The organism is Psychrobacter cibarius (assembly GCA_030686115.1).
In the GTDB taxonomy this organism is placed as follows: Bacteria; Pseudomonadota; Gammaproteobacteria; order Pseudomonadales; family Moraxellaceae; genus Psychrobacter; species Psychrobacter cibarius_C.
This window is the reverse complement of record CP131612.1, coordinates 2,421,232-2,478,902: the sequence shown is the minus strand read 5'-3', so window position 1 is coordinate 2,478,902 and position 57,671 is coordinate 2,421,232. Positions and strand designations below refer to the sequence as shown.

General features: G+C 40.1%; 50 protein-coding genes and 1 CRISPR repeat array (1 of these 51 running past the window's edge). Of the genes, 26 read left to right on the top strand and 24 right to left on the bottom strand.

The features are described 5' to 3' along the window. The first annotated feature begins 80 nt into the window (after positions 1–80). From Q6344_10505 to Q6344_10495, 3 genes are all read left to right on the top strand, one after another. Positions 81–791 carry a pirin family protein gene (locus Q6344_10505; GenBank protein WLG13030.1) on the top strand — a complete coding sequence of 237 codons (711 nt, stop codon included), beginning with the start codon at positions 81–83 and terminating at the stop codon, positions 789–791. Between the two features lie 52 nt (positions 792–843). Continuing rightward, entirely contained in the window at positions 844–1,782 is a 939-nt protein-coding gene (locus Q6344_10500; GenBank protein ID WLG13029.1) for a pirin family protein, read from the top strand. Between the two features lie 73 nt (positions 1,783–1,855). Then, positions 1,856–2,464, top strand: coding sequence for a nitroreductase family protein (locus Q6344_10495; GenBank protein ID WLG13028.1), 609 nt, complete (start codon positions 1,856–1,858; stop codon positions 2,462–2,464). A gap of 323 nt (positions 2,465–2,787) precedes the next feature. Here the strand turns inward: Q6344_10495 and Q6344_10490 are convergent, their stop codons facing one another. The 3 genes from Q6344_10490 to Q6344_10480 all read right to left on the bottom strand — a co-directional run bounded on the left by Q6344_10490 (position 2,788) and on the right by Q6344_10480 (position 7,812). Continuing rightward, on the bottom strand, positions 2,788–4,185 hold the full coding sequence (locus Q6344_10490; GenBank protein ID WLG13027.1) for a hypothetical protein: 1,398 nt from the start codon (positions 4,183–4,185) through the stop codon (positions 2,788–2,790). 87 nt (positions 4,186–4,272) lie between these two features. Beyond that, a complete protein-coding gene (locus Q6344_10485; GenBank protein ID WLG13026.1) occupies positions 4,273–6,612 on the bottom strand; it encodes a TonB-dependent receptor in 2,340 nt (779 codons plus the stop codon). Between the two features lie 816 nt (positions 6,613–7,428). After that, the gene (locus tag Q6344_10480; GenBank protein WLG13025.1) at positions 7,429–7,812 is read right to left on the bottom strand and encodes a helix-turn-helix domain-containing protein; all 384 of its coding nucleotides are present in this window, start codon (positions 7,810–7,812) and stop codon (positions 7,429–7,431) included. 687 nt (positions 7,813–8,499) lie between these two features. Between Q6344_10480 and Q6344_10475 the strand changes: the two genes are divergently transcribed. Both Q6344_10475 and Q6344_10470 read left to right on the top strand, forming a co-directional pair. Continuing rightward, positions 8,500–9,225 (top strand): DUF4172 domain-containing protein, encoded by a 726-nt coding sequence (locus Q6344_10475; GenBank protein ID WLG13024.1) that lies wholly within the window; start codon positions 8,500–8,502, stop codon positions 9,223–9,225. Between the two features lie 134 nt (positions 9,226–9,359). Next, the gene (locus Q6344_10470; protein WLG13023.1) at positions 9,360–9,599 is read left to right on the top strand and encodes a hypothetical protein; all 240 of its coding nucleotides are present in this window, start codon (positions 9,360–9,362) and stop codon (positions 9,597–9,599) included. 165 nt (positions 9,600–9,764) lie between these two features. On the opposite strand, the gene Q6344_10465 is transcribed toward Q6344_10470, so the two are convergent. From Q6344_10465 to kdpA, 6 genes are all read right to left on the bottom strand, one after another. Then, entirely contained in the window at positions 9,765–10,307 is a 543-nt protein-coding gene (locus Q6344_10465) for a DUF3124 domain-containing protein (GenBank protein WLG13022.1), read from the bottom strand. A 75-nt stretch (positions 10,308–10,382) separates the two neighbouring features. Then, positions 10,383–11,069, bottom strand: coding sequence for a response regulator (locus tag Q6344_10460; GenBank protein WLG13021.1), 687 nt, complete (start codon positions 11,067–11,069; stop codon positions 10,383–10,385). 43 nt (positions 11,070–11,112) lie between these two features. After that, positions 11,113–13,863, bottom strand: a complete 2,751-nt coding sequence (locus tag Q6344_10455) for a DUF4118 domain-containing protein (protein WLG13020.1) — start codon at positions 13,861–13,863, stop codon at positions 11,113–11,115. Between the two features lie 84 nt (positions 13,864–13,947). Continuing rightward, positions 13,948–14,622 carry a potassium-transporting ATPase subunit KdpC gene (kdpC, locus tag Q6344_10450; GenBank protein WLG13019.1) on the bottom strand — a complete coding sequence of 225 codons (675 nt, stop codon included), beginning with the start codon at positions 14,620–14,622 and terminating at the stop codon, positions 13,948–13,950. Positions 14,623–14,643: 21 nt separating this feature from the next. Further along, entirely contained in the window at positions 14,644–16,782 is a 2,139-nt protein-coding gene (kdpB, locus tag Q6344_10445; GenBank protein ID WLG13018.1) for a potassium-transporting ATPase subunit KdpB, read from the bottom strand. Positions 16,783–16,910: 128 nt separating this feature from the next. Then, positions 16,911–18,623: a potassium-transporting ATPase subunit KdpA gene (kdpA, locus tag Q6344_10440; GenBank protein ID WLG13017.1), complete on the bottom strand. Its 1,713-nt coding sequence runs from the start codon at positions 18,621–18,623 to the stop codon at positions 16,911–16,913. Between the two features lie 632 nt (positions 18,624–19,255). Between kdpA and Q6344_10435 the strand changes: the two genes are divergently transcribed. After that, positions 19,256–19,414 carry a DeoR family transcriptional regulator gene (locus Q6344_10435; GenBank protein ID WLG13016.1) on the top strand — a complete coding sequence of 53 codons (159 nt, stop codon included), beginning with the start codon at positions 19,256–19,258 and terminating at the stop codon, positions 19,412–19,414. 196 nt (positions 19,415–19,610) lie between these two features. Here Q6344_10435 and Q6344_10430 read toward each other — a convergent pair whose 3' ends face one another. The 3 genes from Q6344_10430 to Q6344_10420 form a co-directional block, all read right to left on the bottom strand. Continuing rightward, positions 19,611–20,285, bottom strand: coding sequence for a hypothetical protein (locus Q6344_10430; protein WLG13015.1), 675 nt, complete (start codon positions 20,283–20,285; stop codon positions 19,611–19,613). 35 nt (positions 20,286–20,320) lie between these two features. After that, positions 20,321–21,178, bottom strand: coding sequence for a DUF3658 domain-containing protein (locus Q6344_10425; GenBank protein WLG13014.1), 858 nt, complete (start codon positions 21,176–21,178; stop codon positions 20,321–20,323). A 270-nt stretch (positions 21,179–21,448) separates the two neighbouring features. Beyond that, positions 21,449–21,904 (bottom strand): Lrp/AsnC family transcriptional regulator, encoded by a 456-nt coding sequence (locus Q6344_10420; GenBank protein ID WLG13013.1) that lies wholly within the window; start codon positions 21,902–21,904, stop codon positions 21,449–21,451. A gap of 148 nt (positions 21,905–22,052) precedes the next feature. Here Q6344_10420 and Q6344_10415 point away from each other — a divergent pair, with 148 nt between their 5' ends. Further along, the gene (locus Q6344_10415) at positions 22,053–22,970 is read left to right on the top strand and encodes a DMT family transporter (protein ID WLG13012.1); all 918 of its coding nucleotides are present in this window, start codon (positions 22,053–22,055) and stop codon (positions 22,968–22,970) included. A 298-nt stretch (positions 22,971–23,268) separates the two neighbouring features. Here Q6344_10415 and Q6344_10410 read toward each other — a convergent pair whose 3' ends face one another. Beyond that, positions 23,269–23,805 (bottom strand): hypothetical protein, encoded by a 537-nt coding sequence (locus Q6344_10410; protein WLG13011.1) that lies wholly within the window; start codon positions 23,803–23,805, stop codon positions 23,269–23,271. A 30-nt stretch (positions 23,806–23,835) separates the two neighbouring features. Next, a complete protein-coding gene (locus Q6344_10405; protein WLG13010.1) occupies positions 23,836–24,822 on the bottom strand; it encodes a hypothetical protein in 987 nt (328 codons plus the stop codon). 428 nt (positions 24,823–25,250) lie between these two features. On the opposite strand from Q6344_10405, the gene Q6344_10400 reads away from it, so the two are divergent. From Q6344_10400 to Q6344_10390, 3 genes are all read left to right on the top strand, one after another. Next, positions 25,251–25,868 (top strand): trimeric intracellular cation channel family protein, encoded by a 618-nt coding sequence (locus tag Q6344_10400; protein ID WLG13009.1) that lies wholly within the window; start codon positions 25,251–25,253, stop codon positions 25,866–25,868. A 378-nt stretch (positions 25,869–26,246) separates the two neighbouring features. Beyond that, the gene (locus Q6344_10395; GenBank protein ID WLG13008.1) at positions 26,247–27,419 is read left to right on the top strand and encodes an NAD(P)/FAD-dependent oxidoreductase; all 1,173 of its coding nucleotides are present in this window, start codon (positions 26,247–26,249) and stop codon (positions 27,417–27,419) included. A 260-nt stretch (positions 27,420–27,679) separates the two neighbouring features. After that, a complete protein-coding gene (locus Q6344_10390; GenBank protein ID WLG13007.1) occupies positions 27,680–28,243 on the top strand; it encodes a TetR/AcrR family transcriptional regulator in 564 nt (187 codons plus the stop codon). Between the two features lie 247 nt (positions 28,244–28,490). Here Q6344_10390 and Q6344_10385 read toward each other — a convergent pair whose 3' ends face one another. Beyond that, complete coding sequence (locus Q6344_10385; protein ID WLG13006.1) at positions 28,491–29,468, bottom strand: zinc-dependent alcohol dehydrogenase family protein; 978 nt, start codon at positions 29,466–29,468, stop codon at positions 28,491–28,493. Positions 29,469–29,636: 168 nt separating this feature from the next. On the opposite strand from Q6344_10385, the gene Q6344_10380 reads away from it, so the two are divergent. Further along, complete coding sequence (locus Q6344_10380) at positions 29,637–30,530, top strand: LysR substrate-binding domain-containing protein (GenBank protein WLG13005.1); 894 nt, start codon at positions 29,637–29,639, stop codon at positions 30,528–30,530. Positions 30,531–30,586: 56 nt separating this feature from the next. On the opposite strand, the gene Q6344_10375 is transcribed toward Q6344_10380, so the two are convergent. Beyond that, on the bottom strand, positions 30,587–30,709 hold the full coding sequence (locus tag Q6344_10375; protein ID WLG13004.1) for a hypothetical protein: 123 nt from the start codon (positions 30,707–30,709) through the stop codon (positions 30,587–30,589). Between the two features lie 457 nt (positions 30,710–31,166). On the opposite strand from Q6344_10375, the gene Q6344_10370 reads away from it, so the two are divergent. Next, a complete protein-coding gene (locus tag Q6344_10370; protein ID WLG13003.1) occupies positions 31,167–31,775 on the top strand; it encodes a nitroreductase family protein in 609 nt (202 codons plus the stop codon). Between the two features lie 263 nt (positions 31,776–32,038). On the opposite strand, the gene Q6344_10365 is transcribed toward Q6344_10370, so the two are convergent. Next, entirely contained in the window at positions 32,039–32,956 is a 918-nt protein-coding gene (locus Q6344_10365) for a LysR substrate-binding domain-containing protein (protein ID WLG13002.1), read from the bottom strand. Positions 32,957–33,117: 161 nt separating this feature from the next. On the opposite strand from Q6344_10365, the gene Q6344_10360 reads away from it, so the two are divergent. The 14 genes from Q6344_10360 (at position 33,118) to Q6344_10295 (ending at position 45,469) form a co-directional block, all read left to right on the top strand. Further along, positions 33,118–33,570: a DoxX family protein gene (locus Q6344_10360; protein WLG13001.1), complete on the top strand. Its 453-nt coding sequence runs from the start codon at positions 33,118–33,120 to the stop codon at positions 33,568–33,570. A 26-nt stretch (positions 33,571–33,596) separates the two neighbouring features. Continuing rightward, the gene (locus tag Q6344_10355; protein ID WLG13000.1) at positions 33,597–34,415 is read left to right on the top strand and encodes a class III extradiol ring-cleavage dioxygenase; all 819 of its coding nucleotides are present in this window, start codon (positions 33,597–33,599) and stop codon (positions 34,413–34,415) included. A 66-nt stretch (positions 34,416–34,481) separates the two neighbouring features. Further along, positions 34,482–35,285 (top strand): SDR family oxidoreductase, encoded by an 804-nt coding sequence (locus tag Q6344_10350; protein WLG12999.1) that lies wholly within the window; start codon positions 34,482–34,484, stop codon positions 35,283–35,285. A gap of 49 nt (positions 35,286–35,334) precedes the next feature. Next, positions 35,335–35,607 (top strand): DUF2218 domain-containing protein, encoded by a 273-nt coding sequence (locus Q6344_10345; protein WLG12998.1) that lies wholly within the window; start codon positions 35,335–35,337, stop codon positions 35,605–35,607. 32 nt (positions 35,608–35,639) lie between these two features. Continuing rightward, positions 35,640–36,161 carry a cytochrome b gene (locus Q6344_10340; GenBank protein ID WLG12997.1) on the top strand — a complete coding sequence of 174 codons (522 nt, stop codon included), beginning with the start codon at positions 35,640–35,642 and terminating at the stop codon, positions 36,159–36,161. A 725-nt stretch (positions 36,162–36,886) separates the two neighbouring features. Continuing rightward, the gene (locus Q6344_10335; protein ID WLG15198.1) at positions 36,887–37,975 is read left to right on the top strand and encodes an alpha/beta hydrolase; all 1,089 of its coding nucleotides are present in this window, start codon (positions 36,887–36,889) and stop codon (positions 37,973–37,975) included. Between the two features lie 538 nt (positions 37,976–38,513). After that, on the top strand, positions 38,514–39,395 hold the full coding sequence (gene otsB, locus Q6344_10330; GenBank protein ID WLG12996.1) for a trehalose-phosphatase: 882 nt from the start codon (positions 38,514–38,516) through the stop codon (positions 39,393–39,395). Continuing rightward, positions 39,392–40,933, top strand: coding sequence for a trehalose-6-phosphate synthase (locus Q6344_10325; protein WLG12995.1), 1,542 nt, complete (start codon positions 39,392–39,394; stop codon positions 40,931–40,933). Before otsB ends, Q6344_10325 begins: the two co-directional genes overlap by 4 nt. 19 nt (positions 40,934–40,952) lie before the next feature. Continuing rightward, positions 40,953–42,035, top strand: a complete 1,083-nt coding sequence (locus tag Q6344_10320; protein WLG12994.1) for an acyl-CoA dehydrogenase family protein — start codon at positions 40,953–40,955, stop codon at positions 42,033–42,035. Next, positions 42,023–42,883, top strand: coding sequence for a PIG-L deacetylase family protein (locus tag Q6344_10315; GenBank protein ID WLG12993.1), 861 nt, complete (start codon positions 42,023–42,025; stop codon positions 42,881–42,883). The genes Q6344_10320 and Q6344_10315 overlap by 13 nt, the downstream gene beginning before the upstream one ends. Beyond that, on the top strand, positions 42,867–43,610 hold the full coding sequence (locus Q6344_10310; protein WLG12992.1) for a class I SAM-dependent methyltransferase: 744 nt from the start codon (positions 42,867–42,869) through the stop codon (positions 43,608–43,610). The genes Q6344_10315 and Q6344_10310 overlap by 17 nt, the downstream gene beginning before the upstream one ends. Next, positions 43,607–44,281 carry a glycosyltransferase gene (locus Q6344_10305; GenBank protein ID WLG12991.1) on the top strand — a complete coding sequence of 225 codons (675 nt, stop codon included), beginning with the start codon at positions 43,607–43,609 and terminating at the stop codon, positions 44,279–44,281. The genes Q6344_10310 and Q6344_10305 overlap by 4 nt, the downstream gene beginning before the upstream one ends. Before the next feature lie 71 nt (positions 44,282–44,352). Beyond that, positions 44,353–45,072 (top strand): hypothetical protein, encoded by a 720-nt coding sequence (locus tag Q6344_10300; protein WLG12990.1) that lies wholly within the window; start codon positions 44,353–44,355, stop codon positions 45,070–45,072. Between the two features lie 37 nt (positions 45,073–45,109). Beyond that, positions 45,110–45,469, top strand: a complete 360-nt coding sequence (locus tag Q6344_10295) for a hypothetical protein (protein WLG12989.1) — start codon at positions 45,110–45,112, stop codon at positions 45,467–45,469. A gap of 424 nt (positions 45,470–45,893) precedes the next feature. Here the strand turns inward: Q6344_10295 and Q6344_10290 are convergent, their stop codons facing one another. The 7 genes from Q6344_10290 to csy1 form a co-directional block, all read right to left on the bottom strand. Continuing rightward, positions 45,894–49,268 carry a tyrosine-type recombinase/integrase gene (locus Q6344_10290; protein WLG12988.1) on the bottom strand — a complete coding sequence of 1,125 codons (3,375 nt, stop codon included), beginning with the start codon at positions 49,266–49,268 and terminating at the stop codon, positions 45,894–45,896. Positions 49,269–49,276: 8 nt separating this feature from the next. After that, the gene (locus tag Q6344_10285; protein WLG12987.1) at positions 49,277–51,688 is read right to left on the bottom strand and encodes a hypothetical protein; all 2,412 of its coding nucleotides are present in this window, start codon (positions 51,686–51,688) and stop codon (positions 49,277–49,279) included. Continuing rightward, positions 51,685–52,194, bottom strand: a complete 510-nt coding sequence (locus Q6344_10280; protein ID WLG12986.1) for a hypothetical protein — start codon at positions 52,192–52,194, stop codon at positions 51,685–51,687. The genes Q6344_10285 and Q6344_10280 overlap by 4 nt, the downstream gene beginning before the upstream one ends. A gap of 473 nt (positions 52,195–52,667) precedes the next feature. Beyond that, positions 52,668–53,835: a CRISPR direct-repeat array (repeat unit 28 nt; unit sequence TTTCTAAGTCACCTGAGCGGTGATGAAG). Positions 53,836–54,013: 178 nt separating this feature from the next. After that, complete coding sequence (cas6f, locus tag Q6344_10275; protein WLG12985.1) at positions 54,014–54,628, bottom strand: type I-F CRISPR-associated endoribonuclease Cas6/Csy4; 615 nt, start codon at positions 54,626–54,628, stop codon at positions 54,014–54,016. 3 nt (positions 54,629–54,631) lie between these two features. Further along, positions 54,632–55,657, bottom strand: a complete 1,026-nt coding sequence (csy3, locus tag Q6344_10270; GenBank protein WLG12984.1) for a type I-F CRISPR-associated protein Csy3 — start codon at positions 55,655–55,657, stop codon at positions 54,632–54,634. Positions 55,658–55,732: 75 nt separating this feature from the next. Further along, positions 55,733–56,704 carry a type I-F CRISPR-associated protein Csy2 gene (gene csy2 / locus Q6344_10265; protein ID WLG12983.1) on the bottom strand — a complete coding sequence of 324 codons (972 nt, stop codon included), beginning with the start codon at positions 56,702–56,704 and terminating at the stop codon, positions 55,733–55,735. Further along, a protein-coding gene (gene csy1 / locus Q6344_10260; GenBank protein WLG12982.1) for a type I-F CRISPR-associated protein Csy1 crosses the window boundary here: on the bottom strand, positions 56,701–57,671 show its 3' portion. The gene runs 391 nt beyond the window's last position; the window shows 971 of its 1,362 coding nt (coding positions 392–1,362); its start codon lies beyond the right edge, outside the window — the gene reads right to left on this strand; it ends in the stop codon at positions 56,701–56,703. The genes csy2 and csy1 overlap by 4 nt, the downstream gene beginning before the upstream one ends.

Sequence of the window (57,671 nt, the reverse complement as noted above, 5' to 3'; positions counted from 1 at the left end):
AGCACTGTTTATCTATATATGGTCAACAATTATAATAGGACCATAGCTTAAACAAGCCAATTAAAAATAAAGGATAACTTATGAAAACGATCTATCATGCAGCAGATTCTCGTGGCGATGCTAACCATGGCTGGCTCAAAAGTAAGCATACTTTTAGCTTTGCCAATTATCATAATCCAGAGCGTATGGGTTTTGGCGCGCTACGGGTCATCAATGATGACTTTGTTATTGGTGGTCAAGGTTTCGGCAAGCACTCACACCGCGACATGGAAATTATCAGTATTCCTCTAAGTGGGAAGTTAGCTCATGGCGATAATATCGGTAACCAAGGCATCATCGAAACGGGTGAGATTCAGGTTATGTCAGCGGGCACAGGTATTACTCATAGCGAGATGAATGGCGATGCCAATGAGCCTGTCAAGTTTTTACAAATTTGGGTGATACCCGACAAAATGGGCGTGACGCCGCGTTATCAGCAAGTACGTATGGATGAGCATATGAAAGCTAATGAGTTCAACCAAGTGCTATCGCCAAACGCGGACGACGCTGGGGTTTGGATTCATCAAAACGCTTGGTTTCATATGGGTCATTTTGACAAAGGCGTTACCGAAACTTATGACCTGAAAGATACTAGTAATGGTGTTTACGTATTGGTACTAGAAGGTAGCGTCACGATTAACGGTAACACTTTAGCTACTCGCGATGGTCTTGGCGTTTGGGATACTAAGAGCTTCACGATGGATGCTGATGAGGACGCTAGAGTATTGTTAATGGAAGTCCCTATTTATTAAGTAACAATGTATTAAACACTAATCTATAACTATCAATAATAAGAGGTGAATAATGAGTATTGAAACCCTAGAGCCAAGGTTGGCTGATGTTGGCGGTATTCCGATTGCCCGTTTATTACCCAATAAAGGAAAACAGCCTATCGGTGCGTGGTGCTTTTTAGATCACGCTGGTCCTGCTGACTTTGGTGAAGATGAAACCGGTATGCAAGTCGGTCGTCATCCGCACACCAATCTGCAAACTTTTAGCTGGATGTTAAATGGAGAAGTACTGCATAAAGATAGCTTAGGTAACGAGCAAGTCATTACCAAAAACCAAGTCAACGTCATGACAGCCGGTACTGGTCTAAACCAAGGCATCAGTCATACGGAACAAAGCGTCTTTCCAGACACTGGTGGTTCGTCGGATGCGGCGCGTGCTATCAGTATGGTACAGCTCTGGATTGCACTACCAACGGATCAAGAGATTGAGCGCGGTTTTCACCATTATCCTGAGCTACCAACGTGGACGGAAGATAGTGTTGAGATGATTCTGACCACCGGTAGCTATACCAATGCCTCAGGTCAGAACTTTGAAGCGCCTACCATCCAATACTCCAAGCTGGTCGGTATCGACGTGTACTTTACCGAAGATGGCGAGGCTACACTGACTTTAGAATCGGGCTTTGAATACGGCATCTTAGTCTCAGAGGGTGAGATAGAATCTGAAGGAAAGGTATGTAAGCAAGATCAACTCTTTCGTTTCCACGATAGTGATGTTGCTAATAACGAAAGCATTAAAATAGCGGCTAAGAAAGGTACACGTGTGATGTTTATCGGCGGTGAACCATTAAATAACCAAGTCCTACTCTGGTGGAACTTCGTTGCTGATAATAAGGAAGAGATCGAGCAATCCATCATCGACTGGAATAATGGTCATGAGCGTTTCGGTAATGTCGACTCTGATATGAAACGTTTGCCAGCACCTGAATTACCTCAAGGTTTTAAAGGTTAAAGGTTGGTTACCATTTAGCTTTATAACTTAGTTCTTAATCACGTAAACTCATAAATAATCACTGGAGAAAATCATGTCAGACCTAAAAACATTACAGCAATTGGCAGAAAAACGTCGCTCTATCTATGCATTGAGTAATCAATTGCCAGTATCAAATGACGAAATCGTTAAGTTAGTTGAGCATGCGGTTTTGCATACGCCATCCGCTTTTAACTCACAATCGACGCGTATCGTAGTGCTATTCGGTGAAGAGCATAAAAAATTATGGGACATCACTGAAGAGACACTTAAGGTTATCGTCGGCGATGACGAGAAGTTCCAAGGTACTAAAGATAAAATCGCAGGCTTTAGAGCGGGTGCGGGTACAGTATTGTTCTTCGAGGACAAAGGCGTCGTGAGAAACATGCAAGAAGCAGCCCCTTTATATGCGGATAAATTCCCAATCTGGGCCCATCAAACCAATGCTATGCATCAGTATGTGATTTGGACGGCATTAGCAAGCATTGATGTCGGTGCTAACTTGCAGCATTATAATCCTGTCATCGATCAGAGAGTTGCTGATGCTTGGGACATCGCTGATGATTGGGAATTGAATGCTCAAATGGTGTTCGGCGCTATTGAGCAGCCTGCAGGTAACAAAGCGTTTCAGCCAATTGAGGAACGTATGAAAGTATTCGGCTAATAATTTTTAGCGTTAAAAACCGTATAACCAATGAAACTGCTATGAAAATATCGTAGCGGTTTCATTGGTTTTTTTATAACTATAAACTGGGATAATATGATTTTATAGCAGACTATAACTAATGTAGTAAATCCTACTAGCCCAGTTGTTTAAGATATGCCTATAGAAGAATTCAAGATCAGCGAGCGCCTTAATCGGATGCTTCGGAATTTAAAAAGCGTCGGATTAAGGGTTATCTTGAATACTAGCGTTTATAAATATGTTTAAGAGCCAATTACTGTCAGCAGTCATTAAAGTAGCTTTATTAGATGAGGTGCTAAGCGCTAATGGCTATGTTCATCATCATGCCCAGCTTTCACACCAAACCAAGTCACATGAGAAGGTGTGAAATTCAGTGTTATTTTTGACTCGATTTTACCATCATGAGGATCAATCTCGATAATTTGCTGGTTTGAGTCATCCATCATATAAATCATTTTCGTGTTTGGGTTAATAATAAATGAGGGAACCGCTTTGCCTTCGATGCCATTAGGGAAAACATTTAATACGGCGGTTTGCTTATAATTTTGTGCGACATCCAGTATGTATAACTTGCCAGTATCATCGAGTAGCATTAAATGCTCTCCATGGGCATCAAAATCATAGCTGACAACGCGGCGACTGCTGTCTGTTGTCCAGACAATCGGTGTCATGTTTTTACTGACAGGGTCAACACGGTAAGGCTGACCGCAAGCGCTGCCAATGGCATAATTATGATGGTGGTTAGTGATGAATGAGCCAATTCGAGCAGGACTACTGCTTGTACCATCACATTGAATATTGGTTAGGCTGCTGGGATAGGCAATTTTTTCGGCGCTGAATGTGTCTCCAGTTTGTTTGACGCTTAAAACGCCATCGCTACAAGCAAAGACACTGTAATCTGTGACGCTGCCACTGCCATGCAACCCCATGCATTTTGTCTCAAAGGTTTGGCTTATATGATAGTGATCACCATGCTGTTCAAATACAGAGAGCGTATCAGCCAGTGAGCTACCAGTTGTTTGATAACGCTGCGAGGCAATCACATAATTGCCTCTAGGTTCCGCTGTACCGTGCATGCTGGTATTAAGGTTTTGATAATGCAGTGTACCGTCAGCTATACCGGTATCTGTTACAAGTACAAATCCAGCTTCTTGTACAGGGTTTTCTATGGGATTTCCTGTCGCACCTAAGCCGTCAAAAAACAGCCCTGCTTGCTCTCCAAAAGTTTGAAAATGTACTGGGCGGGTATAGTTGAGCTGTAATGGCATTTTTGCCGCATCACGAGCATATGGGTGATCATGATCGCCATGGTTTTCAATCTCAAGCCCACTATGATAAAAATTGACTGTGTTATTAGTACGATCCATGATGACGGCGTAATGACCATCTGGACTACTTTGTACGGCATCGGCTTGACCTGTCAAAGGTAGGGTTTGTATCACTTTATCTTGAGCAAGGCTATAAATGTAAGCTTGACTGCCATCTTTTGCAGTGATGAATAAACGACCTTGTTCCATTTCAGTGCTGACAGCAGATTCATCATCATGGTCATGATCGTCTCCATGGTCGTGGTCATGTTCTGAATCTATGATTGGTGTTTTCCTATCATCTGATGACCCGCAGCCGCTAAGTGCTGAAACGGCGATTAAAGAAGAGAAGGCGAGCGCGATGGCACGGCTCAAAGGATTTATTTGATTCATAAAGGACTCCAGTCATAAGTTATGAGGCTTATGACAATTGATTAAGAATTGCTAGTTACAAGTGACTAATGAAAAGAGAGTAAGCTGTTAGAAGTTATAGGTGATACCTGCGTTTAATGAGCGTTCTGGCATTGGCACTTGTTCAGCCAAATAAGAGGCATGATTATAAGCAAGCTCGTTTAAAATGTTTTCGACTTGAAAAAAAGCGGTGTAATCATGAGCGCTCGAACTGTGATAGACAAGCTTGGCATCAACCATGTTGTAGCTCGGCGTATTGGTTTCAAAATCAGCAATGTGATCTTGCTCAAAACGATGGTATCCAGACAGCACCAAGTCAAATTGACCAAATTGAGAGGTAATATCACCACCAATACGAGGCGCTACTAATCTTGGCGCGTATTTCCGTGTAAGGCTTCTATCATCTAGCGTGATGAGTGCAATATCGGCAAAGCTGCCAATACTAATATTGTCATTAAGATAATAGCGTGATTGAATTTCACCACCATAATGTTTGGCATCGCTTTGGACATAATCCACTAAACGAAAACCAGCAGACTCTCCTTCAGTGGCAATGTCTTGAGTTTTGGCATAAATATAATTTGTACTGTCGTTATAAAAGACAGAAATACTACTATCAAAACGATTGCCATTGTCGTAACGCAAAGTGAGCTCTACGCCATCAGTAGATTCTTCTTCTAATTGCCCATTGCCACGCTCCCAAGTATTGGTTGCAAGATGGGCGCCATTAGAAAATAACTCTTGTGGAGAAGGCAATCTTTCAGAATGACTGATTCTGGCTGACAACTGCGTATTAGGCGTAAGATATTTGCCACCTTCTAAACTGACAGACGTTCCGGCATGTGTTTTTTCGATGTTATTATCGTTATCTATTAGATTTTGAAAATCTTGACGACCGCCAAACTCAATATACCAAGGACTTTTGCCTTGTTTTCTTAAAATACTAGACGTATCGAGAGGAGCGTCGTTCGTCGTCTCACCATGATTATGATCAGCATGGGCATCACTTGTAGATAATGATTGACCTGCAAATTTATCAGAATTCTGTATTTTTGCGCCAAAATAATCTGGCGTGAGTCGTTCAATAAAGAACAAACCGACTTGTGTACGATCAGTTTGCGGCAAATAACCTTCTAGCCCAACAGCAGAAAACCGGCTGTTTGTGTAATCTAGACCGACCACACCTTTCATAAAACCTAGATTGCCTGTTTTATACGTGCTATGTGTGGCTTGAGCTTGAGCACTAATGGCTTTGTTTTCAAAAGTTGTGCCCACAGCGCCTTCATCTATTTCATCGTGACGATAATCGGTATAGCTGAGTTTCGTATTGATGCTATCGACGCCTATCATGGGTAATTTTCGCTCTGCATGGAGCTGATAGACGTTTGACGTCATATCGACATAGGGCGCTTCACCATGATCGTGGTCATGTTCGTGATCCGCCTCACAGCTCAGTTGGTTGGTCAGTACGCTATCAGGTGAGCATTCATTATGCACATGAAAGGGCAAGCCATATTCTGAGGATAGGCGCTGATATGATGCACCGATATAGCCCATATCAGTCACATAAGACAAGCCAATGCTACCATTGTCTTGCGTGTACCAACTGTTGGCAATCTCATCGGTATCCAAATGTGGTACTTGGATATTGCCTTTATCCGTCTTTTGGTAATACCCACTCCATAGCCAGTTTTCACCGATACTGCCATTGAGTTCTGCATAACCCAAATAACCGTCTGTGGCTTGTTGACCAATCAATGCCAATTTTCCGCTGATGTTTTTTTGTCGCCTCTCCTTAGGGATAGTGTCATTGACGATATTGACCACACCGCCTATAGCACCGCCGCCATACATCAACGCTGACGTGCCTTTGATTACTTCAACTTGTTTGGCACCTAGTACAGGTACCGCCACTTGATGGTCTGGTGAGATTTGTGACGCATCTTGTACGCTCAAACCATTTTGCATGACTTGGACGCGCGGTGCGCTTTGCCCTCGAATAATGGGTTGGCTCGCACCTTGCCCAAAACTATCAGTAGACACGCCAACTTCATTTGCTAGTGCATCACCAAGCGTACTGCTTGTCTGAGTAGTGAGCGCATCGCCAGTAACAATACTGGTTGCGGTTGCCATTTCATTCGCTTGTGGCAATAAAGGGTTAGACGTCACCACTATGGTGTCTAGAGTCACCGAAGGGTGGGTCGTATCAGGAGAGTTTAGGTGAAAAGATGAGGATGTCATAGGTTTGATATCTACGATCGTATCCTTCGCATTTACTGACAAACTTGCCATACCTAAAGCTGTCGTTACTGAGAATACAGTCGTTACCCGGCGAATACTAAAATTAACTGAAGACACAGAAGTATAATCAGGTTCTCTTAATCTGTTGATATGAAAAATTGGAGACATGAGATTACCAAAATAAGATGTTATATAGGGATAAATAACGATAAGAGTAAATATTTTCGTTATGTTATAATATAACATAAAGATATACAAACTTTATATTTTAGTAAGGTGTGCATATTAGCTATGCTTGCACGAGGTAACTTCAATATTTGACTTTCTTTGTGAGTGATAAATGTGACAGTCATTCAATGAATGTGTTGGTACTGACATAATAATGAGTATGTCAAAAGTTAGAAAAATGAATGTGTTAAGAACTATGGTTCAGGAGAATATCAATCATAAAAAGCCTTATAGATCTCTGGTCAATGAATTGATACGTCTGAAATATAGAGCACTTTGTAAGCCAGTCTCTGAAGAAACAAGAAATAAAAAGTAAGAACGGTAGGCAATAAATCAACAATAGATCGTCTGGTCTAATGACAGTTTGCAGGGATTCAGCACCAGAGTTTAGGATTTCATATGGCTGAAGATGTTATGTTTTGGAAGTTTAAAATCAACTTTGAGTGATAACTTGAATAAAAAATAGCTAGTTTAGCTTTAACGACAGTTGCGAAGAACAAACATCGTATGAAGGGGCAGGCCTTAGAGTAGGTTTGTCTTTATTTACGAATGCTATTCTATACGTTTGGCGCAATTGAATAGCTGGCTGTAGGCTATTAATATCAGTAATCTAGATTTTTTGGATAATCGCAGTGTATTTGTTGAGTTGTTCAATATTATTTGAGTGACCTAATCACCTAGTAAAATCGGCTCCATTGCTTATTTATGCAAGGTGTTACCTTTAATAGCGCCAGTGGCTGCTAGATTCATTAGACGTCAAAACCTCGGACACTCCAAGTGGCTAGGCGCTGTGTAAGTTGCCGCAAGTTGCAGCCCATCACGCATAGCGCTTAATTTTTGAATCGTTTCATCCAGTTCAGAGGCTTTGTTCAGCAACAAATCTCGATCAACATCTAAGGTTTTTCCAGACCCTAATATCCCAGAAATCTCATCCAATGAAAACCCTGCAACACGTCGTAAAGCAATCAAGGACATACGCTCTAATATATCTTTGCTGAAAACTCGGCGGATACCTTGCTGACCAACAGAGCGAATTAGGCATTTTTTCTCATAAAATCGTAACGTTGAAGTAGGAAGACCAGACTGTTTAGTAACCTGCGAAATATCTATAATGCCCTCTGGACTTAAAATTGTATGCAATCATCACATTGATATTGAAACCAGTAAGAAAGTCATCATGGATAACGTCGTTTTTATAATATTAATCGGTATTGGTGCTACCGCTGTGATGGACTTATGATCATTACTCAGGAAGTATGTGTTTAATATTCCACCGAGCAACTGGGGAATGGTGGGGCGTTGGATTGCTTACATGGGTCAAGGGCAGTTCCGTCATGACGCTACTGCAAAATCTAATACTATTCATGGTGATCTTTTTATTGGGTGGAGAGCCAATATTTTACAGACAAAAAAAGCCCCAATCGTGAGATTGGGGCTTTCTAAATATTTGGTAGGCATAAGCAGACTCGAACTGCTGACCTCTACCATGTCAAAGTAGGTCAACCAAATATCATGATATGACATTATCATACATGTATTGATTCTATTGGCTTTTAGCTATTCTATAATTAAAAAAGGGCAAGGTGAATGAGTATAAGATAAAGTTTAGCACGTATTTGGGCACTATAATTTTATAGTCTTTTTACCTCCACTTTAGCTTCGATTATGACAAAATCAGTGCGTTTTCTATCCAAAACACTCTTCTTTAATTCTGTTTTTCAAGGTGCTTTCTTCTTCTTTCAATTGGCATGAATTGTCTTATTTGTTTTTTCTCTGCATAATATAAGGAGATTAATGTTGTAATCTCTGCATGTGATTGATAAGAATATGAAGCATATTACCTATATTCATGAAAATCCAGACTGGACTGAGTGGCAATGGTCAGATAAAAAACTGCTGCTATTGGTCAGTCGTGTACGGATATTACAAGGGCGTTTGCTTGGAAAGTTACTAACGCTAGGGTTTGATCTTAACGTTGAGGCACAGTTAGATGCGGTGACTTTAGAGATCGTTAAAACATCCGAGATTGAGGGTGAGTCATTAGATAATGAGAAAGTACGGTCTTCTGTCGCGCGGCATTTAGGAGTAGATAGTGACAGTATGCTCGCAACCACTCTTGAGATTGATGCGGTGGTGGAGATGATGTTAAACGCAACCTATCACTACAAGCGACCATTATTGTTGGATGATTTACTGGGATGGCATAGGGCGTTATTTCCAGATAATTATAGCGGGCTTTATCTTATTAAAGCGGGCAGTATCCGTGATGACAGTCAAGCATCTATGCAGGTAGTCTGTGGCGGTTATGGTCGTGAGCAGGTTCATTTTGTTGCACCTAGTGCGGATACATTGTCAGATGATCTAGACAAGTTTTTATCCTGGTTTAATACCTCGTCAAATGAGCAGGACAATATTGATTTGGTTATCAAGGCAGAAATCGCTCATTTATGGTTTGCGACGATTCATCCCTTTGACGATGGTAATGGGCGATTGACTCGAGCCATTACTGAGAGAGTATTGGCCCAAAGCGATGATAGCGCTCAACGTTTTTAAAGCAGCGCAATAACTATTATAAAATACTAGAGCGAACGCAAAAAGGAGATATTGATATCACGAATTGGTTGGTCTAGTTTCTACAAACACTAGAGCAAGCACTTATTACTGCTCAAACGACCACAGATAAAATTATGCATAAAGCGAGTTTTTGGCAGACGCATCGACAGTATGCTTTGAACACCAGACAAGTTAATATGCTCAATATTTTGCTAACGGACTTTTATGGCAAGCTAATTACCAAGAAATGGGTAGTGATGACTAAGTGCTCTATAGACACAGCACTACGGGACATCAATGATTTAATAGAGAAGGGGATGCTGAGAAAGTCTGAGGCTTCTGGGCGTAGTACAAGTTATGAGGTGGCTTTGTGATAAAGATCGTGTGGTTTGGATTTTACTGCAAGGCTGCGTAACTAAAATCTCCTAATTTTAAGTTTTCGGGGTTGAAGGTAGGGGTCAGTTCGCTTTGAGAATGTATTGTTCTACTCTTTTTATATGATAAAGAACGATATACATTTAATACAAAATTATTTTTTATCAGTGCACAATCGGCGTCCCTTGCGTATTGAAAGCAAAAGCTTTATTACTGAAATTACCTATCATCACCGCCTCAATCACTGGTTTAACCGTATCATCTAAACCTTCAACCTCAATGATAAAGTCTGCACCGGGACCACCTTTATTTTCTTCTTTTTCAACGACATAGTTGAGGGTTGCCATGGGTGGTAGCTTAATTGAGTTCTTGATATATGACTTTATTAGTTCTCCGTTAGTACCGTAATAATCAATTTTATTGATATAAAGCGATTTTTTTAATGTGGTGTTACGAATGCTCAAAGTCGCTGATAGCAATACTTTTTGATTGTACCTATCAATATAAATGTCTGAATAAATGGGTACATAAAAGGTTTGTTTATAATTTAATTGACGGGGATCGACGGCTGAGGTTATTTCAAGCTCCTTAATAGGATCTTTATTGTTTTCTGAAAATACTATATTGGGATCTTCTATTGATTTATCACAACCTGATAACAGCACCAATATAGCAATGGCTATGGCGGACATATTGAACTTGTTCATGATGTTTCCCTCTTTTTTTGCATCTTACCATCAGCTTAATATTCTAGTTAGGAGACTAAATACATTCATGTATTGTCAGTCTTTAGGGATATGTAGCTTGTAGCCGACACCGATTTCGGTTAAGAAGAAATTTGGTCGAGAAGGATTATCTTCTAGTTTCTGGCGTAAATTTGACATAAATATGCGAACATAATGTTCTTGATGGTTATGACCTTTACCCCAAACTTCATTAAGCAGTTGTTTATGGGTCAGTACTTTTTCCGCATAACGGATCAGGACAGTCAGCAAGCGATACTCAATAGGTGTTAAATGGACGTCTTTACCATTTTTCTTGACTTGTCTCTGCGTCAGATCGATGCTGACATTGCCAAGCTCTATCTGACTAGGTGCTTCGTAGCCAACCTGCCAGCGGCGCATATGTGCATTAACACGCGCAACCAATTCGCCCATACTAAAAGGTTTCACTAAATAATCATCTGCACCTAAATTGAGCGCTTTTATTTTATCCTGTTCATCACTGCGAGCTGATAATACTAAAATAGGTAATGAGGACCACGTCCTAATATCTGCAATGACGTCACAGCCATCACCGTCAGGTAAGCCAAGATCTAATATAAGTAAATCAGGACGGCGCGTCGCAGCTTCTATTAAGCCCCTGTGCGAGCTATCAGCGGTAAAAATTTGATAGCCTTCTTGCTCCATCGCTGTTTTAATAAATCGTGCAATATGGGCTTCATCTTCAATGATTAGTATGGTCTTCATAAGTGTATTTTTCGCTATTAGTATTAACCTTATGATATAGCACTTATCGTGCTAAGTTTGCTGAATCAATGTTTGGGCTGCTTGCTATAAAGTCGTCACTCAATAAATCTTGTTCAGGCAAAGGTTGCCAAGGTAGCGTTATAATAAATTGTGCACCGTGAGGTTGTATATTATTAGCGCTTAACGTGCCACCCAGATGCTTAACTAAATCTCTGCTCAAAGCTAAGCCTAAACCCAATCCCGTTGTAGTACCTTCCGAATTCCCTCGAGTAAAGCGTTCAAATATTTGAGTCTCCATACCTACAGGTAACCCTTCTCCTGTGTCTGTCACCGTTATCAGGTATTGCTGATTATTATCAAGCATTGCTTTGATGCAAACACAGGCATCGTCTGGGGTATAATTGATGGCATTGGTGAGTAAGTTATTTAAAATGCGCGACAATATCAATTCGTCAGTATAAACAAAGTCAATATTATGAGGGATGTCTATTTCTATCTGGCGCTCTTTTAAATAGTGCTCAAGTTGACGTATATTACTGCCAACGATTTCCTCCAAGCTCACCCATTGCTTATTTAGTTTCATACCACCAGATTGTAGTGAAACGTAATCTAAAATATTAATGACCAAGCGCTGAATAACGTTTGCTTGCTGCTCGATATCAACTGCCAGTTGTTTTTGCTCACTTACCGTTAAACTCTGTATAGCAAGAGAAGACGCTAAACCAGATAATACTGTTATCGGCGTTCGGATATCATGAGACAGCGCTGATAATAGCGTCCCACGCAGCCTTTCTGATTCTACCTTTATAAGTGCGGTTTGAGCCACTTTTGCATAATATACCCTCTCCAAGGCTAGCATTATTTGGGCAATAGCCACATCAAGCGTTCGTTGTTGTTCGGGATGATTAAAACTCTCACTATCTGTCGGCATTAACGCTAGTACACCAAGCACTTTACTGGAAGTCGAAAGCGCTCGATAGTGCATCGTGTTAGCGTTGAGTGTATTTGTGCCTAATCCAGCGCTCTCATTGTGATCAAGCACCCACCGAGTCACTACCCAATTGAACTCTGCAGGTATGCTACTATCTGTCATAACAACGAGTTTATTGTCCGCATCTGGCATCACTATGATTGCAGTGCTAGCAATATGCTGTGTTAGCCATGCTGCAGCTTGGCTGATGATGTCATTGTTTTTACGAGCAGCACTTAGGCTTTGAGCAAGATAGCTCATGGATATGGCCTGTTGTTCACGTTTACGGGCAGCTTGTGCCTGAAATCGCAGGCCAACTGCTAGGTTGTTAATGATTAAAGAGACGATAAGCATAACGGCAAAGGTAACTAAGTATTGAACGTCACTAACATTAAATGACAGCTTAGGTTCAACAAAAAATAAATCAAAACTTAACACACTTAAAAAAGCAGCCAATATGCCAGGCGCGCGTCCAAAGCGTACTGAGATAAAAACAATCACTAACAAGTACAGCATGACTACGTTGGCTAAATCAAACCAGCGCGTGAGAGCCACTAAGGTAACGGTTACTAATCCGCATCCCAAAATTGCCATGAGATAACCATTACGGTTATCTACCGATGATAATTCTGCCATGTTCCAAGACGGGGATTGACGCTCATTAATAGTTTTACTTAACTGCTTAGTTTGATTGACTAATATCAAGTCTAAATTAACATCCTGTTGTGAGATGCGCTTTACCAGCGATTGTCCCCAGTGATACGGTCTAGAGCGGTTAGCATGGTTTTGTCCAATAATAATACGGCCAATATTGAATTGATGGGCATAGCTGGTCAAACCCTCTGCCACAGTAATGGCACTAATCACTTCAGTTTTTGCACCCAAATCATCCGCTAAACGCAATGCCTCCAAAACTTTCTGCTTATTATTAACTGAACGATTTAAACCGCGTGGTGTATCGACATGTACCACATACCACTGTGAATGTAGACTACTGGCCAGCCTAGCAGCATGACGAATGAGGCGTTCGCTGTGCGCCCCCGTACTGATTCCTACCAATAGCTGATCTGCGGTATTCCAAATAGGTGAAATTCGAGCTTGGTTACGATAATCTTGCATATCGGCATCGACCAAGTCTGCGGTTCGGCGTAATGCCAGCTCTCGCAGCGCGATCAAATTACCTTTACGAAAGAAGTTATTAATAGCGTGCTTGGCTTGGCTTGGAATGTATACTTTACCTTCGTGAAGACGCGCCAATAATTCATCTGCCGGTAAATCAACCAATACCACTTCATTTGCCTGATCAAAAAACCAGTCGGGCAAGGTTTCTTGAACCACGACTCCAGTAATTTGATTGACAACATCATTTAAGCTTTCTAAATGCTGAACGTTTAGGGTCGTGTAAACACTGATACCTGCTTTTAGTAACTCTTCAACATCATGCCAACGTTTAGGATGGCGAGATCCTGGAATATTACTATGTGCCAGCTCATCAACCAGCAAAATATCTGGATGACTGGCGAGAGCGGCATCAATGTCAAACTCTTGTAGCATCTGTCCACGATATTCAATCTCGCGTAGCGGCAATACTGATAGCCCTTGTACCAGTGCTGCTGTCTCACTGCGACCATGTGTCTCTACAATACCAACCAATACATTACGTCCATGCGCTTGTGCTTGGTGTGCAGAGGTCAGCATATCATACGTTTTACCAACCCCGGCCGACGCTCCAAAAAATATCTTTAATTTACCTCTATTGACCGTATACTCTTGCTGCTTGATTTGCTGCAATAACGCATCTGGGCTAGGGCGGTTAATATTCATTATGACCCTCGATAGCTCTTAAATAAAAGTAAATTAAAGTGGCGGCTTTTGGTTAATCCGGTAGTGTTGTTTAATACTGTCTTACTATTTAACTGGGAGAGTAGATATCTGGTCTAAAGCTAAGTTAACGGCCAGCACATTGACACGCGGCTCTCCAAAGATATTAAACTGCTTACTATCGGTATTATCGTCGATTGCTTTTTGTACTTGTTCAGCACTTATTCCGCGTATGTTTGCCACTCTATTTGCTTGCCACTGGGCAGCCGCAGGTGAGATATGTGGATCCAAGCCACTTCCCGACATGGTTACTAAATCAATCGGAATCGGCGCTTTATTCTGTGGATCAGCAGCCTTAAGCTTTTGCACTTGCGCCTCAACATTGCTGGCAAGTTCAGGATTTAAAGGTCCCAAATTACTACCTGAAGATTGGGTGGCATCATAACCGTCACCAGCAGCAGAAGGTCGTGTCCATATATATTGTGGTTGATCAAACTGTTGGCCGATAAGCGCAGAGCCAACTAATTGTCCCTCTTTTTCTATTAAGCTACCATTTGCCTGATTGGGCATAGTCACTTGCCCGACGCCCGTCATTAGTAATGGATAGCATAAACCTAAAATGATACCTAATAATATAAATAGCAATATAGCAGGTTTGAGCATTGGCATATGAGTAGCAGCGTCATCTAATGTGTTGCTGCTATCTTTTGCATCTTGCACTGATGGCTTAGTGTTGGTATCTGGGTGAGAATGAGTGTGCATAGTAATATTCCTTGTGAATGGTTAGACCAGGTGCAATACGTTAATGAGCATATCGATAAGTTTAATACCCACAAACGGTAGCAGTAGTCCGCCCAATCCATATATCAAGAGGTTCCGGCGCAATAGGTTAATAGCAGAGTCTGGACGATACTTTACCCCTCGCAGCGATAGTGGAATTAGAAATACAATGATTAAAGCATTAAAAATAACCGCTGATAAAATAGCGCTCTTTGGGCTGCCCAAATGCATAATATTTAAGACGTTTAGAGCAGGGTAAGTACCCGCAAAGGCCGCTGGGATAATCGCAAAGTATTTGGCGACGTCATTGGCCAAACTAAAAGTCGTCAGCGCCCCGCGGGTCATCAACATCTGCTTGCCGGTTTGCACCACTTCAATAAGCTTGGTCGGATTTGAGTCCAAATCCACCATGTTTGCCGCTTCTTTGGCCGCTTGAGTACCACTATTCATAGCAACGGCAACATCAGCCTGGGCAAGTGCTGGCGCGTCATTGGTACCATCACCAGTCATTGCCACCAGCTTACCTTGGCGCTGATAACTACGAATCAATTCAAGTTTTTGTTCTGGGGTAGCCTCCGCCATAAAGTCATCAACCCCAGCTTCAGCAGCGATAGCAGCAGCCGTTAAAGGGTTGTCACCAGTAATCATCACGGTAGTAATACCGATTTTTCGCAATTCAGCAAAGCGCTCTTTGATACCAGATTTGACCACGTCTTTGAGCTCGATAACGCCTAATATCTGCTGACCATCTGCAACTAATAATGGTGTACTACCACGGCGCGCCACTTCCTCTACTTGTTGTTCTAAATTACTCGGTAGCGCACCGCCTTGTTCTGTCACCCAATTTACAATGGCATCATAAGCGCCCTTACGGATGCGGCGTTGCTCAATATCGGTACCACTCATGCGAGTTTGTGCGGTAAATTCGATAGTTTTAAATGGCTTTGATTTCCAGACATTCTCATCGATATCAAAACGGCTTTGGGCCAGTTTGACGATACTGCGACCTTCGGGCGTCTCATCGGTTAGCGAGCTAATCAATGCCACTTCAGCTAGCAAGTTCTCGTTAATACCGTTAGAAGGCAGAAATAAAGAAGCTTGGCGGTTACCATAAGTAATAGTGCCGGTCTTATCGAGCAATAGTACATCAACGTCGCCAGCAGCTTCTACCGCACGTCCAGAGGTCGCAATGACATTGGCTTGCATCATACGGCTCATACCTGCTACGCCAATAGCCGATAATAAACCGCCAATCGTTGTTGGAATAAGGCAGACCAGTAATGCGACTAAAATAACAATAGAGATGGGTTCGCCTTGACCTGATGCGAGCACTGCAAACTGAGAGAATGGCAACAGGGTGACGCAAACCATTAGAAATATCAGGGTTAATGCAATAAGCAAAATAGTCAGTGCAATCTCATTGGGCGTTTTAGTACGTTTGGCACCTTCTACCAAGGCAATCATACGATCCAAAAATCCTTGCCCCGGCGCTTGGGTGATACGAATAATCAGCCAGTCAGACAAGACCTTAGTACCGCCAGTGACTGCGTTAAAATCACCGCCACTTTCACGGATTACAGGAGCGGATTCACCAGTAATGGCTGATTCATCGACTGAAGCAAGACCTTCTATCACCTCACCATCCGCTGGAATGATTTCTCCTATTTGCACTAATACAATATCATCTTGATTAAGCTCAGTCGCCTGCACTATAGTAGCTGCGGATAATCGCTCGCTACTAGCAAGCTTACGCGCTTGCACATCTTGACGTGCCTGCTTAAGACTCGATGCTTGCGCTTTACTGCGACCTTCTGCCAAGGCTTCAGCAAAGTTGGCAAACAATAAGGTAAACCATAGCCAAAACGTAATTAACAATGTAAAGACCAGTCCCGTTTGACCCTGAATTACCATATTGATGGCTAATATGGTCGTCAACCATGAGCCGATATAAACGACGAACATCACGGGATTACGCCACTGAACGCGAGGATCAAGCTTGAGTAGCGCATCTTTTAGCGCCGGTTTAATCAACGCCGGATCTAGGAGGCCTTGTGAAGGTTTTTCGGGTAAATCAGAGTTATCAGGCTCTTGTTGAGGGGGCACATCTAAGTCTTTATTATGAGCATCTATTGAAACATTCATGGTCTTTATTCCTAACATAATCATAAAAAGGGAGCAATTCACCACTAAAAAGGTAAGTGCCTATTTATCAAATTATCAAATCTATCGGCTTTGCCAAATTTTCTGAAGTCTAGACAAATAGGCAGCGGCTAACCTTTCATCATCCATATATGCTCTACAATAGGTCCAAGCGCTAACGCAGGAATGAAAGTCAATGCGCCAATCATCAGCACAGTTCCGACTAATAGACCCACAAATAATGGCGTGGTCGTCGGTAAAGTACCGCTATTGACTTCAAGTCTTGGTTTTTTCGCCAACGATCCTGCCAAAGCCAGTACTGGAATGATGACTCCAAAACGCCCAACCACCATCGCAAGCCCAAGCATGGAGTTATAAAAGACCGAATTGGCTCCCAACCCTGCAAAAGCAGAACCATTATTATTAGCAGCAGAGCTAAAGGCATACAGCACTTCACTGAAACCATGGGCGCTAGGATTAAAAATCCCTGCTTGACCACTCGTAGTCATAACACTAATCGCCGTTCCCATTAGCACCATAGTGGGTGCTGCAAGTAATGCTAATACAACCATTTTCATCTCAAATGGTTCAATCTTTTTACCAAGATATTCTGGTGTCCGTCCAATCATGAGTCCTGATACGAATACCGCCAATATTGCAAAGAGCAACATGCCGTACAGTCCGGCTCCGACACCGCCAAATACCACTTCGCCTAATTGCATCTGCAACATCAAACCAAAGCCACCCATAGGCGTAAATGAGTCATGCATCGCATTTACCGCACCACATGATGCCGCAGTAGTGATGGTGGCAAATAACGATGAAGCCACAATACCAAAGCGCACTTCTTTACCTTCCATATTGCCACTGACATCAGCAGCGGCTAGCCCTGACACTTGTGATGTCAACCAAGGGTTACCAGCAAGTTCACTACTTACGGTTAATGAATACATACCGATAAACAATACGGTCATGGCTGCTAATATCGCCACCCCTTGCTTCAGGTTGCCACTCATCTTACCGAGACAAAAACATAGTGAAGTAGGAATAAGAAAAATAGCGAGCATCTGAATTAAATTAGAGAAAGGCGTAGGGTTCTCAAATGGATGAGCAGAGTTGGCGTTAAAGAAACCACCACCATTAGTGCCTAACATTTTAATCGCTTCTTGTGACGCGACTGGTCCTAAGGCGATGGTTTGGGTATCACCTTGTAGAGTTTGCACGTCCATATAGGTCGATAGGGTTTGTACAACACCTTGACTCATTAATAGAAGCGCGATGATTGTCGCTATCGGTAATAGGATATAAATATTACAGCGCCATAAATCAATCCACGCATTACCAAGGTGAGCGCTTTTCTTAAATACCAAGCCACGCATTAAGGCAAAAGCGACGGCAATACCTGTTGCTGCTGACAAAAAGTTTTGTAGCGACATACCTATCATTTGGGTGAGATAACTCATGGTGCTTTCGCCACCATAAGCCTGCCAGTTGGTATTGGTCATAAAACTGATGGCCGTATTCATGGCCAAGTCCCAAGTAACTCCGGTCATCGCTTGCGGATTGAGCGGTAGATTGCCTTGCACCAGTTGCAATATAAATAGCGCCAAAAAGCCAATAATGTTAAATAAGACAATAGCGAGTGCATACTGTTTCCAGTTCATCTCAGACGCAACATTACCTTTGCTATCTCGTCCAAGCATACCGAGTGCAGTAAAACCGCGTGATTCAAGACGGGATATCGGCGCCTGCATACGCTGCATGATGTAACCGGATAAAAAATAGCCCAAAGTAAATAAAATGAGAAGATAAATAATCAACTGAGATAAGGCATGGATGGTCATTAGAACGCCTCCGGTTCAATCAGTACGTATAGCAAATAGACAAATAAACCTAGAGCGATAAGCCCTGAAAATACTTCCATAGCACTCTCCTAAAACCAAGATCAGTCAATTAATTGCCGCAAGATTACTAAGACCTTGCTGCTCATTGGATAATGTCATTAGTATGCTGAGAGAAGTATAAAAGTGTTATTAAGATAAATAGGCAGGATATAAAGAAAGTGTAAAGATTAGAGTTAGCTTGTAGATAGGCAGATTTCAAGTACGGATAATACTGGAGTTTACGGCGAGAGTGCTGGCGCAAAGCGAGGATAGTGCCCAACGTTTTTATAGTATGTCAGCGCAGATTCTAAAACAGCGTAATGACTATAGTCAGAGCACTTTTAAACCGCTACGGTATTACCCGCCCTAGATGTACTCAGTGTACTATCTGCGGTCGGTCGCCTTGTAGCGATTCTAAAATTCCTTGACTATATTATAAAATACTGGAGCGAACGCAAAAAGGCAATACTGATATCACGGATTGGCTGTGCTGGTTTCTGCAAACGCTAGAACAAGCACTTATTACTACTCAAACGACCACAGATAAAATTATTCATAAGGCGAGTTTTTGGCAGACCCATCGATAGCATGCATTGAATACGCGCCAAGCAAGAATTCTCAATATCCTACTGACTGACTTCTATGGCAAACTCACGACTAAAAAATGGGCGACTATGACAAAGTGCTCAGCCGATACTGCACTGCGTGATATCAACGATTTAGTAGAGAAGGGAATGCTGAGAAAAGTCTGAGGCCTTGGGGCGTAGTATGAGTTATGAGTAGGTTTTATAGTCAAAGCCATATAATTTAATGAGATATGAATTCATATAAGATAAGCAGTCTATTAAAAGTGGTTCCATTTTAACAGTCTGCTTTAAGTAGTCTGTTAATAGGTTTGAGGGGTGAAACAGCTGGTTCCCTTGGATTATACCCAAAGCCAATAAATGCTTATTCTACAATCACGTTCTCAATCAGGGTCATCTCATCGCCCACTTTAAACGTCAAGTCATGAAAACTGGATCTGACATTTTTCTTTTGGTCAGTCTCTGTTGGGTACTGACTTATAGTGACATTAACAGTATCTTGTCCATCATAGCTTATCGCAGTCAACGTGCTGTACTTGCCTAGGAGCTGTTGATCATATTGAGTGATGTTATTGGTATTAGGGTCTAGCTCAAAAAATCCTAAATACAGTGAGTTGCTGGGTAGATTTGGATTGTCTAGAGTAGACAGTGTTTCATCTGACACAGCGTTACTATTGGTTAGTGTATAAGGAGCGATAAATTTAACAATGTTTTTATCCTTTGAGCTATTTAGTGCGGTGATATTGCTATAGTCCAGCGACGCTGAATAATTTTTATTATCTGCTAATACACCTCTAACATACGGTTTGCTATCTTGACTGTCATTGGCACCGACAAACTCAGTTAACGCCACTTGATTCTTGTGGTCAGGAAAAGTGATATAAAACTGTCTATCAGTTTCGATATTAAACAGTTTTTGCATGACTTTAGATTGCTCTTTCTTTAATGGATTCTCTAGTCTTGTGTCAGCATACTGGCAGCCACTTAGCGTGATTAATGTCACTAACGCGATGATTGAGCTAGATTTCAAAACATTCATGATATTTTCCTAGAATTTAGGGCTGGTGATTATGATTAATCTCTGACTCGAACTTGTAACTGACGCGGCTGATCCAAATCTCCTTGATACTCAAGACTGGTATTTTGGATTAAATAGTAGACTCGAGCGATAATGAAAGTGTCTGTAATAAGCTGCTCACTTAACCCCAGAACACGGCCAACCAATGCCATCATTAATACAAAATTTTCTTGACCTTGACCTTGACCTTGACCTTGTTCTTGGCATTGCGTCAGTATTTGTTTATCAAAATAATCTTCACCAACAGATTTGACTTCGTTGCTCTCAAAAATTCGCAATAAGCTATCAGGTCGCTTCGAGGACTTAACGAGCGTTTGCCATAATTGTGCATGTTGCACGCAATCTACAGGATTGATCTTTTTTTCTTGATTATGCAGGAAGTCTAACATTTCAAGAGAACAGGCACCCACTCCACGTAGCATATGAGTAGAGAGGTTATAGTCGTTAATACTGATATGGTAGAGTTTATGCTCATCAATTATATGGCAACACAAATAGAGTAACGACCGTTCAGGCGCATTATCTCCATGCCATATAACCACTTTGTGGTAATGAGTAAAGTTAAAGTGACATAATTTACTGATGTCTTTAGTAATATCTATTAACCATTGATCTTCAATAGTTGCGTCAGCGAATTCTTCGAGATGCGCTATTTGTAACATATCAAATAGATAGTTGGCTCGTTGGTTTAACAGTTGATGATCATTGACTTTATTACCATCATATAAAGGGCCAATGGCCAAATAGTCATCAAAGCACAACACTTCGTTTGTACCATCAAGCTTATTTTGTTCGAAATAATGTTTTAAAGTGCCAGAAGCTGATGCGCCGTTAGCAATATGAAGGGTAAGCATGACGTATGTCCTGTTTGCAAAAATAAGTGTCGAAAAGAACGACGTAATACTTCATCGCGTACTATTCTTAAGCCTTTTTATCTATGGTTGTTTCGCTTATTTCTTATGTATTGTCTAATGGAAATAATAGTTAGAGTTATCAAAATTGGATAAATAATGAATACATCAAACACTATTGATATTTAAGTTTATATAAAAGAAACACAAAGCTTCTGTAGCAAGGCCTGTAAGGCAGCTGTTGGCATATGGCATAATAAGCGTTAAAAGGTATTACATAAAAATAGGCAACGTTGTTTTATTAATCACTCTTCTCACTGATAAGTGGGTATGTATGTCTTTAACGCTAGTAAGCTTATGCAATTTACGAGTAAATTCTTCATAACCGTTGAGGTCTGTGCTGACTACTTCCAATAAGTAATCATAAGGGCCCGAAACAACATGTCCATTGATTACCTCATCCATCTCAGATAAAGCATTTTCGAAGGCTGTAATCGATCCTTCTTGATGGTTGCTCAGACTGACTTCCACAAAAAAGCTCATCGCAATGCCAGCTTTAGCTCTATTTATGTTCGCTTGATAGCCTTCTATATAAAATTCATCTTCTAAACGTTTCAGGCGCCTAGCACAAGGTGAGGGTGACAGACCAATACGCTCGGCTAATTCAGCTGTTGATAAGCGTCCTTCTTTCTGAAGCACTTCCAAAATATGACGGTCGATTTTATCCATGTATTGCCTTTCTGGTGTTTCCAGCCAATAATTATATATTATTTGGCATTATCCACTAAATAACTATAGATTTTCAATAAAAGAATAGAGATAAAAGCGCGATTTTTGATTGATAATTAGGCTTTATATACAAGCATAAGACATCAATATGAATACCATTTCTCAGCCTTCCTCACGCAAAAACCCCTTGTTCACCCTGTCTCCGCTGATGAAAGGCTATGTGGCGATGATTGTTGTGATATTGATTTGGTCAGGCTTTGCATTGACTGTACGAGCGGTTGGAGCATCGTCGTTAAGCATGGCTGATGTCATGCTCATTCGATTTAGCGTGCCACTACTTTTATTGACGCCTTGGGTATTCTCTAGTTTGAAGGAAATCAAAAACATGAGAGGGGCTGATATCATTTTTATTTTATTCGGCGGTGTTCCTTTTCTGTTGCTCGCCACCTTTGGTGCGAGTACTGCTCCTGCCGCTTATGTTGGTACTATTTTGACAGGGACGCCAGTATTTTTTGCCGCACTCTTGTCCTTTATTTTTTACTGCCAACGTATATCACTAAAGAAATTTTTGGCATTCATGATTATTTTCTTTGGCGTAGCCACGATGATGGTAGGGAACGCAGGACCAACACCTAGTAGTTTGCTACAGGGGATGGCCTTTTTACTGATTGCGAGTTTGGTTTGGGCAGGTTACACCTTAGGCTTAAAAAGTACGAGCTTGAGTCCAATAGCGGTTGCTATCGTCCTTTCTTACACTGCATTTTTTGTGACATTAGTGATGGTTCTATCTGGTCTTCTAGAGACCAACCTTGGGGCTGTCTCTTTTGACGATGCGCTACCTTTTATCTTAATACAGGGCGTTGGCGTTGGTATTGTCTCAACCATTGGGTTTTCTTATGCGGTCAACAAGCTTGGGTCGATTCGCACCTTATTGCTTGGCTCCTTGTCTCCTGGACTAACCGCTTTACTCGCAGCGTTGATACTCAATGAGTCTTTATCAATTGCAATGCTATGCGGCATCGTGTTAAGCACAATTGGTGTCATTTTATCCAATCGAGCGAAGTAAAGTAAGATATGTCCTATTGCAAAAATGAGTATCAGAAAGAAAGGCTTAGTATTTCATTGAGTATTGTTTTTAAGACCTTTTATCTATGATTGCCTCGCTTATTTTTTATGTATTGTTTGACTGAAATAATAATTAGAGCTATCAATATTGGATAAATAATGAATATATCTACTCTTATTATCGCTCCAACTTGTGTTCTAGACCATATACCTATATAAATTTCCCATATAATACAAAAGACTATGGCGATTATCGTTGCCATTTGCACTTTGGTAATTTTTTTCACAGGTCTTCTCTCTTATTTACTCTCAAGATATGTTGGAAGTGCAGAAATATGTGCAAATACTTTAGATTGCTCATCCCATTTCCAGTATTTTTGCGTTTCTTCAGTATCGCCTGTTGGGGTCGGAATTACCCATACTGACGTTAGAATATTGCTTTCCTGTTCAAATGTAACATATGTGCCATTACCACCCCATTCTTTATCTTCTGGTAAAGGGTAAACCATTCCATTTCGGCTATCGACCATCGCACCACTGACACAGCCTGAACCACAGCCCCATGTTATTACTACGTAATGGTTTGCAAAATTCACGTCCTGTTTCGCATATTCCCCACTAATCACAGTTCTATAACGTTTTGCAATTGGATGACTGTCGAAATTTATATTCGATTTTTCAATAGCTATTGGTTTAGCTTTTACCAGCGCCGTCTCTTCAAGTACAGTATCAATAGCGGTAGTATGCATAAGATCCGTATTTGTACAGGCAGTCGTGAATACAGTTAATGCTAAAACTAACTGTATTTCAAAGTTTTTATATAGCACTTGTGCCATTCTATGACCCAGCAAACCTTTAAGGAATACTTAAAATTCGTTAACTGTGTCAATCACAAACTGACGAGAAGCCTCACCATCTATCATATGATACTGAATTTGGCGTGTTTTACCTTGTGGGTTGGCATTGCTATCGTCTTCTAAATAGAGTGGGAAACGTCTAACCAATACATTCTCAACCAATGCAAACGCATCGTGCCCCATATAACCTTGTTTGAGTTTATCAGTCAGCTCTGGATAAGAGACTTCACTCCATGACAGCCCTTTATTGCTCGAATAAGCAATCACGTCACCATATGAACCACTACCCACACTTTGAGTGAATACCAGAATTTCAGGATATCCATCGCCATTCATATCGCCCACATCAGCACTAACAACAGGATCGCTAATTGGTCGCTCGATAATGTCTTCACCCATGGGCTGAATCTGCAAGATATAACCACCATTGCCGTCAGAGGTACTGGTCACTTGAGTAGAAAAATCACCATAGTTGAGTGAGGTAGCGTATTGCGAGTTATCCAATTGTCGAGTATCCAACGTATCGCTTAATTTTTGATATACGCCACCAAGCGTTGCACCGCCGCTACAATAAAAAGCTGTTTTTTGTAGATGGGATGTTTCGCCTTCAATGGATAAGCTATTGTCATTAAAGCGCAAATAAACGGGGTTATTATCTACCCAAAACTGATACCGTCCATCATGAGCTTTATGAAGTACGGTGTCTAATGTACAAGTAGGTTTCTTTTTGTCTATGCGAGAACGAATAGACACACTAATAGCATCTTGACCAGCATCACGTACGCTGATCGCAAACCAGTCATAACCCTCGTTACGCTTTGTATAGCCATCTGTGACGTAATCGCCCGTTATATTGTTAGTATACTTATCGGTTACGGTTGTTGTAGGTAGGTCGTTATGTAAAACCGTTGTTGTCTCAAGGCCCTGTGTATTAGTGTTCTGGCACGCAGTCAGACTTAATAACAGCATGCTGGGCAGTAACGTTTTTCTCATCATAATTTTTATTCCTTCAGAAGATCGTTATATGGGCCATTCATAACAGCCCACATCATTTAGCAATTTAAAAAACCATTATCCATTCTTGGCGTGGAATGTTGGTTTGTACCTATTTCTATCAATGAGGTCTAAGTCAGGGCACTAGGATAGTGGAGTTCAAAGCCTGTGACCATGTGTATTCAGTAATTTTTTTACTTGTTTATGAAAATTTGATGCTTACGCATAAGCCGCGATTTATGCTTGGGAAAAGCAGTGCTTTTGCATATAAAGTGACAATAACGTTGCATTCTTTTTTGCTTTCCCGTTGCTAGAATAGAGTAGTACTAGATGCTTTTAAAACGATTCAAATTATCATTCGTAATACACCAGTTTTATCTTTACAATCTCACATCATTTACACTATCAGATAGATTTAAGGTGAGTATTCCATGCTTTTGAGTATAGTTTACATTATTGGTATTACAGCAGAGGCAATGACGGGGGCACTAAGCGCGGGACGACAAAATATGGATTGGTTTGGGGTTATGCTTATCGCGAGTGTAACAGCGATAGGCGGTGGTAGTGTCAGAGATATCCTACTTGGTAACTACCCCTTAACTTGGGTAGAACATCCTAAATATTTATTAATCGTTTGTGTGGCTGGTCTTATAACGACTTGGTTGGCTAAATGGGTTGTTAAATTTAATGGCGTTTTCATACGTTTGGATGCTTTAGGACTAGCGGCCTTTAGTATCATTGGTTGTCAAGTAGGGCTTAACATGGGACTCCATTACGGTGTTTGTATAGTTGCTGCCATTGTGACAGGTGTATTTGGTGGATTGCTGCGTGATTTAATATGTCGCCAAACCCCATTGGTTTTACATCATGAGTTATACGCTTCAGTTTCTTTGATCGTTGCGTGTTTATATTTAACACTTCAGCATTTTGCTGTTAGTAGTAATATCAGCGTCATTATTAGTTTAGTTGCTGGTTACTTAATCCGTATGGCAGCGGTTAGAGCAAAGTGGCGATTACCCGTATTCCATTTGTTGGAAACTTCTAAATAAAATAGTGAACCCACCGTCATAAGAATGTCTACGAGCGGGCTGGGTTATTTTAGAGAGTCGTTAAGGCTCTCTATTTTTTTACCATCATACTGACTTAACGCCACTAATATGACGATCTAGCTAAGTTTTAACATGTTCATAAGCCTCATTAGGGCTTAGTAAGTATGGTATGTATAGCCTATTAGATGCTCACAAGACCTCTGAGATCTATTTTATGATCTAGTACATTTATTCAAAAAAGTCCAAACGAATACTTTAAAAAATACTGGTTATTTTCGAGTAAATCCATTAACCTACTAAAGGTAACCTACCTTAAGTAGGTTGACTTAGTAACAGGTTTCTTTAGTGAAATAAGTTTTGGTATAAAAGGGTTCTTTTATGAGCATAAGTGACTATAGTAAATCCAAATTGTTATACGACCTAGTGGTCATTGGTGCAGGGGCTGGTGGCTTGAACGCAGCATTGACTGCTATGGAATATGGGAAAAAAGTGGCTTTAGTAGAGCGTAATCAGCCAGGAGGAGAGTGTACATGGTCTGGCTGCATTCCTAGTAAAGCGATGATACAAATGGCAAAAGAGATTAAAATCTCAAAAAAATATGGTTCTATAGAGATAAACTCTGCTGATGTTTTATCAAAAGTACGAGCATTAATTCAGAAGGCACATCAAGCAGAAGCTGTACCTGTTTTAGAAGCTGCTGGAATCGAATATTTCTACGGTGAAGCCGTGTTTTTGGATAAAGATACTGTTCAAGTAGGTACAAATACTTTGCAAGCAGAGAATATAATGATTGCCACAGGCTCATCGCCTGTCGTTCCAGATATCTTTGGTATTAACACAGTTGATTATCTAACAAATGAAAATATTTTTCTTTTGCCAAACCTGCCTAGTAGCATCATTGTGTTGGGCGCTGGGGCTATTGGTGTTGAGCTGTCACAAGCAATGCAAGCGCTGGGCGTAGAAGTTAAACTGGTAGAAATGGCTCCTCATATTCTTTATCGAGAAGAAGTAGAGCTTTCTAAGTTACTACAGGAAGTCTTAGAAAAAGATGGGGTAGATATTCTTCTAAATCAACGTGCTATTGCTGTCTCAGAGGATGCTACAGGTATTCAGCTAACACTTTCTTCGCCTGAGGGAGAAGCCATCGTTTGTGCGGAAAAAATCTTGTTTGCTTTAGGACGGCAACCTAATCTAACGACGCTAAATATAGCCGATATTGGTATTAAAGCTACCTCGCAAGGAATCACGGTGAATGACTACTGTCAAACCAACGTCTCTAATATTTATGCAACTGGAGATGTGGTAGGGCCTTACCTTTTTTCTCATATGGCTGGGTATCAAGCACGAAATGTAATCCATAATTTATATGGTGTAGGAACACAGCCTATTGACTTATCAGGTGTCGCTTGGTGTACGTTCTCAGACCCCGAGTTTGCTTGTTGTGGCTTAACTGAAGTTGAAGCAAGCACGGAGCATAATGATATCAAGACTTTTACGTTTGACTATGAAGATTTAGATCGTGCCGTTGTGGATCAAAAAAACAATAGGTAAAGCAAAAGTAATTTGTGACAACAAAGGATTAATACTAGGGGCTTCTATTTTAGGAGAACGGGCGTGTGAATTGTTGGGTGAGTTACAGCTATTAAAGCAGAATCAAATCCCCCTACAGAAACTGCAGGAGAGCATACATCCCTATCCGGGATACAGCGAGTTACTTTTTTATTTAAGCATGGATGCAAAAGCATGTTTCATCGCTTAAAGTGTTAATCAATACGTATGAATAAAAGAAGGAGAGAGAGGTGGGTAAGCGTATGACAAAAGAAGAACGTCGTATTCAGTTATTGGCCATGGCTAATCAAATTGTTCAGGAGTCAGGTACAGAGGCTTTAACATTAATTTCATTAGCTGATTACGCAGGAGTTAGCAAGCCCATCACATATGAACACTTCGGCTCAAGAGAAGCGTTACTTTCAGCCCTCTATCAAAGCTATGATCAACGTGTAATTGAAGCTATTGAGCAAGCGGTGGCTGAGCACCCGCTCTCTCTCGAAGCCACCGTCGATAGTGTTGTTAAGTCATATCTTGCTTGCGTAGTACATTGCGGATCTCAATACGAGGAAATTATTGCCGCTTTACAAGCTTACCCTGGTTACCGAAACCTCAAAGCTGATATTCGATACTACTTTTCTAAAGCCTATTGGCAGATTTTACAGCCTCATTTAACAGGGTCTTTCCAAGAAAACAAGGGGGTGTTATACGCTATCCACGGTACAATCGATGCTATTTCAGATGCAGTAATGATGGAGGGGTTAAGTTATGAAGCTGCTGAAAGCCTTTTACGAAAATTAATTCTTACTGTAGTTAGCTCTCTATAAAAAATTACAGTGAGTCTGGAGTAAAGTATTCGGAGTACCTGTTGGTATACTTCCTAAAGTGTTAGAAACTTCTAAATAAAGTAATGACCCTACCGTGATAAGAGTTTCTACGAGCGAGCTGTGTTATTTTAGAGAGTCATTACTATCTGTGAACATCTCATTTTTAACACAGCTATTTAATACAGTCTGGCTGCGATTTATCTCATTTTTATCACCATTTTTAAAATGAGGACACGTCCAAATACTACTATACAGTGAGCGTGATCTTACCCACTGCTTTACCTGATTCAAGATGGTCATGCGCGCGCGCTACCTCCCAAATAGAGTAGTTACTATCATCTATGATAGGCATGATTTTGCCACTATCAACCAGCTCTGCAATCATTGTCAGGATACGACCGTGCGATTCATGGTTGATGCCATGAAATAATGGAATGAGCACCAAAACACCGTGAAAGGATAAGGCTTTGAGAGCAATTTGCAATGGATCAGCAATGGGTAAAATAGTGGCGACATGGCCATTGAATCTAACGGCTTGAAACGATTTTTGAATATTATCACCAGCCACCGTATCGAAAACTTTGTCAAAACCCACGCCGTTAGTATACGTCGCCACATAGTCATCAACCTCCGCTGTTGTATAATCCACTAGATGATCCGCGCCTAGTGTTTGTGCTAGTGCACTATTAGCAGGAGAGTAGGTAGCGGTGACTGTCGCGCCAAGTACTTTTGCTAGCTGAACGGCAATATGACCAACGCCCCCTGTTGCACCATGAATCAAGACATTATCGCCTTCTTTGACATTCATTTTTTGTACGAGTGCCTCATAAGAAGTGAGTGCGACCAACGGCAGGGCTGCGGCTTGCTTCATGCTGAGTGTTTTAGGTTTTTTAGCCATTAAACGCACATCAACTAACATGAATTCAGCAAGTGCACCATCAATACCGTTGAGGCCACCAGCCATACCATAAACTTCGTCACCAACACTAAATTCAGTGATGTCGGCACCTATCTCGCTCACAATACCAGCTACATCACCGTGTAGTATCTCTGGCAAATTCTCCGACCAAGGCAGCTCGACTGAGCGCAGCATGGTATCAATAGGGTTCACACTAGTGGCTTTCACTTCCACAACCATATGACCTAGTGTTGCCGTTGGTTTTGGTTTTTCTGCCAATTGAAAAACTGCAGTTGTACCGATTTCTTTAATGATCATCGCTTTCATGTTATTACCCTTTACTGGTGTGAATGTCTTATGGTTTGTTTCAGGACAATAAGTTTAGACGTTGCTAATCCAGCAAACCATTACCCAGTAAACAAATTACTTTTGCTTTTTGAGCAAGCCATGGTTACAGTTAAATGGAATACCTATCAACTTAATAAAGGAGTGGCAATGAGCTCAATAAATCGATTGGCATATTTCAATAGTGTTGTCGAAACCGGTAGTATTTCAGAAGCCAGCCGCATCTTTGATGTACAGCCGTCTTCCATTTCACGGCAGTTAGCAGTGCTTGAAAAGGAGTTGGGCGTACGTCTGCTCAATAAAACGACCAGAAACACCAGTTTGACTGAAGCGGGGCACAAATATTACGAATACTCTCAGCGAATTGTGTCAGAGTTTGATAATGCCAAAAGAGCCGTTAATGACCTGCAAATAATGCCACAGGGTAAGCTGAAAATCAGCATGACAGTTGGTTTTGGTGAAAGCATGGTATTACCGTTAATACCGAAATTTATGTCGTTATATCCAGATATTGATATAAAAATTGAGTTAACAGAACGGGTTGTGGATCTTATAGAAGAAAATATTGACGTGGCTATTCGAAGTGGACGCTTATCTGATTCGACCATGATTGCCAGACGCTTGGTATTTAATGATTTTCTACTGTGTGCAAGCCCCCAATATTTAAAAAATAATGGCACGCCTTGTAGCATTGACGATCTAGCTGATCACCAATGTATCCGATATGGTTATAACGGTTGGAAAGAGTGGTTTTTGATAGCAGAAGATAGTAAAAAGTTGATGATTAATAGTCAGGTTTCAGTGAACTCCGTGAATGGTCAGAAGCAGCTGGTATTGAATCATACAGGTCTGACGCTAATCCCACTGTGGGCTGTTAAGGATGAATTGGCGAAAGGGTCATTGGTTCAAGTCATGCCAGATCATATTTTTAGTCCATATGAAGAACTGAGTGCTACTTACGCTATTTATTTAAAGCGAGATATGGTCTCACCAAAAACACGCGTTTTTTTAGATTTTTTGGTAGAGCAGATGATAGTGATTTGAGTTTGGATCTACAGCTTGATCTCATAAGTTTAGTTATAAGGATTTGACGGCAGGGGTCAGCTTTTATTGGAAGCACGCAGGCGTGGGTTTTGTTTGGTGATAATGTTTTCGATACTAGCAGGCTCAATATCAAACCACTCAGCAAAATGATTAATCATACTAAAGGTTGTTAACGCCATATAAAATTGTAGTATTGGCCACCTTTTTTACTGCTGTAACAGCCTAAAATAACAATAACTAAGATATAAACGCAATCGATTTACCAAGTTATAAGATGACAATTAGGGTTGCCTTGTTTATATTTGTAAGAATTTTATCACTTAATGATTATCAAATAGTATATATAAAAGCTAAATCGATAAGAGTTTATTAATTCGAAAAAATCCTTCCATCTGTACCATGATTCTAAGAATGATTAATTTCATTATTAAATTTATTATCAATATTTTGTTGCAAGTTATTTTCTATTTTTGATCTTAATCTTTTACCTTGTTGATAGTAAGATATCTTGCTACATAGAGGTCTGACTCCAAATAAATTTTGTAGAGTAACTACAGATGAATATTTCAGCATCGAAAAATTTGACATTATAGGTCAAATTTTTATCATAAAAAAGTGATCAAATAGGAAGAAATTATGTCAAGCAACACTCTTAAGCTACATGAATCATTTGAAAACCGTCGTACTATTTATTCTTTGAATGATAAATTACCCGTTGCTACGCAATCTGTCGTTGAAGCGGTAGAGCACGCTATTTTGCATACCCCTTCATCGTTTAACTCACAAACAACTCGTATTGTGATTTTACTTGGCATTGAGCACAAGCGCCTATGGGATATTGCCGAAAAGAACTTAAGAGAAATTGTGGGTGATGGCGATTTTTCTAGTACTAAGCAAAAGATGGATAGTTTTCGCGCGGGCGTAGGGACTATTTTGTATTTTGAAGATGAAAACGCTATAAAAGCATTACAAAAGCAGTTTGCACTTTATGCTGAGAGCTTTCCCGTTTATGCCCAACATACAAGTGCCATGCATCAATATGCTATTTGGATATCGCTGAGCGATATGGATATAGGCGCAAGCTTACAACACTACACGGCTATATTTGAACGAGATGTTGCTAAAGCTTTCAATATCCAACCATCTTGGAAGCTGATCGCTCAGATGCCATTTGGCGGTATCGACGCAATAGCTGGCGACAAAGAGTTTGAGCCGATTAGTGAGCGTGTACGCGTGTTAGGTTAGTAGTAAAGCAATAATGTGGATCTCACTGGTTAATAAATCAATAAAATCTAATAATACTCGTAGTGTAGCCTATCCATTGAGTATAAAAAGATACGGCAAAAAAAGTGCTTTGAAGTAAACCACTTTTAATTATCTAGCTTTATAATTTTATTTTCAAAAGCGCATCAGTCTATATGATGCGCTTTTTGTTATCGGGCTTGGCAGCAATGATAGTAAAATTGATAGATAGTTATAAGTGAACGACTGGCTATTACAGTCTCTAGTTATTCATCAACTATCTGTTCATCCCAATACGGCGGTGCACCATAATAGTCTGTCATAAAGTCAATAAAACACCTGACTTTATGAGGTAGCAGTTTTCTATGCGCATAAACAGCATATAAGCCTAAAGGGCTTGGCTCATATTCAGGCAGTACTATGACTAGCTTGCCAGCGTTTAGGGCTTTACTAGCAATAAAAGTTGGTTGCAATACCAGTCCAGCACCTTCAATAGCGGCCTCTACTAAGACATCGCCGTTGTTACTCCGAAAAACACTACTGTCCTTAAGCTGTTTTGCTTTTAGGTATTTAAAGATTTGTCCCTTAGTCTCTACATTCATATAGCTATAATGCAAATAGCGATGTGCTTCCAAATCCTCAAGCCGTTTAGGAGTGCCATGAGCCTTGAAATACTTAGGCGCTGCGCATAAAACCACGCGGATAGGTGCGATTTTTTTAGCAATAAGAGATGAGCTTTCAAGCTGTCCGATACGCAGAGCAATATCAAAGCCTTCCTCAACGATATCGACCTTTCTATCACTAAGTTGTAGATCAACAGTGACTAAAGGATAGCGTGCCTGAAAGTCAGCAATCAATTTTGCCATATGTTTTAGAGCAAATGAGACAGGCGCACTGATTCGCAGTGTCCCTTTAGGATGCTGCTGTAAGCCACCTAATTGCGCCTCCATGTCGTCAATACTTAATAAGATCTGCTGCGCATGAATAAAATATTGGCTGCCAGATTCAGTAACGCTTACTTTACGGGTAGTACGATTAAGCAGGCGAGTATGTAGCTGCTCTTCTAACTTTGCCACATACTTGCTTACCAACTGTGGGGAAAGCTGCATAGTAATGGCAGCCTTGCTAAAACTACCCTCTGTTACTACCGCTACAAAAGCACGCATTGCGTCAATTCTATCCATGTCTCGTCCTTTATTTAGCGTAGTAATGAATCTATTATAAACACTGTGTTGATTATCATTCAATATATCCTATCTTACTATTTAATAGCGTTGATAGTAAAGTATGTCTATACCTAATGGCTTAACTGCCTATTTATTAAAATGCTACGGAGTAGTCCTCGATGAAAATCTCATTACTGAATAAAGCTTTTGCAACGAACGCTGGATCGGCAGCTTTAATTCTTCGTGTACCTGTAGGCCTGATTTTGATGGCTCATGGGGCCCAAAAGCTATTTGGCTGGTTCGGTGGTAACGGGCTGGCAGGAACGGCTGGGTGGTTAAGCAGTATGGGTATGGAACCAGGTTTACTTATGGCAATACTAGCAGGAAGCGCTGAATTCTTCGGTGGTCTTGCCTTAGTATTAGGAGTACTCACGCGACCTGCTGCCGTAGTTGCAGCCTTTACTATGCTGGTTGCTATTTTTTCTGTGCATATCGGTAATGGCTTATTTGCCGCTGATGGTGGCTACGAGTATGCACTAGTATTAATGGTGGCGCTGATTGCTTTAGCTATACAAGGCGGTGGTTATCTCAGTATGGATAAAGCATTATCAGAGAAAATAGGATCGGTTTAACGATTATAAATAAAGGAGTCGTGCACATGAACAGTCAAGTAACTTCAGTTAAGCAGCCCGTATTGTTTATACCTCATGGTGCTGGGCCTTGCTTCTTTATGGACTGGCAGCCTGCCGATACTTGGAGCAAGATGGCTGAGTTTTTAACGGGTATTCCTAATCGTCTACCACAGCGTCCCAAAGCTATTTTGATAATTAGCGCTCATTGGCAGACGTCAGAGTTCAGTATTACCGCTGGCATGCAACCTGAGCTTATTTACGATTATTATAACTTTCCTGAGCATACTTATCAGCTGATTTATCCTGCAGCGGGTGCGCCAGAGTTGGCTGAACGTATAGGTAAGTTACTCACCGATGCAGGTATAAACAATAAGCAGGACAGCTCCAGAGGTTTTGATCATGGCATGTTTATACCTTTAAAACTGATGTTCCCTGACGCCGATATTCCAGTAGTACAATTATCACTACGCAATGATTTAGACCCTGAAGCACATATACTGGCAGGCAAGGCAATCGCAGAATTACGAGATGAAGGTGTATTGATCGTCGGTAGTGGCATGAGCTTTCATAATATGGCGGGCTACAACGATGCCACTTTTACCGCGCCATCAGAGCGTTTTGATGAGTGGTTAACGACAACGGTTGCCGCTGATCAAGAGGAGCGCGATGCTGCTCTTTGTGGTTGGACGCAAGCGCCCCATGCCTTGGATGCTCATTTGTTAGGTGCAGAGGAGCATTTGTTGCCGCTTATGGTTGCAGTAGGCGCAGCAGAGGGAGATAAAGGTTATAAGGTTTACTCCCAGCAAGTGCTTAAGACCCAGTTATCAGCCTTTCAGTTTGGCTAAGTTTAATGAGCAGATACCAACCTAGTTATTTATAAACTAACTCGCATTTATAAACAGGAAAATATGATGAAAATCGACCTTAATGGAAAAACAGCATTCGTCACGGGCTCAACCGCTGGTATTGGGCTTGCTATTGCAACAGGTCTTGCCAAAGCTGGCGCACAAGTCACTATCGTTGGCCGCAATCAAGCGGGCATTGATGAGGCAATCGAACAGATTCAACAATCTGACGGTGTCAATGATACCAATAACATAAAGGGAATTGTTGCTGATGCGGGTACGGCTGATGGCTGTCAAACGATTATCAACACATTGCCAGAAGTGGATATTTTAGTGAACAATCTCGGTATTTATGGCGCCACTCCTTTTTTCGATATTGATGATAATGCTTGGGAGGAGATGTTCCAAACGAATGTGATGAGTGGGGTTCGCTTGTCACGACATTACGCCAAAGCTATGAAAGAAAAAGGCTGGGGTCGAATTCAGTTTATCTCTAGTGAATCAGCACTGAATATCCCTGCTGAAATGGTGCATTACGGTGTCACTAAAGCCGCTGTTCAAGGCGTATCACGCGGACTTGCCAAAGTGCTCGCGGGTAGCGGTGTCACAGTAAACAGTATTTTGCCAGGACCGACTCGTACTGAGGGTGCAAAAGCCATGATGCAAGGACTGGCGGAAGAGCGCGGCGTCACAGCGGTAGAAATGGAAGGCATATTCTTAGATGAAAATCGTCCCTCAACCCTAATCAAGCGTTTTGCGACCCCTGAGGAAATCGCTCATATGAGCGTTTACATTGCCTCAACGCAAGCGAGCGCAACGACGGGTTCAGCACTGCGTGTAGAAGGTGGTATCGTCGAGAGTATTGCTTAACCTAGTTTAGGCAGCACGTTTCTATCATTAATATTAGGAGTAATTAACCATGCTGACCTCAAGCGCAACCATACAAACACAAGATCCGGCACGAATAATGAATCGACTGTGCAAACACTGGGCACATAAACTACCAGTGACTCTTAGCTCAGATCAAGGCGTTATTGAGCTACCTATGGGAATTTGCCAGATGCATTGTACTGATGTACTCACAGTGACCCTCAAAAGTGAGACGGAGCAGATGTCAAAACTACAGGAAGTAGTAAGCGATCATCTACTACGTATGGCAGGAAAAGAGACGCTTATCATCGAATGGACATGAGTTGTTAATACAGGTAGTAAAAAGGAAAAAACATGAATACCGATTCAAAAAAACGCTATGGGCGCGTTAGCAAATTTTTGCACTGGAGTATGGCACTATTAATTACATGGCAACTGCTTAAGTTTGCTGATCGTATCAGCGATGGCGAGCATTGGGTCGGACAGACCTTAGTGCCTTGGCATGTTTCTATCGGCATACTATTGCTAGTATTAATAATCATAAGACTGCTATGGGTAGCGACGCAGCGCCATCAGCGTCCTACGCAAGATCCAGCCACTATCAAGCTAGTTACTGCAGGCCATCGCCTTCTTTACGTCTGTATGCTACTAATGCCGCTGACGGGAATTATGGTTATGCTGGGAGGAGGGTATGGCATCACTGCCTTTGGCGTTGAGCTAGTTGCCAAAGGTAAAGAGGTTGCTTGGGCGGCTACCCTTGGCGAATTGCATTCACCACTGGCTTGGTTATTAGCCGCTTTAATCATTGGGCACACTGCTATGGCTTTAGTTCATCACTTTTATCATAGAGATGATACTCTGACACGGATGTTATAATAATGCATTTTGTAATATTGGATACAGATGCCTTATTACTTTCATTGAAAGCTATCCTATAAGAAAATAGATAAAACCGCTAATAGCGGTTTTATCGCAGTAGTCTTTATATTATTGAATGCCTATTGATCAACCCCCAATATTAACGACATCACCTGAGAAAAGTGAATTTCATACCTCAGCCTTCTACGCTATAAAAATAATAGCATGTAGGGGCTTTTCGGATCATTAGATTAAAATAAATCCATGGCATATGGAGATGTTATTGATATTTTGGACGCCATAGTATCGGGGAGTGTGCCACTTAGTAAGTTATAGTTTAAATTAATATTTGGTTTACTCTAGTATTAAATAATTCTTTGCTATCGATATTAATTTTAAAACTATAGTCGATCCACTTTAAAAGAATACAGTGATGCTGGTATGAATTTTTTGTAGCCTCTGTCTGCGGAAGCACAGCAAGCAAGAAAAATTTGTTCCAGCAGCACGTTATAATATTTTTACTTCTTTTATTTAGGATTGACCATAACTTGATAGGTATGCCAACAGTCCTCTAATCCCTATTGATTCCCACAAAAGTGATCATATTAATTAGCCGTTTATTCTCACTACAGAATCTACAAAAACGATGGCTATTCAGCCCTTAATCTGATGAATTCCTAATGTGTCAGTATGTTGGCATAGATCAAAATGTCTGGAGACAAAAAATGAAAGACATATTTCATATGATGAAATATATATCTAATTTAAAGTTAGTTTTCAAATTAGAACCTGAGTTACCGACGCTTTACTATAAAAAAGATGGGTTGTTTAATGATACTGTTACAACTCTAGAGCAATTACAACAGCAATATAATCCAACTCCTTGGCTCCGCAATCATCATATACATCTTATGTTTTTTGATGTTATCAAAAAGAATCTTATTAATTTAAAATATGATTCTATTGAGCAATTAACTATGACGGATGGGGGTATTACAGCGGTCGCTTGGTTTGGATTGGATCTGCCTGAAGATACACCAACCATAGTTCTTTTACATACGATTACTGGCACATTTGATTCAATGCGAGAAATAGTTCGTGATTTGAATACTTATACAGGATGGCGTGTGGCTTTGTGTGTGCGTCGTGGACATGATTGCCTACCTTTGACGGTTCCTAAAATTAATCTTTTTGGCTCACCTCAAGACCTTAAAGAACAGATTATTTATATTCAGGAAAAATTTCCAAATTCTGATTTATATGCAGTAGGTTCTTCTGCTGGAACTGGACTATTAATACGGTATTTAGGAGAAGAAGCAGAAAAGACACCTATTAAAGCTGCTTTTGCACTCTGTCCAGGCTATAACACTGAAATAGGATTTAAGCATGTTCATCCTATTTATAGTAAAATTATGACTAAAAAACTCATTCGGAAATTTATTTTGCCCCATCAAGAAATATGGCAACAAATACCGCAATGGGAGGAAATTTTGTATGCCAAAACTTTAGCCGAATTTGAAAAAATATATTTTAAACTGGCTGGGTTTTCTGACTATGAAAGTTATACTAAAGCATCTAATCCAATTTATACGTTTGAAAATATTAAAGTCCCTTTAATGATTTTAAATGCAGAAGATGATCCTGTTTGTCATATTAAAAACTTGGAACCTTACAAAAAAACTATTGAGAAAATACCAAATATTATTGTAGTGACTACGAAAAAAGGCAGTCATTGTGGGTTTTATGAGGGAATGTTTAAAACAACTTCTTGGGCGACGCGCTTAATGTCCAAATTTTTACTTAGCCAAGAAAAAGCCCATAAAAAGAATTAGAGAGTTATGGTTGTCTTGTTCAAGTGGACGGTTCTGAGTATCCTATAAATGACATATGGAAATATTTTAGAGGTTTAAGCTATGTTCAAAAATCAAGCCACATGATTTGAGTAAGTATTAAGACCTATCATTAAATGATCTTAAGTTAATTACGAGCTGTTTAACGCTATTGGATGATTTTACTTATCAAAAAAGCTTAGAGGAAAAAGAGAAGGACAAAGAAGAGTATTACCAGAACTGCGTATTACAAATGAATGCGCTACGTGAAAAGCTAAACACCATTGAAACACATACCATGTATAGCGGTCTTTTATAAGTGGTAACCCTTTTTAAGGAGTTACAGAACTCACGTTAAACAGCACAATCTAGTCACTAGATTTTTACTTGGGTTATGGCACACTTCTTATTAAATTCAATTGCTTAGTATTCGTCTTCCTATATATCCATATTAAAAATGCCACTGTTTTTAACAGACAAATTATTTCGAATGTAGGTGGAATGATAGCGAAAGATGGTCTCTTAATAACAAGGAAGAAACGTGACTTCAGGAAGAAGCCCTAATATAAGTAGGCAACCTATCTATATTTCACCAAAAAACTTTGCTGACTATTTATCCTATCAGCAAGGCTATTGTTTGTTTTTAGATATAGATGGCACATTAGCTGATTTCACTTTGAATCCTAAAGATAGCGTTATCCCAGCGTCAACCTTAACTCTTCTACAAAAAATACAAACCCATGGTGTAAAAATTGCTGCCGTGACAGGACGCAGTTTGGCCGAAGCAAGGCAAATGCTGTCGCCTTTAACATTACCGATCGCAGCAACGCATGGACTAGAAATAGCGTTTGATGATGACAGTATTAGTAACGATGAAAATATCGTATCTATTGATACCATCGAGCTTGCGACAATAAGGCAGGCTATTATCCAATCTTGCATTCCCTTTGATGACTTCATCGTAGAAAATAAACCCTATTCTGTCGCCCTCCATTTCCGGCAAGCCCCTGATTTGGGCGATATGGCTTATACCATCATGACAGAAACATCAAAAAGCCATCCTAACTGGACATTAAAATCCGGTAAATATGTATGGGAAGTGGTACCAAAAGGGGTAAATAAAGGCACAGCCATACTGACCTTATTAAAAAAAATACAGAGCGCTAAGCCTCTTTGTTCTATTTTTATTGGTGATGATATTACGGATGAGGCAGGATTTATGGCTGTACAAGGTGACAGTAAATCGCTAGCAGACGACTCACAGTTAATAAAAGGGATGGGGATTAAGGTCGGTTGTGAGCCTACAAGTGCCAATTACTACGTTCGTAATACTCATGAGGTGACTGTTTTACTAGATAGCTTTTTAAGCTTCTGTCAACAACATAATGCGTTAGTAAAAAAAATAGTGAGACACGTGGTATGAGCCGCTTAATCGTTTTGTCTAATCGGGTTAAAATGCCTGATAACAACCCAATGGCAGGTGGACTTGCAATAGCACTGCAAGACGTATTAAATGGAAAATCAGTCATTTGGATGGGCTGGAATGGTGAAATTATCGAGCGCTATAATGATGATTATACTAATGAATTTAGGAGTATCAAACAAACTGCTTTAGCAGACGCTGACGCACCGTGTGCCAATACATCTATCACTTATATGACCACTGCACTTACCACTGAGCAGTATCAGCAGTTTTACTGCGGCTTTGCCAACAATGTACTGTGGCCACTATTGCACGAGCGAGTTGATTTAATCAGTCAATCGCCAGAGGATTACGCAGGCTATCAAACGGTAAACCACCTCTTTGCTAAGCAATTAAAGAAGATTATTGAGCCTGATGATGTGATTTGGGTGCATGATTATCATTTTTTAAGTGTGGCGTATCATTGTAGGCAATTAGGAGTTCGTAATCGTATCGGCTTTTTTTTCCACATCCCCTTTGTCTCATTGCCTTTCTGGCAATCACTTGATAAAAGCGGTGAGCTCATTAGGCATCTTGCTCATTATGACGTACTTGGCACACAAACTCAGCAAGGGAGAGCCAACTGCTTTGTTGTATGCCATTATTATTTAAAAGATTCGCTAATAAATGTCTTACATGCCCCGCAAGGTTTTAGCATCTCTACTCAGTCAAAAAATACGCAGGTTATGCTTAACTTAGGTCTAAATAATCCTCACTATTTGCGGATTGATGCCTATCCAATCGGCATAAATGTGACAAGAATACAGCAGAAAATTAGCCATTTATCCTCGCAATATGCTAAAGCCAATCAGAATAAAAAGACCATAAAATCTGCTGCCCAAAAAATTATTGCGGTGGACAGAATCGATTACTCAAAAGGGTTGTTAAAGCGTTTTTCAGCATACCACGATTTTTTACAGCAAAATCCGATCTACCAGAATCAGCTGAAATTATTACAAATCGCGTGTCCTAGTCGCTTAGATGTGCATGTTTATCAACAACTCTATAATGATGTTAAAACTGCTGTTAATGATATTAACCAGCAGTTTTTGCCTAATGCATATTCTTGGCAAGCTATCAACTACTGCGAAAGCGTAATAAGTCACGAGACACTAATGACCATGTTTTGGCAGAGTGATATTGGCTGGGTCAATTCGCTTAAAGATGGTATGAACTTGGTTGCCAAAGAATATATTGCGGCTCAAAATCCTGACAATCCTGGCGTGCTATTGCTCTCACGTTATGCTGGGGCAGCGGAGCAAATGCAAGCCGCAGTCATTATCGACCCGCATCAACCAAAAAGTATGACCGAGGGTTTAAGCGTCGCTCTGACAATGCCATTAGGTGAGCGGCAGTTGCGCTATCAATCCTTACTGCAAGGACTACAACAAGATAACTTACAAGCTTGGCAGCAGAGTTTTTTAGATGATCTGTATGATGTTAAAAGGCGAGAAACAGACATCTCGAAACCTAATACAGTCCAAATGTTTGGCTCATAAGAATAATTAGGAAACCCTTATGCTACCGTTAGATACAAAAAATCCTTTATTATCAGAGATGAAAGGCAGTATAGAAAATATTTTACTGACTGATAATCAAGCTGTTAGTACGCCTAGCTTAACTGATACTTTACGTCATGATATTTTAAAAACCTTAATTACCTATAGCGATAAAATCCCGCATCCCGCAAGCGGTGCTAGCCCTGTAAATGGTGAAGTCTCAAGTACGTTGAGCCGTTGGCAAGTTTTGGCTTATGTAGCAGGGATTGATCTAACAATTGCAAAATGGTTTGAGTCGCACTTGGATGCGCTAAGCATTTTACATGAAGTGGGCTATGATAAAGCGGATCAAGGGTTGTGGGCCGTTTGGGCAGCAGAAGGTAATCCTATAGGTTATGAGCAAGGAAAAGTTAGTGGTACCAAAGCGTGGTGTTCAGGAGCCAATATCGTAGATCATGGACTCATAACGTATCGTAATGCCAATGATCAAGCGCATTTGCTTGTCGTAGATATGAGTCAATCTGGTATTGAGATTGATAACGAGGAGTGGCAAGCGGTAGGGATGCAGGCCACTGATACAGCGACATTACAGTTCCATGAAGTATCGGCCATTCAAGTTGGGAGAGCCAATGAATACCTAGAACGGGTGGGTTTTTGGCATGGGGCGGCAGGGGTTGCTGCTTGCTGGTATGGAGCAACGTCTTATCTAGCAGACTATTTAATCAGTGCCTATCAGCAGAAACCAAACGATTATAAAGCCATGTATTTGGGTAAAATTAGTACGGCATTGGCAGTCACTCAGCAGTATTTTTATTATGTTGCTGATTTAATAGATAGTCAGCCACAGCTCAGCCACGAACTTGCCATACGCCAGTTAAGGTCACAAGTTGAGAAAGTCGCTCGCCAAGTAATGGATATGGTTGGGCAAGCATTGGGCGCGGCACCATTTTGTCGCCATGCCCATTTTGCAAGATTGTCAGCGGATCTGCCCGTTTTTATCCGCCAAAGTCATGGTGCTTTTGACTTACAGAAAATCGGTGAGTTAGCTGACGTTTTATCCAATGACTTAACCAATGGGCAGGACAATATATGGCAACTATAATATATAACGACGCTATAAAAATCATAAACAAAGATATTGCCATCACGCATGTTGATAGGCTTAAAGGCAACCATCCGATTGTAGGTGACCGTGTTATTGAAGGTGATGGCACCAGTCAAGAGGCTTGGCAAAATTGGGCAGGATTGCAAGATTTGCCTCGATTTGATATTACAAAAAGCTTTGCGCCACATCAACGAGTCTGCATCTTTGCCCCGCATCCTGATGATGAAGTACTAGGCTGTGGCGGTCTGTTGCAACAACTGGCCGCGAATGGCAATCCTATTGTTCTTATTCACGTGACCAATGGCACACAAAGTCATCCGAACTCGCAAATTTATTCTCAAGAAAGCCTTGATATTATCCGACCGCAAGAAAGTGTTAAAGCGCTGGAAGTATTGGGCATTGCTCATCAGGTCAAAACTATTGCTTTAGACTTAACAGATGGCGAAGTCTTTGCTCAACAAGATCAGTTTCAGCAAAAATTAACCTCTATTATCCAGCCTGATGATGTTTTAGTAACGCCTTTTATGCAGGACGGTCATCCCGACCATGAAGCAACCGGGCTAGTGGTTGCCTCATTTGCCAAGCAGCATCATTTGGCCTGTTATCAAGTATTAATTTGGGCATGGCATTGGGCAAAACCTGCCGATAGCCGTATCCCTTGGCACCATGCTATGAGAGTGGATTTAACCACTGAGCAGCTACAGCGTAAAATAGAAGCCATTGTCTGTTTTGAAAGTCAAATTACTGCGGATGAAAGTACGGGTAACCCTCCCATTTTATCCGCGCAAACGATTGCTAGAATCAGCCAACCTTGGGAGGTCTATTTGTATGAGTCATACCTCTAAAAATAGCTTAGCCTACAATATTGATATTAATAGCCAATCAGCTGCTTATTCAGAATCGTATTTTGACGCGTTATATAATGACAATAGCGATCCATGGCAGTATCAAACTCGTTGGTATGAAAAACGAAAACGTGATATTTGTCTGGCGATATTGCCGCAATCTCAATATAACGATGCTATTGAACTCGGCTGCGGCAACGGCGTTCTTAGTGCGTTATTGGCTCAACGTTGCCTGGCATTAGTGAGTATCGACGGTAATCAACGGGCGGTGCAACTTGCCAAAGCGCGCTTGGCAGAATTTCCTCACGTTAAGGTCATTCAGAGTGTGATTCCGAATGAATTAATGACTTTAAAAGCTTCCACTATGGACGATTATCATTTATCAGACGATACGTCTACTAACAAGCCACCCTTTGATTTAATTGTCATCAGTGAGATTTTATATTATTTATCACTCAATGATATTGATGCAGTGATCGCTTGGACTCAGCAAAACCTTGCTATAGGCGGTACGTTACTATGTTGTCATTGGCGTTATGCTATTGATGGATTTACCATGACAGGAGAGACTGTACATCAGCGCTTAAATGATGCTTTTAACTTTGCAAATAATGAGAAGCATCAAATTGCGTTTAATCATCAAAGCCAAATAATAGACAGCGACTTCTTATTAGATGTTTGGCAACGATCCCCAAGCTCGGTAGCTATGCAAGAAAACCTGATATGAAAATCGGTATTGTAATTCCCGCTCATAATGAAGCAATGACTATCGCTAAATGCTTGGCATCAGTGCAATCTGCTATCAGGCAATTGCCCTCAACGATTAAAGCGTATCCGCTAGTGGTGTTAGATAGCTGCATTGATGAGACGCAGAAAATTGTCAAAGCTGCAGGTATTGACTACCTGTTCTGTGACTATCAATGTGTGGGACAAGTAAGAGACATCGGTATTCGTCATGCAATCGCAAATGGGGCCACGTGGCTTGCCTGTACAGACGCTGACTCAGTGGTAGCTGTGGATTGGTTAGTACAGCAAATTGAACATATTAGCCATCAATCGACAGATGTGATTTGCGGGGTGGTGGACGTTGATAGCTGGGCACATTTGACACTGCAAACTCGAGAGAATTATATCGATCATTACCAAGATAAGATGGGACATCCTCATATTCATGGGGCAAATTTAAGCTTTAGCAGTGACGCTTATCTTGCTGTTGGTGGCTTTGCTCATATACCTTGTCATGAAGATGTAGACTTGGTCGGAAAATTTGAAGCTCAAAGCTATGCCATTACTTGGAGCAATCGTGTTCGTATAACGACAAGCAGTCGTTTGCAGGCACGGGCAAGCGAAGGATTTGCAGCATTTTTAAACAATTTAGAACAAAACAATCTACATTAAGATACGCAATATAAGATTGCGCTGACTTATCATTGAGTGTAGATATACTTCAATAATAAGGATGATAAATCATGTCAGATAAACCTACGAATAACGATAACATTAAGAATGCTTTAGAGTCTCTTGAGAATACAACAGAAGCACCTTCAAATGATGGCGTGACCGGTGTTGAGGTCTTAAAAGGCGATACGGTAATGTATGAAGACGGCGACTTTGAAGATTACAATGCCGAAAAACAGGCTGAGTCTGATAAAAATGATAAGTCTAACAAAAACGATGACTCTAACAAAGATGATGACTCTAACAAAGATGATGACTCTAACAAAGACGATGACTCTAACAAAGACGATGACTCTAACAAAGACGATGACTCTAACAAAGACGATAAGCATGGTATGACGATAGCGAATATCTATCAATGGGCGTCTAAACTTAAAGATGATTTTATATCTGATAAAGAGGGAAAATCTGATTCCAATGATAAAGAGACATCTAGTAAATCTGATCAGGATGACAAGCACAGTGCAACAATAGCTAATATTTATCAATGGGCGGCGAAGCTTAAAGATGATTTTACCTCTGAAGCCTTCAGTATGACGCACGAGGTTTCTGAAAAGGCGGTTGCTATGATGCTTAATAGGCTTCTGGATGCTGCAGAGGCTGAGCTCAAAACTTTTGATAAGAATGCAGAAGACTCTAAAGAGCCAGTGCCTAATGCCGCAGAGGAACGTAGTAAAATCACTGATAAAAAAGATAAATACCAAAGTATGCTCGAGCAACTACGAAGCTAATTAGCACTTTGCTTCAATTTAACTTAAGGACGTTGAGATGAGAAAAATAGAATTAAACGCGTCATTCGGTACAGGTCTTCTTATAGCGTCCTTAGCCGCTATTATGAGCATGAGTGCTTGTAGTAGTGAAAAAGAGGACGCTAATACTCAATCAAACGACGCCATAGGAACCACCCAAGGTTCAGAAGTTGAGGATGCAGCCTCTCAAGAGGGTACGCTGTCACCGACAAACGATACTAATGTGGATACTACTACAGACTCTACTGCTAATTCTAGTGATGGAACAGGCACAACGAATCAGTCAGAGTCTACAGATAGTATGGGTAATGAGGAGTCAGACAATCATACTGACGAGAATCCAAACTTAGATCAAACAGCGGCAGACGGTGTGCAGTAGAAGTCTAAATGCTCTCAAAGGGATGGCGAAACTCATAGAAAAATTGAGGTCGCTGTCTATATTTTTCAAAAGTATTTGATGGGGGATTAAATGGTTTTAATACACTGAGTACTAATCAATAAGAAAAAAAGATTAAAAATTACCATAAACAAAGACCAATAATAAAATTAATGGGTGATTTATAAGATTAGGATCAGTGATCCAATGTTAGGTGTTTAAATAAAATGCCTAGCATTGGATTTTTTATTGTCTCTTAATTAGCGTTAAATTTATCACTCTTCAGAATCAGTCTATTCACAACATTTTTAGTGCCACTCAAATATTTCTTTAATATAGGAAACTGTGTCTATAGCAGTAAAAAAATAGGAAAGTCATCAATGGATTGGGCTAGTATTTTTATATATGACACTACATGGTCAGATTTTTAAGACTCCTCATCAATAATAGGCAGGGTTTCGTCAGTGACAAGCATCATATGCACAAAAAATCGTAGCAGCGGTGAGTATTGCCATTTAGCTTTTTTAGTGGCACTTATTTTATTGTTTTCTGAATTGTAATTATTCACTCTGTAGTCTCGATTCGAGATACCTACATGAATAATATTCATTAGACTTTTATTTTTATTTTTCATACCTTGATAATCAGAAGGAAGCATGCGTTCTTCAAGTAGGGCTTTATTACTTGTAATAAGCCAATTCTTATCAGGCAACAAGCGTTTTGCAATTCTAAAAAACCGTTGTAATTCATCCGTTTCTTTTGGTGAAAAAGGCACAAATGACCTACTACTAGACAGCCTTTGTTTGCATATCGTGATGAACCATTGCCAATCATAATATGTCTGATGTCTAAGTTGATAAGCGTTATTTCGTAAGATTGATAATAGCCTGAGGTCACTTTGATGTTGTAATTTCAGTGGGCTTAGCGTGGTAGTCTTTGAATCTGATAACTTCGTAAAGCGAGATTTACCCTTTGTAGTGGTGATGGTTGCGACCTGAATACCACGCGCTATAATTATTTGTGCATCATAGATGGTAATGCTTGATAATGCGGCGGCTTCATTTAAAGGTATTTTATTATCATAAGCTTGTAGTAAAAGCTGTACACGATTTAAACCATAGCGCATAAAGAGCTTATCATTTGAGGAGGGTGCAGTATCTAAGATGTTTTCATGCTCATGAGTTTCAATAGCGAAAGACGGCGACTTTCGAATACCTTTGATAGATTTTTTAAATAAAAACGTACGGATGCTTGGCATGCTAACGTTTTTATTATTGATAGTGGCGTGGTTTTCCATGAACTGTTTTTTGGTAAAGCCTGTGATATTGTATATTGTTTGAATAGGCATCTTAATATTTGCCACGCTTAGCTCATAGGTTGCCATTAAGGTTGCAATATGATTGTAGTACTCAAAACTACGCTGCGGCGATAGATGTCCCATCATACCCGATAGAGCGTACCAATGGTCTTGCGCATCAATATGCTCACCTAGTAATCCCTTCTTTATTCGTAATACATCGCTTTTATCGTAATCAGTTAGTGTTTCTATTAGCTCTGTATGACCTAAAAGCACTAATGATAGGTTACTGACTGCAGTATGCCGAAATGCATGAAAGGTATGGTTTATCATTTCTTTATCTATCGATATATCCTTTAGAATACGTTTAAGCAGTTGTAGAGGGATGTGATCATCGATGGGACGACGATCTACTGAAAGCGTAAAGATGAATTTATTGTTATTAGCGCCAATATTACTTTGGATATAATTGATGAAAAAATTCAGCTCAGCTGGTTTAAGTAGAGCAAATAAGGCAATGCGGCGAATACTACTTTGAGTCTTAGTTGATCGATAGCTATTTGGTTTAATAACGATTGATGGCACTGATTCATTCAGACCTTCTATATCATTAAATTTCAATCCTAATAGCTCTTTTTTACGCATGCCAGTTCGATAAACCAGTATAAAAAGGAGTGCAAACATCTCGCGCTCTAAAATATCTACTGACGTTAGTATTTGCGTGATAACAGCTCTATAAGCTTGTGGGGATACCAGCTCAGCACGGACACGTCGACCATTTTTTGAGTGTTGGATAGTAACTGCAGGTAGTCCATACTTAATTTTAGCAAAGTCATGCATGCTTTGAAATAAGCGAGCAGAGTAGCCAATATCAGTATTATCACGCACAATAGATTTGTGCTCTAGAATGTCCTCATAGAGTGTTTCAAAATCCTCTTCTGACCAAATATCAAGCGGTTGGGCCATTGTAAAATATAGCCACTCATAGCCTATTGTTCTAGCATATTTTAAGATAGTTTCATCGCTAGAAGAGCCTCTCTGATTGAGCATGCCTAATATCCAGTCTAATAAGATGACCTCACTCAAGTCACTGTATTTATGACGGCGCTTGATAACCCTCTCAATAAAAGTAGGTGGTACATAGTTTAGCTTTTTATTTTTTAGCTCCTCAGTTAATTTGAAGTCTTGTGTGATCTGGGTAATTAAATCTGATTTTCTCACTTCTGCTTTTTTATAGTTTTTGTTAGTTAATGCCGTTTTTGACGTCGGCGTTGTATTTATAGACAGCTTTAAAATATCATTTAGATCATAATCCACAGCTTTGTTTTTATACTTCTGATTTAAGAGTTGATTAAAATCTTGGGTACGCAGTCCTACTGTATTTTGATCACCGCGCAGCACAGCAACCGAAGCTTGATCGATATCAACGCCGTCAAGCATTTCCCAGTGGTAGCTGGCATAACCTAGGAGGTTAAATAGAGTAGGTGTGTTCAGTTGCAACGGTTCAGTGACGATAGATAATGTATTGGTAATATATAGCTTAATTTTTTCCTGTGACAAATCCGAAATCGTAGGCCTGTCGTCAGCTTTATGACATTGATGGTAGCGTATCAGCCAACACTGACTGACCAAATCTAAAATAATTTGCTTGGTGTTAAAAAGCTTATCACTACTTTCTAAACGCTCATTACCGTAACGTTTTTGTTCAAAGCGAGGCGATATAAGTATTCTTTGATGAATAAAGGGCTGGTATTCTTTACTAAGTAGAGCTATAAGCCATCCTTGGAGCATTTGCTTTTCATTAATACCGCCGTACACAATCCCAGAAAATAATAACCAGCCTAAAATCTCATCATGACTATAATCTGATGTTTGATGCCAGTGCTCCTGTACCGAACGAATGACTCTGTTTAACTCTTTACCCTGTGTCACCCAGTTATTTTTAATAATTAGCGGATTAGACTTTTTCTGCTGTGGTGCAATAAGCTTAGGATAGTAATGCTCTGCAAGCATAAAATTTTGGTTTTGATAATCAATAAAGTTTGTAATGGTTTGCCAGCCCTGCTTTATTATTTTTTTCGTTTTATATTCTTGTGCTGATTTCTTATTAATATAGGTTTGGAATTTGCTGAAGCCTTTTTTGGATAGTGGTGTTAATTTCTCATTAAGTTCATAACTGAACTGACATAGCGATTGACTCCAAAGTAACCATGTTTTATCAAGAGAGCTTATAGTAGGAGAAGTAGGCGTAAATATGGAGTCGTTTAATTTAAGAAATTGTCGAAAATATTTGGTAGTAGATTGAAGGGAATTACTATTACCAACATACTGTTTTCGTAGTTGCTCCCAATTAGTTTGTAGATCGGCGAGCAATAGAATCCTGAATTTTTCAGTATCGCAGCTACTATCAAGTACCGAAGGGTAAGGCACATACTTCTTTCTTCTGCCATCAAATCTTGCTAAGCCATCAATAATTTTAGTGGGCCTTACATTTTCACTCGACATATTTTACCTCAGTGTTGTAGGTCGTTGTTATCTATACTATCTAGATGTAGATCTAGGATTCTAGCGATATGCTCAAATGCGCCGCTTACGACTTTAATCTTAGCTTTACTTAGGCTCGACAAACACCCCAATCCTTCTTGGCGAGCCTTTTCATGGCCAATAACGGCATTAATCAGTGTCAGGTCAACACCTAACTTTTCAAGTTGTGTGCGTACAAAGTGACGCGTCCAATAGGGATTGGCGTTAATAATATCCTTAGTCATATGATAGGCATCACCGCGTTTAATAATTTTTAAAGTATTGAAACTATCTGATAGCAGTCTCAGTAAAGCGACATCATTATCACCTAATCTGATCTCATCAATACTTATACTGATATCGTGTTCTAAAGGGTTGTTTAGCTGATACCGTATAAGATAGCTTCTGTAGTCAGTTAAATAGCGTAAGAGGGTGGTACATAAAGGTATTAAACGTTGGTTTTGAACTTGTTTGTTTGGTTTGTCATCAATCTCAAGCCATCCCATATCAAGATCGATATCGCTTATTTTTCCAATACCATTGTTTGGTCGTACGCCAGTTAATAAGCAAAATACAAACCACACAAATATGCTGGTTCTATTGAAATGAGTAGCGGCATCTGAGCTATCATGAACCCAGCCTTTAAGCTTCCCAATTATTTCACGAACATATTCAGAAGTGAGCGCTAACCCTGAGCCTAGAGTGTATTTATGCCAGGGAGTAATATAAGACAAGTCAAAGCTACCTGCTTTATTTAATACACTTAGGGCAGATCTATAGTGGACAAGAAGTGTCTCACTGCTGTGACTGCTGTAATACATTGCAGGCGCATGAGATGCGGGCGTGCGACAAATAATATCTGCAATATGATTATGACTATGAGGTGTATAGCGAGAGATAATGATATGTAGTGCAGTTTGTACTCTTTTTAGTGATAGGTAAGGTAGCCCTAGGTTGAAACGCAACATAGCAAGGTAAGTATTAAAATCATCTATTGATGGAATATCAATAGATAGTAAACTTTCAATCAGCCACAAAGGTATGGGAATTTTTACTTCATCAAACTCGTTTTCATGTTTGGCACTATCAAACACCTCTGAGCGTTCAGTGATGCCTAAAGTATGTTTAATATAAGCCCGTTTAACACCTATGCTAAAAATACGTCGATGGCCAATGTAGCCTTTCAACATGAGTAATTTGATAGGTAATGCTGTAATCATTGATAGCAATAAAATACTGGCACATATTTTATAATTTAGTTGAGAGGCTGATTTAGCATCATGAACGAGAGCAGCAAATAATAATTGGTAGCCTACTAATGATAATACTGAAGTGCTGGAATTCAGCCCTAAGTCGCGCTGAGACATATGGTGTTGCTGTAAAGATATATCAATAGTTTGTAATGGAGCAGATTGTCTAAACAACGGATCTGGTAGTCTCTCATAACTGATATAGGGCTCATCATAATTATCAACGATTTCTTCAAAACTGGTTGTTAATCCTTCATAAGTCTCATTGTTGGCAGACAAAAAGTTGATTTCTACAGGTATGGTACTGTGTTCAATATCATCAAAAGGTGTGTCCCAGAAATAAGGGGTATGCTCATTGTGGGGCTGATAGAATGGTTTTTGTTCGGCTAAGTTAATAGGCTCAACTTTGGTATTATCTGTCTGAGCTTTGCGCGGTTTTTTAGGTTTCTTAATTTTTAAGTAATGTGCGTCTTGATAAGCGTTCACAATTTTCTCTATTTGACCAAGCTTAGCGATTGCTATAGACATATCTTCTTTTAGTTTTATTTGAGTAATAAAGTTTTTACTGTCTAGATCCGTAGTACTCTCTTGATTTTTCTCTAATATATTTGTCAATATTGATAATATATTATCGTGACTCATAGTTGGCATATCAGGTAATTCAGACCAGATCCATGTTCGTCTAGATGAGCCTGAAAATTGAGCCAATTTAAACTGCATCATTATATTATTAGCGTGAGTCTTTTTCTGGTAATGCTGTAGCACTACAGCAGTATGCATTGCTATAGAAAGCCAAATTAGCTTTTTTTGTGAGCGACTTTGCTGCCCTCTATTGACGATATCTTGCATCAGAATCAATAATTGCATCACGAGCGGCTTTTTTGCTAACGCAGATTTAGTGATTTGCATATGGCGGTAGGAAATGGGCTGTGTTTGCAGTATATGTACGATACTTTCAATCAACTTCTGAATAGGGTTATCAGAGGATGTATGGCTTTCATTTACTGACGTAAAGATTGCCGAAATGGCGGAAAGAACAGTTTCTTTGTAGATAAAATTCTTATCTTCATCAAATGTGTTAATGATATTTTTTAATACTTCAGAGCTAAGCTGCTTTTTCTGATGATAAACGCTTTGACTGTTTTGTGTCATGATATGCTCGTAGAACGAATTTTATGATAGGTCGACTCAGTTATATTTATAAGCTGACAGAACTTAGGAATAGTAAAAATATTTTTATTAAAAAACCACCTGTTTATTTCTTTTGTTAGGATTTTTTTGAGGTGATTATGAATTGCCTTGACGTTTAAATTATTTTTGTGTTGAGCTATTATTTCAATAAGCTCATCAAATACCATCTTAAAATCAAATTGATTTTCAGTTATATTTATAATTTCTATCCCTTTTTTTAGAGTTTTTTGATCAGTATCTGGATCTTTTATAATGTGATATAGCTCGAAATTATTTACTAAAAATAGCTTTTTTTCATCTTTAACAAATAGTGTGTATTTAGATTTCTTAGCATTTCGTTCGATAATCAAGGTGTGAGTATCAATAAAAGGTCGAATGTGATGGCTGTAGATAAGAAAGAGATTCACAGCACTTGGAAATATGAGAACAGTGTCTTTTTTGAGTTTAGCTACTGTGATTATTTTCATTTATAATTCACTCAATTAGCATCCATAAAACATAAGAAATTAATCATATAGCTAAATGCTTACAACCTTTTTTCTTAGTATTTATGATAGAGAAAGGTGAGGAATAGTATTAAAAATAATATTATAGTAAATTTCTTATGAGTACAATCTCTTGCTGAAGTGAAAAAAATATTAGATAGAAAATATTTTCATTAATATTGAAAAGAATAATTAATGATGATTAATTTTTTAGGAGCTGTATTGTGGTTGTATTCGATATGGATATTAATTTTTTTGACAAAGAAGTTGTATGCCTTGCAGATAGTTATGATGATTGAATGCTAGGGTAAATATAAAACTTATCTTTTATTTATTTTAAATATTATATGTATACTCATTTAATTTATTTTTTAATAATTTTTTATTGTATTCTATTTGTAACTTAGGGTGATTTGTGAATAAATTGGCTAGGAGTTAATATATAAATATAGCTAATTCTAAGTCACCTATGCGGTGATGAAGCGACTCATGTACTGGCATTCAGCCAAGTCGCTTTTCTAAGTCACCTGAGCGGTGATGAAGGTTCAGCAAGTGACTGATTTATCCGCGCAAATTTTCTAAGTCACCTGAGCGGTGATGAAGTCTTGACTCGACCACGGCGCTTCGTTACCAAATTTCTAAGTCACCTGAGCGGTGATGAAGACGGTAGCGTTGTTTTCTTTGCAGCTGTCATATTTCTAAGTCACCTGAGCGGTGATGAAGCTGAGTACGGCAGCGCTACGGCGAACACAATATTTCTAAGTCACCTGAGCGGTGATGAAGTCTATGAGGGCAATGAGCGTTGGAGGTTCATCTTTCTAAGTCACCTGAGCGGTGATGAAGTTAAATATGTTGATAGTGACTACACGCTGAATTTTCTAAGTCACCTGAGCGGTGATGAAGGCAATCGGCATATTAACGGTAAGATTCTTCATTTTCTAAGTCACCTGAGCGGTGATGAAGCTCCTTCGTAGCGACCCCAGCTTACTTCAAACTTTCTAAGTCACCTGAGCGGTGATGAAGCCATACAAGCCGATAGCAAACATTGGCAGAAATTTCTAAGTCACCTGAGCGGTGATGAAGGAGAAGCATGGGCTTTGTAGATGGTTACAAGTTTTCTAAGTCACCTGAGCGGTGATGAAGCCAAGGATATGCTACAGCTACGCAAGCGTGGCTTTCTAAGTCACCTGAGCGGTGATGAAGTTTTGTCGCTGATGTCACTTATAACGTCAATTTTTCTAAGTCACCTGAGCGGTGATGAAGACTGACTTGGAATGGCTCGTCGGGGAATGAGGTTTCTAAGTCACCTGAGCGGTGATGAAGTTAATCCAGTAACCACGTTTGACAGATTATCATTTCTAAGTCACCTGAGCGGTGATGAAGATAAGGCGGTTGCAGCATGGCATCGTGCTACTTTTCTAAGTCACCTGAGCGGTGATGAAGCGGTAGATTCAATGACCAGTATGCCGTTTGTTTTTCTAAGTCACCTGAGCGGTGATGAAGTTCGCCTGACCAAGCAGCGCCTGCTCAATGTCTTTCTAAGTCACCTGAGCGGTGATGAAGCGTTTTTTAAACACATCAAAGTCCGTCGAGTTTTTCTAAGTCACCTGAGCGGTGATGAAGAGGAATTATACCTCAAAGAAATCAATTACAACAAGGCGTGGAGGGCAAAACACCCTATTTTACCCTCCATTTCTATCCCTGATATAACTGGTTGATTTTATTATAATTTTTTAAATAGTCAAAAAAAAGGGTTTTTATGCCTAATTTTTGGGTAATTCGTCATTACCATTCAAGTCGATTACCAATGTGGCACGGTAATCGCATCTGACATACCATTTATGCCATAGATATTAAAGCTGCCTACTTTGGGTTGATCACAAGCCCGTTGCAACACTCTTAGACGGTAGTTGCTATTGTTAGTCTGGCTACGCATTTGAATGTAGGGCAATGCCATTTCATTCTTGCGTTTAGCCACAGTTATCATGGCCTCCTCATAACTAACTTTAAGTTTCTCTGACAAAGTTTTCGCTTGTATATCAATAGGTTTAAAACGGTAACGATGGACACTGACATAGCCAGTGGCCTTGTTGCCAACGTCTTTGATACCTTTGATATGTACATAGTCTGTCAGTCGCGATAGCCAATCGTTAAGGTTTAAGGTTTCTAAATCTTTTTGGTTGGAGGCAAAGACACGTAGCTTTAGCCCAAGCTTGGATGACTGCTCTGTTTTATCATCATAATGATAATCGGGGAAGCTGACACCGATAGAGTCGATATTGTGCTTGTTTTTCATATCTACCAACGCTATATGCAATTGGATAAATAATTTGCTCCAGATAAAGTAAGGCGCAATAGCAGGGTCAGGGATAATGGTTATTTCTTGAAAATGGGTTAGGTTAGTTGAGTCCGTCATGACTTACTCCTTGCCACTGGCACCGAACACGCCACCACGAATAAGTACACCCATCACATAATGCTGTTGGCTGATATCTGGAGCATCACCATTTAACACCCAATTATCAAATAAGGTATAAAAGTCCATCTTAGCTTTAGGCTGACGAAATGCTGTACCTAAAGTAGTCACCGCGCCGTAAGGCTCAACAGCGATAGGGAACTCGGCATCAGGATACCAGTCATCGATAGTGCGAATCGCGTTACTGACTTTTTGTGAGTGCATACCTGCATTGTCCTCAGAGCCCCTGCGGTCACTGACACGGTAGAGTACTTTGCTCTTCTTACTACCAGTATCTAAGATTAGTTCTTGCGAAGGATAAACCTCTTGACCATAACCAATGATGGCCTGTGCTTCTACGTATAAAATAATGAACTCATCACCGTTTAAACCTGCTTTGATCCAATCTGCCACCTGCCTAATATTAGCATCATCACTATTAAAATTTTTTAGACCGTAGGCTTTTGCATCATCGATAATAATAGTTTGATCATTACATTTAACAGTGATTTTGATACTTTCAGTGCCTACACGATTACGCCATAACCAGCGAGCATTTAAAACGTTAATCGCATATCGACGTGCTAATTCATCGACACCTTGAGTATCGATATAATCAGTGACCACTTGCTCTAAAGCCTTCTGATAATCTTGATCGTTACAGACGTTAGGCTTACCTGTGAAGGGTAGAACCTTCAGACTAAAACGCGCAACCAAGGTATCATTGTTTTCATCTAATGACGCAGAATCAACTTTTTGTAGATTAGCTTTTTCTGTTTCAGCATCTAGTTTGGCAAGATCATTGGTAATGGTATTTTTCAGGCGGTTACTAATGGTGCCACGTACTGACTTTTCTTTAATAACGACAGGCGAAGGCGAAGTTGCTTTATTGGCTGCTTTACTATCGGTTTGCCATAGATAGGCGTCTGATACATCCAAGTTACGCTCAAAAGCGAGGACTGAGGCAGTTTTTAAGGCTGATTTTGACATAAAGTTCTCCATAGGAATCAAGGTTAAGTTACATTTATTGTAAAAGTTGATTGGTTTAAAAGATTAAAAGTAAGGTCAGAAATCTTGTCGTTGAGTAACTAAATAGAGAGAGTCATCAGCATCGTAGCGATAACGCCAAAAAGCATTAGCAATATCATGTTCACCGCCAATGCGATTTAAACGCTGTGGATAGACCCATTTACCAAGGCTATATACGGCTTCGACATATTGGCTAGGGTATTCAGGATTGCGCACATTTTGCATGACACCTGAATCATATAGTTCAGAAATCCCTTGATACCCTACAGGCATAGGTACAAGCCAACCATGACCACTCTTACGCGAAGTAGTCAGCCATTTGGTATCACCATTTTTTTGAGTTTCTGGTATTTGATGCAGCGCGCAAACCTCTATCAAGGCATCTAAAGGCGTCGCATCTGGATCGTCTTTTTGTACATCATTAATAATTTGAGCAAACTCATTTTGTGCATCCATCAGTACAAAGGCAGGTAACAGCTGTGGTATGACGGCACTGATATCACTATTATCAAAAAACTGTACTGGCTCAAATATAGCCAGTCCGCGCACACTACCACCCGCCATACGCTGCTGCTGAATCCATTGCTTAGTGTTTTGAATAGCAGACGCTTGCTGCTCAGTCGTTAATGTAGTGTCTGCCAATACTTCAACCACAAAGCTCATGACTAATCGACATTTGCCTTCTTCAATAATAGACGCTGTTTTTCCGTCTTTTTTTATAGGATTACGAGTTTGGTTAAAAGTGTAGTTATTGTAGGAATTTGGGCGATACATTTGTGGTTGGCAATCATGACATGCCAGTAATACGCCACCTAATGACACCTCAGATAACGACTCATCATCTGCCATCTTGCGAGACATTGCGTGAAAGCTACCTAAGAATCCAGTGATAGCAGGAAACCCATAAGTGAGTGGGCTTGAGATAGTGTTTGCCCCATCAATCATTACCTTTTTAAATAGCAAATAGCCAACTATACCAATATTATTATCATCGTCTACACGGCTCATAAAAATACTCCTTTGCCTGCACGCTCATAGCGTTTTTTCATATCCTCAATCTCATGCTCCCAGTCTAAATGCTCGGCATCGCCAAAATTACTGGCAATCTCCTTGAATTCGGCTTGCATCAAAGTATTGAGCCAACGAGCAAAAATATGAACGATTTGACTATGCCAAGCATCATCTTGTTCACGTTCCGCTTTAAATTCCTCTTCGCCTTCAAGGTCAGCGCGTTTCGGATCAAGCCAAAGCTTCTCGACACGATCAAGCTCATAGTCTTTTGACCAGCCTGCAGGCATAGTCGTCCGAATGTCTTCTGCGGCTGCAAATATTTGATAGAGCACCCCTTCAATCGCACTTTTGCGCGCATCTCTAACATCGACGATATTGCGAGTGTCTTTTATAGATTTAAAAATACTTTGAATCGCCTCACGCGCGTTGTATTCCATACTGGTACTAAAAATACTATTGGCAAACTTGGATAATTTAAACGCGCGTTCTTGTTTGATAATCGATGGGAGTGAGGGCAGGAGATAGTTACGACCACCTTGTTTACTCATGTGTCTACTCACACCTTGAGGGTTGCTTCCACCAATCGTTACGGTTGCGATATCCAAAAGGGTTACATAGGGAGTTTTTTCGGCACTGCTTGAAAAACGATTTTTTTTAGCAATTTTTACGTCATTGGAATATTGTATGTGCTGTATTTTTTCATAAACCGAATTTGTTAACGAAGAGGGATATAGAGGGATAGTACAGATATAGGCGTCGGTCTTATGATTAGTAGGCCACAGTACCTGTTTATTGTATTCACTTGAGCAAGGTACTGATATTTCCCCAGTTAGTAGTGTTCTAAATATTTGAAAATATTGTGCAGAAAGTTTTTTATTGTTTGATAAGCAGGATTTGAAACTATCACTATCGTAAATAATGTAATCCATAATTTTCTTATCAGTATCGACATCAAAATCAAAGA

What these genes read in the sequence shown, in the direction of transcription:
- Q6344_10505 (WLG13030.1), top strand. Translation starts at nt 81, where the DNA reads ATGAAAACGATCTATCATGCAGCAGATTCTCGTGGCGATGCTAACCAT.
- Q6344_10500 (WLG13029.1), top strand. Translation starts at nt 844, where the DNA reads ATGAGTATTGAAACCCTAGAGCCAAGGTTGGCTGATGTTGGCGGTATT.
- Q6344_10495 (WLG13028.1), top strand. Translation starts at nt 1,856, where the DNA reads ATGTCAGACCTAAAAACATTACAGCAATTGGCAGAAAAACGTCGCTCT.
- Q6344_10490 (WLG13027.1), bottom strand. Translation starts at nt 4,185, where the DNA reads ATGAATCAAATAAATCCTTTGAGCCGTGCCATCGCGCTCGCCTTCTCT.
- Q6344_10485 (WLG13026.1), bottom strand. Translation starts at nt 6,612, where the DNA reads ATGTCTCCAATTTTTCATATCAACAGATTAAGAGAACCTGATTATACT.
- Q6344_10475 (WLG13024.1), top strand. Translation starts at nt 8,500, where the DNA reads ATGAAGCATATTACCTATATTCATGAAAATCCAGACTGGACTGAGTGG.
- Q6344_10470 (WLG13023.1), top strand. Translation starts at nt 9,360, where the DNA reads ATGCATAAAGCGAGTTTTTGGCAGACGCATCGACAGTATGCTTTGAAC.
- Q6344_10465 (WLG13022.1), bottom strand. Translation starts at nt 10,307, where the DNA reads ATGAACAAGTTCAATATGTCCGCCATAGCCATTGCTATATTGGTGCTG.
- Q6344_10460 (WLG13021.1), bottom strand. Translation starts at nt 11,069, where the DNA reads ATGAAGACCATACTAATCATTGAAGATGAAGCCCATATTGCACGATTT.
- Q6344_10455 (WLG13020.1), bottom strand. Translation starts at nt 13,863, where the DNA reads ATGAATATTAACCGCCCTAGCCCAGATGCGTTATTGCAGCAAATCAAG.
- kdpC (WLG13019.1), bottom strand. Translation starts at nt 14,622, where the DNA reads ATGCACACTCATTCTCACCCAGATACCAACACTAAGCCATCAGTGCAA.
- kdpB (WLG13018.1), bottom strand. Translation starts at nt 16,782, where the DNA reads ATGAATGTTTCAATAGATGCTCATAATAAAGACTTAGATGTGCCCCCT.
- kdpA (WLG13017.1), bottom strand. Translation starts at nt 18,623, where the DNA reads ATGACCATCCATGCCTTATCTCAGTTGATTATTTATCTTCTCATTTTA.
- Q6344_10430 (WLG13015.1), bottom strand. Translation starts at nt 20,285, where the DNA reads ATGAATGTTTTGAAATCTAGCTCAATCATCGCGTTAGTGACATTAATC.
- Q6344_10425 (WLG13014.1), bottom strand. Translation starts at nt 21,178, where the DNA reads ATGCTTACCCTTCATATTGCTAACGGCGCATCAGCTTCTGGCACTTTA.
- Q6344_10420 (WLG13013.1), bottom strand. Translation starts at nt 21,904, where the DNA reads ATGGATAAAATCGACCGTCATATTTTGGAAGTGCTTCAGAAAGAAGGA.
- Q6344_10415 (WLG13012.1), top strand. Translation starts at nt 22,053, where the DNA reads ATGAATACCATTTCTCAGCCTTCCTCACGCAAAAACCCCTTGTTCACC.
- Q6344_10410 (WLG13011.1), bottom strand. Translation starts at nt 23,805, where the DNA reads ATGGCACAAGTGCTATATAAAAACTTTGAAATACAGTTAGTTTTAGCA.
- Q6344_10405 (WLG13010.1), bottom strand. Translation starts at nt 24,822, where the DNA reads ATGATGAGAAAAACGTTACTGCCCAGCATGCTGTTATTAAGTCTGACT.
- Q6344_10400 (WLG13009.1), top strand. Translation starts at nt 25,251, where the DNA reads ATGCTTTTGAGTATAGTTTACATTATTGGTATTACAGCAGAGGCAATG.
- Q6344_10395 (WLG13008.1), top strand. Translation starts at nt 26,247, where the DNA reads ATGAGCATAAGTGACTATAGTAAATCCAAATTGTTATACGACCTAGTG.
- Q6344_10390 (WLG13007.1), top strand. Translation starts at nt 27,680, where the DNA reads ATGACAAAAGAAGAACGTCGTATTCAGTTATTGGCCATGGCTAATCAA.
- Q6344_10385 (WLG13006.1), bottom strand. Translation starts at nt 29,468, where the DNA reads ATGAAAGCGATGATCATTAAAGAAATCGGTACAACTGCAGTTTTTCAA.
- Q6344_10380 (WLG13005.1), top strand. Translation starts at nt 29,637, where the DNA reads ATGAGCTCAATAAATCGATTGGCATATTTCAATAGTGTTGTCGAAACC.
- Q6344_10375 (WLG13004.1), bottom strand. Translation starts at nt 30,709, where the DNA reads ATGGCGTTAACAACCTTTAGTATGATTAATCATTTTGCTGAGTGGTTT.
- Q6344_10370 (WLG13003.1), top strand. Translation starts at nt 31,167, where the DNA reads ATGTCAAGCAACACTCTTAAGCTACATGAATCATTTGAAAACCGTCGT.
- Q6344_10365 (WLG13002.1), bottom strand. Translation starts at nt 32,956, where the DNA reads ATGGATAGAATTGACGCAATGCGTGCTTTTGTAGCGGTAGTAACAGAG.
- Q6344_10360 (WLG13001.1), top strand. Translation starts at nt 33,118, where the DNA reads ATGAAAATCTCATTACTGAATAAAGCTTTTGCAACGAACGCTGGATCG.
- Q6344_10355 (WLG13000.1), top strand. Translation starts at nt 33,597, where the DNA reads ATGAACAGTCAAGTAACTTCAGTTAAGCAGCCCGTATTGTTTATACCT.
- Q6344_10350 (WLG12999.1), top strand. Translation starts at nt 34,482, where the DNA reads ATGAAAATCGACCTTAATGGAAAAACAGCATTCGTCACGGGCTCAACC.
- Q6344_10345 (WLG12998.1), top strand. Translation starts at nt 35,335, where the DNA reads ATGCTGACCTCAAGCGCAACCATACAAACACAAGATCCGGCACGAATA.
- Q6344_10340 (WLG12997.1), top strand. Translation starts at nt 35,640, where the DNA reads ATGAATACCGATTCAAAAAAACGCTATGGGCGCGTTAGCAAATTTTTG.
- Q6344_10335 (WLG15198.1), top strand. Translation starts at nt 36,887, where the DNA reads ATGATGAAATATATATCTAATTTAAAGTTAGTTTTCAAATTAGAACCT.
- Q6344_10325 (WLG12995.1), top strand. Translation starts at nt 39,392, where the DNA reads ATGAGCCGCTTAATCGTTTTGTCTAATCGGGTTAAAATGCCTGATAAC.
- Q6344_10320 (WLG12994.1), top strand. Translation starts at nt 40,953, where the DNA reads ATGCTACCGTTAGATACAAAAAATCCTTTATTATCAGAGATGAAAGGC.
- Q6344_10315 (WLG12993.1), top strand. Translation starts at nt 42,023, where the DNA reads ATGGCAACTATAATATATAACGACGCTATAAAAATCATAAACAAAGAT.
- Q6344_10310 (WLG12992.1), top strand. Translation starts at nt 42,867, where the DNA reads ATGAGTCATACCTCTAAAAATAGCTTAGCCTACAATATTGATATTAAT.
- Q6344_10305 (WLG12991.1), top strand. Translation starts at nt 43,607, where the DNA reads ATGAAAATCGGTATTGTAATTCCCGCTCATAATGAAGCAATGACTATC.
- Q6344_10300 (WLG12990.1), top strand. Translation starts at nt 44,353, where the DNA reads ATGTCAGATAAACCTACGAATAACGATAACATTAAGAATGCTTTAGAG.
- Q6344_10295 (WLG12989.1), top strand. Translation starts at nt 45,110, where the DNA reads ATGAGAAAAATAGAATTAAACGCGTCATTCGGTACAGGTCTTCTTATA.
- Q6344_10290 (WLG12988.1), bottom strand. Translation starts at nt 49,268, where the DNA reads ATGTCGAGTGAAAATGTAAGGCCCACTAAAATTATTGATGGCTTAGCA.
- Q6344_10285 (WLG12987.1), bottom strand. Translation starts at nt 51,688, where the DNA reads ATGACACAAAACAGTCAAAGCGTTTATCATCAGAAAAAGCAGCTTAGC.
- Q6344_10280 (WLG12986.1), bottom strand. Translation starts at nt 52,194, where the DNA reads ATGAAAATAATCACAGTAGCTAAACTCAAAAAAGACACTGTTCTCATA.
- cas6f (WLG12985.1), bottom strand. Translation starts at nt 54,628, where the DNA reads ATGACGGACTCAACTAACCTAACCCATTTTCAAGAAATAACCATTATC.
- csy3 (WLG12984.1), bottom strand. Translation starts at nt 55,657, where the DNA reads ATGTCAAAATCAGCCTTAAAAACTGCCTCAGTCCTCGCTTTTGAGCGT.
- csy2 (WLG12983.1), bottom strand. Translation starts at nt 56,704, where the DNA reads ATGAGCCGTGTAGACGATGATAATAATATTGGTATAGTTGGCTATTTG.